Source organism: Campylobacter sp. DY7 (assembly GCF_057802535.1).
The window spans coordinates 1-57,671 of the sequence record NZ_JBYJAU010000008.1; the positions used below are offsets into that span (position 1 = coordinate 1).

The window sequence follows — 57,671 nt, forward strand, 5'->3', positions numbered from 1 at the left end:
TCTTTGTTTTCAACAGAAGGTTCTTTGTTTTCAACAGAAGGTTCCTTATTCTCTACTGAAGGTTCTTTGTTTTCAACTTGACCGTTGTCAGCAGTTGGAGTTCCAGCTGAGTTTGAAGATGATAAATCTATATTTTGTGAGTTTGTAACCTTAGGATTTACTAATTGTTGTGTGTTGTCATTTGAGGTTTGTAGTTCTTCAGCAATTAAGCCTTGAGAGAAGATTAATGCACTAGCTGCAAGAGATAACTTTAAAATACCCCCCCCCCAGCAACAGGTTTGTTACGCTTTTTCATAAAGTCTCCTTAAAATAATTTAAAATTGAGCCTTTATGATAGTTGTTTGATTATAAAACTAAACTTAAAAAATAAAATAATAATTATTTTTAATATAAATTATCATTAATAAATATTAAATATAAAATAAACAATATTAAAGAACTTTATATGCCGACATTTACAAAAAAAAAAAAAAAAAAAAAAAAAAAAAAAAAAAAAAATGGCAATAATGATAATTCATAAAAATACTAAAGGATTAATTTTAAATAATATTTAAATATTTTAACTTTTTATAAAATATTTATAAACAATAAAAATAAAAATATTTATAATAAATTTATTAAAATATTTTTTATTAATAAATTAATTTTTATATTTTTATTAAAAATTTTTAGTGATTTGTAACATTTTGTATTAAATTACAAAGAATTTAAAATCAGAATTTAGATTTTAAATATTTTTGATATTTATTAAATCAATAATATAAATGAAAAATATTTTAGATATTAAGAAAGGTATTGAAAAAGAATTTGAAATAGGAATTTGGATTTTTCTAAACTCAAATTCCGAATTCAAATTCTAATTTTCTCTAAAGAATTTTTGAGCCATTTGGTTTGCTTTTGCCTTATCACGACCTTTTTTAAAGCTTTTGTAAATACCACTTACATAGTTTTCAAAAGTCTCTTGAGAATCAAGGGCTTTTTCATCTTTTTGCACCTTTGTATAAACGCCGTTTTCATCTAAAGTATAAGCTAATTGATTATCGCTTAATTGAAGCCTTAAAATCTCAGCTAATTTCGCATGCAAACTCTCATTTAATATAGGTGTCATAAGCTCTAATCTTCGCTCTAAATTTCTTGGCATCATATCAGCGCTGCTTATATAATACTGAGGAGTTGCGTGTTTAAAATAAAAAATTCTAGCATGCTCAAGATATTTTCCAACTATACTTCTTACTCTTATGTTTTCACTAAAGCCTTTAAGATTTGGCTTAAGACAACAAATCCCACGAACGATTAAATCTATACTAACACCCTTATTTGATGCTTCATAAAGTGCTTTTATGATATCTTCATCAACAAGTGAGTTCATCTTCATTATGATTTCGCCTTTTTTACCTGCTAGGCTTTCAGTTTTAATCATTTTTAAAATCTGCTCTTTTATTTGAAATGGACTCATTGATAAAGTCTTTAAACGCTTGTTTTTACAATACCCCGTAAGTATGTTAAAAAACGCTGTTATATCGGTATTTGCAATATCAAAATTAGAAGTAAAAAAGCTTACATCTGTATAAACCTTAGCTGATACGCCGTTATAATTACCCGTTCCTAAATGTGCATAAAACTTAAGCGTTCCATCATCTAATTGGCGTATTACTTGAGTAATTTTTGCATGAACTTTAAAACCTGCTATTCCATATACCACATGAGCTCCTGCATTTTCTAGCTCTTTTGCCCAATAAAGGTTGTTTTCTTCATCAAAACGAGCCTTTAATTCAACCATAACAGTAACTTGCTTACCATCGTTTGCAGCATCCATTAAAGCTTTTATAATTTGGCTATTTTTTTCTAAGCGATAAAGCGTCATTCTAATAGAAATTACTTTAGGATCTTTGCTAGCTTCTTTGATAAAACTTGCAACCGGATCAAAACTTTCATAAGGTTGATAACACAAAATATCTTGCTTATCAATTACTTCAAATACGCTTACATTCTCATCAAATGGTGGCAAAATCTTTGGAACATAAGATGCGTGGCATAAATGGCTTAATTGTTTATTATTTACGATTTGTAGCATTGATGATAGTGCTAGCGGGGTTTTGTATTCGTAAATGTCTTTATTAAATACTTTAAGATGCATGCTTAAAAAGTTTTTTATCTCTTCACTTGCACCATTTTCTATTTGAATTCTTACATAAGCACCTTTTCTTCTAAGCTTTAAGCCTTGCTCAAGCAACATCATGAAATCATCTGCTTCTTCTTCTTCAATAATAATATCAGCATTTCTAGTAACTCTAAAAGCAGCACTTTCTACCATTGTAAAACCTGGAAAAATATCTTCTAAATGCTCTTTTACAACGCTTTCAATAGGAACGAAAAGTCCCCTATCAGCTTCAAAAAATCTAGGCAATACTCTAGGAATTCTAACCATTGCAAACTTATCATGCTTTTCATCTTCGCTTTTTAGCTTTACAGCTAATGAAAAAGATAAATTATTAAGCGGTGGGAATGGGTGAGTTGAATCCACTGCAATAGGAACGATAACAGGCATTATTGTGCTAAAGAAATACTCTTTTGCTCTTCCTTTTTGATTTCTAGTCAAATCATTGTAGCTTTTAAGCTCAACTCCTGCTGTTGCTAACTCGCTCATTATTTGAAAATAGTTTTTTTCTAAAGTATCTTTTTCATCATGCAAATAATCTCTAATAGCATTTAATTGCTCAAGCGGTGGGAGTTCATTTTGTGGAACAACACCAGCTGCAAAAAGTTGCTTAAGCCCAGCAACCCTAATCATATAAAACTCATCTAAGTTAGTGCAATATATACTAATAAATCTTAATTTTTCAAGAAGTGGGATTTTTTTATTACATTGATCAAGCACCCTTGAATTAAACTTAAGCCAAGATAATTCCCTATTAAATACCAATTCCTTCTTCATTTTCATCCTTTATACTATAAAGCCACTTGCTACTACTAAATCACCTTGATAAAATACTGCTAATTGTCCCTTCGCTAAAGCATATACACTTTCTTCTAATAATACCTTTTTTTCTTTTTTGATTAATTTACAAGGAACTTCTTTTGTGTTATATCTAATTTTTACTTTACATTCTAGCTCATCAAAATCGCAAAATGCGTTTATATTTCCTAATTCAAATTCTTTTACAAATAATTCTTCTTTAGAACCTACTATTATTTCATTTGCTTTTGCATCTATTTTTAGAACATAATGTGGAGTTAATGCACCCTTTACGCTAAATCCACGCCTTTTGCCGATAGTATAGTGCATATAGCCATCATGCTCTCCTACGATTTCGCCTTTTATATTTTTTACAAAGCCTTTTTGATTAACTTCTACATGCTCTTTTAAAACATCGGTGTAATTTGTAGTTACAAAGCATATTTCTGAGCTTTCCTTTTGTTCGCTAATAGACTTTAGCATAGGGATTTTTAGGGCTTGTTCTTTTATGTCTTTTTTAAACTTATCCCCTAAAGGAAAAAGCACATCTTCTAAACTTTGCTTAGTTACATTTGCTAGAAAATATGTTTGGTCTTTACTTAAATCAATGGCTTTTTTAAGCATGCCATTTTCAATTTGAGCGTAATGTCCTGTTGCTAGTTTTGCATTTTTGCTCTTTGCGTAATCTAGTAAAGCTCCTAATTTTATATTTTTATTACATAAAGCACATGGGTTTGGGGTAAGTCCTGCTTCATAAGTTTTAATAAAAGGATTAAATACTGCATCGTTAAATTCTTTAGTAAAATCAAGCACTTCATAAGATATTCCTAAAAAATCAGCAACCCTTTGTCCATTTTCTATGTTTTTTTCGTGATAATTAGGGCGGCCGTGTAATTTCATATAAACACCGCTTACATTAAAACCTTTTTCTTTAAGCATAAGAGCCGTATAAGAGCTATCAACCCCACCACTCATTGCTAAAACTACATTCATATAATTTCCTTTCCATCTAAATACATATTTTTAATTTCTTGTGTTCTTAATATAATTTGAGCTAGTAAATTATCATTTAAATATCCAAAATCATCTAAAATGATAAAATCAGCACTAGCACCTTTGCTAAATGGCTTTAAACCATCTAAAAACAAATGAGAATTATCAAAACAAACAGCCTTATAAAGTAGAAAAGCTAATTCATTTAATTCAAAATCACTTTGTATATATAAAAAGGCTCTAAGCTCATCAAACATATTTAAAGTATTGTTTGAGCTAAGCCCATCTGTTCCTAAACTAAAGTTTAATTTATTTTCTAAAAGATTTTTAAACCTTAATGCACGAGAGCCTAAAAACCTATTAGACCTAGGGCAAGACGTTATTATATGATGAGATTTAAAAATACTAAAATCATCAACATAATTACAATGTGTAAAAATCGCCTTTAAATCATCAAATTCGCTTAAAAAATCCTTTGTAATTAAACTCGGATTAAATCTTGCTAGATATGAACTAAGATTATTTTTATATCCTTTTAAATGCTCTAACTCATAAGGACTTTCTAAATAATGAGTGCTTATTAATAAATCATTTTTTTTAGCAAAATTAATAGCATAATCATAAGTCTTATCGCAAATTGAATAAGGACTATGCAATGAAATATGATTATTTAAGTTTGAAAATCTTGAAAATCTTTCTTCAAAAAAATCAATATTTTTAGATATTGCTTCATCATTTGCACCTAAAATCTCATGAAAAATTATGCTCTTTATTGGGCTTTCTGATAGGCTTTCAAGATTTGCACCAAAACTAGAAATCTCTCCTAAATACCCTACTCCGCTTTTTAGCATAATATTAATTTGATTTTTTATTTCTTGATTTAATTTATCTTTATCGTAATTTTGTCTATTTGTAATTATGCTTTCAAGCCATTTTGCAAAATCTCCATAATAAAGTCTTGATAAGCAAAACTCTAAATGTGAATGCAAATTACATAAAACTGGACTTATTATAAACTCGCTCTTGTCTATAATATGAGCGTTTTTGTATTCTTTAATAGCTTCATCAAAATCACATATTTTTATAATTTTTTCATCAAATACTAAAGTCTTATTAATCTGCAAAAAATCATCACGGCTAAAGTCTAAAATAGCCTTAGTTTTCATAATTTTAATCATTTTAATCCTTTATGAAATATTACGGAATTTTTTTAAATAAATGTTGTAAAAAATAGGATAAAATAAATCTTTTTATACAAAAGGAATTTGAAATAGGATTTAATTTCCTATTTCAAATTCTCTTAACATTTTTATTCCGTCTTCATCAAAATAATAATTTTTAAGTATTTTTTGATATTTAAAGCCTAATTTTTCGTATAATCTAATGGCTTTTTCATTACTTTTTCTAACTTCTAAATAAATCTTTTTATTTGAATTATTTATAATATTTTCACAAAGCTTAGTTGCTAAACTCATATTTTGATAATTTTTATCTACTGCTAAAGAATATATTCTAATGCTATTTTTGTAAGTTATGCTTAGAATATATGCTACAACTTTTTCATCTTTTAAATAGATTAAAATATTTTCTTTTTTTATATGATATAAAAAATTCGCCCTACTTAATTTAAAACAATCATTTTTAAAACACATCTCTTCTAAATAAAGCAATGAATTTAAATGATTTTTATTAGCTTTTATAATCATAATTTTTGATAAATTGTGTATTTTGGAATGATTTTTTCTGGGCGATAAGACATTTTTACTTTTTTTAGATTTTCAAATCCCATATCATCACCTACATTTATGTATTTACAATCAAATTTATCTTTTAAATATTTTGAAAATTCTCTGAAAATAAATTGAGCGCAGCCTAATACTTCAAAATCTGTTTTTTCAATCAAAACACTTGCAGTATCACTGCAAATCTTTTCTCCGATTGTAAAGCCTTTCAATTCATCGTTAATATAAATTACTAGACCAACTAAGCCAAGTGCTTCATAATCTTGCAAACATCTTTTAATTGCTAATCTTTCTTGATAAATACCATCTAAGAACGCATCAACTTCAGCTTTTGGCACATATTTTATTCTATCGCTTACCCATTTATCAAATAATATTCTTATATCTTCGCTGTGTTTTTTGCAATCTAAAACTTCTACTAAGTAATTAGGATAAACTCTTTTAAATTTATTAATTTCTGTTCTTTTTGTATGATAAGAATTGCCTTTTAGCTCTATTAAATCATCACTTACATAAATGTAATCTGCTAATTTTTTTTCTATTACATAATTATCAAGAGAGCTAAAAATAACTTCTCCTTCATTTGTGTAAGTAATAAAACCTTCTAAAAAACTATCACATACATACTCAATTCTTGAATAATAATTAGATGAATTATTTTCATTCATAATCTTAAAACATTCAGGAATGCTCTCATAACAATCTTTTGGCTTACCAAGTGGCGGTAATAACATAGAAAGCTCTCCACCATTCATAACAAATAAGCAAAATGTATTATTAATAATCGCATAAAAACCGCTAGATTTTGATAGCCAAATATAATTAGCACAAAATGAATAATCGCTTACATTTACATCAAAATCATTTAAATATTGCTGCATTAAATCCTTAGCTTTTAAATCAAAAGCTTTTAAAGTATAGTCTTGAAATTTTATTTCTGCCATTAATTTTCCTTGTTTAAAAAATGCGCGAATTATAAATGTATAAAGTAAAATAATAAAGCGTTTTTTTAGTTATTTTGGATTTGCTGTCTAAAAAGTTCAAAAATTGAAAATTTAGCTATTTTTGTTTCTATTTTTTTATTTGTATACTTTGAAACATAGGTTGATTTTGGCAATATTAAAGTAAGTTTTTTAAGCTTTGAAATAAATCTTTCTCTTTCGTGTTTATCTTCATTTATTAAACCATATAATATATTTTTAAACTCTGAATAATCATTTCCTATTGAATATAAATAGCCTAAAGCTTCATATCTTTCCATAGGAATTACCGTGTATGATACTTCACACTTGCTAATTTTATTTATTTTATCATTGCTAATTTCATTTATTTCATGAATTTGAAAAATCTTGCTAAAAATCATAGCATCAATATCACTAAATGCTAACTGCAAAGCCATTAGGCTCTTTTGTTTAAATTGCTCAACGCTTTCAAATTGCAAACAGCTATAATCTTGTTTAGCAAATAATTTCATATTAAATATAGTAAGAATTATAATTAATACTTTTAAAATCTTCATTCTCTTTCTTAATTTATTGATTATTAAATAAATATTTATTTTATTAATTAATTATAAACATGTAAAGTTTAATTATGGAATTTATTTTGAGTTTTCAAAATATCATTTGATATAAGATACTCTAAAGCTTCTTTTGAATAATCTAAAAAACTTTGCAATTCCTTTTCTTCTTCTTTACTAAAATTATCTAAAACATAATTAATAACTTCATATTTAAATTGAGGCTTTCCAATACCAAGCCTTACCCTTTCATACTCATTTCCTATTAAAGCATCAATAGATTTTAATCCATTATGCCCTCCTGAGCTACCACCTTTTTTAATCTTTAATTTGCAAAATCCAATATCCATTTCATCATGACAAACAATAATTCTCTCAGGCTTATAAAAATCTACAACTTTTTTAACACTTTCACCTGAATTATTCATATAAGTTAATGGTTTTAACAATAATAAATCTTGTTTTTTATACAATTCTGCGTTGCAATTAAGATTTTGTTTTTTAAAAGAAGAATCAAGTATTTTATCAATTAACATAAAGCCTAGGTTGTGGCGAGTATTTTTGTATTTCTCGCCAGGATTTCCTAGACCTACGACTAAAATCATCTAGCTTTTTCTACTCCAACAACAGCTACACGACCTGCGTCAATAATTTTTACATTATCAGCAACTTTAATATCTCTTACAAGTAAAGCATCGCCAACATCTAAATCAGTTACATCTAATTCAAAGAAATTAGGTAAGTTTTCTGCTTTGCACTTAACTTTCAAGCGGCGTTTTGATTGAATTAAAACACCTTTATTTTTAAGACCTTTTGCAGTTCCAACAACTTTTACTGGAACCATATAAAAGCTCTCTACACCTTTTAAAGCTAATTTTAAATCAACGTGCTTAATTTCACTTGTTACTGGGTGGTGTTGATAATCAACAATTACAACTTCATAAACTTTTCCATCAACTTTAACTGGGAAAATTAATCCGTCTTTTTTGCGAACTTCTTTAATAAATTCATTTGCCTTAAACACTGCGTGAATGTTTTCAACACCTTTTCCATAGATATTTGCAATTAGCATACCATCTTGTCTAGCAGCTTTAGCTGACTTTCTACCAATACTCTGTCTAATTTGTCCTTCTAACATAAAATGTCCTTTCATAAAAAATAAGCGTTTATATTATCTTAAAATATTTAATATAAATTATTTTTGTTCTTCTTTTTCTTCTTTTTGTGCTAATTTAAACTGAAAACCTACATTTGCACTTGTTTGAGTTTTCTTAGCTTCACCAAATTTATAACCATCAATTAAAACTTTCAAATCGTTTGCATTACTTGCTTTATCATAAGCTTCTTCTTCAGTAATTCTACCATTTTTATATAAAGTTAATAAATGCTGGTCAAAACTTTGCATTTTCATAGTGCCTTCTTTTAAAACATCTCCTATTGAGTTTTCTCTACCTTCTAAAATAAGCCTTTTAATACGCTCATTACCTCTTAAAACTTCAATAGCTGCAGTTCTTTTACCATCAGTCGTTTTACATAATCTTTGAGAAATTACAGCCCTTAAAACGCCTGAGAATGAACTTCTAATTCTGTTTTGCTCTTCTTTAGGAAACATTCCTAAAACCCTGTTTAAAGTCTCTTGAGCATTAATTGTATGCAGTGTGCTTAATACTAAGTGTCCAGTTTCTGCTGCGTGCATTGCTACTTCAATAGTCTCTAAATCTCTCATCTCACCAACTAGAATAATATCAGGGTCTTCTCTAAGAGCTGCTCTTAAAGCATCTTGAAAGCTTAAAGCATCTTGCCCTATTGCTCTTTGATTTACTATTGATTTTGCAGGTTTATATTTAAACTCAATCGGATCTTCAATAGTAATAATGTGTCTATTATAATTTTGGTTTATATATTCAATAATTGATGCAAGAGTTGTTGTTTTACCACTACCTGTTGGACCTGTAACTAATATTAAACCTCTTGTTTCTGTTGTAGTAATATCTTTTATAACTTCAGGCAGTTTTAAAGCCTCAAAACTTGGCATAGTATCAGGAATGGTTCTAAATACTGCGCTTGGTCCATTCATTGTAAAAAATAAATTCACACGAAACGAACCTTTGTATTTAAACTTATCTTTATTCTTTGGCTCATACGAAAAGTCTATATTTTTATTATCTACAAATCTCGTAAAATCACCTCTTGTTAAAGCCTTGCATAAATCTAGCATATCTTCTCTAGTTACAATTTCTGGTGCAATTTCACTAATTTCACCATTTACTCTACCCTTAGGATTTAAATTTGAGCTTAAGTGCAAATCACTTCCACCTAAGTCAATTAATGTATTAAGCCAACCATCTAAATTATCTCTTAGTTCCCAACGGATATTCTCTAAATCTATTTCCATACTAATCCTTAAAGATTTTCTAATATATCTATATAAGCTTTTTCAAATTGAACTAAACCATCATCTAAAAGCTTTTTACATGCGTTATCATACTCAATTTCATTAATTGTTGAGAATATAAATTCTTTTGATGAAGTTATTAATTCCTGATTCAAATTCTTTATGTTTTTGCTTGGTCTATAAGCATTTATTGCATTGATTGGCGCTGTATTTATAGTGTTGTTTAGTTCTAGTTCTTTTAAATAATAATCTTTGCTTAAATCATTACTTTTAGTTCCTGTGCTAGCAAATAAAGCTCTAATGTTTTCACTATCCACCTTAGATGCTGAATATATTGCATTTTGAATGCCTATTTGATTTTTTACACTATATCTATGATTTAACAAGCTATCAACTCTGCTTACAAAAATACTAACAACACCTTTATTAGTTATTCCATTAGGATTTTTTGCTTTATATTTTTTCATGCCTTCACTTATTGCATCATTACATTTTTTTGCTTGTTCATGTGAAAAAATTAAAGTTGCATTAATGCTAATTCCATAACTTGCTAAAGTATTCATAACTTCATAACCTGCATTTGTTGCTGGAACTTTTATCATAAGATTTGGCATATTTATTAAATTAGCAATTTTTAAACCTTCTGCAATGCTAAGACCTGCGTTATTACTATTTAATGGATTTATTTCAAAACTAATAAAACCATTATTGTTATCTTTTGCATATAAACAACTCATTTTAAGAGCTGCTTTTTTTATATCTTCTAAAGCTAGAGCTAAAAATAATTCTTCTTTATTTTTAATATTTAATTGTTTTATTCTTTCTTTATAGTAAGCTGAAGTAGTAATTGCATTTTTAAATATACTAGGATTGCTAGTAGCACCATTTATAGTGCCACTAGCTAGCATTTGTAAAAATTCATTATCTAAAAAACTATTTTCAATAAAGTCACACCAAATGCTATATCCACTCATTAAAAATCCCTTTTCATTAAAGCTTCAACTTTTAATATGGTTAAAATATTATTTTCTTGCTTTCCAATACCATCAATCATACCTTTTTCTTTTAGTAAAGTCTCAGGTGGTTGGTCTATATTGCTCTCTTTAATTTTGATAGCTTCAGTTAGTTTATCAATAACAAAACCTATATTTCCTTCTTCACCTTTTAATACTATATATCTAGTATGTTGAGTATGTTTTGAGCTTCCTAAACCAAAACGCTTTGCTAAATCAATTAAAGGAATAACATTACCACGCATATTAAATACACCTAAAACATAATCAGGCACACTAGGAACCCTAGTGTATTCAATAGGTTTTATTATTTCTTGAATGCTTAAAATCGGAATAGCATATTCTTCTTCATCTATCATAAAACCTACTAACTGTCTAATTTGCTCTTCTTTAGTATCTCTTGCTGAAGTGCCCTTTACTTGCTCTTGCTGTCTATTTAAAACTTGATTTAATCTTTCCATTACATTATCCTAACTTTAAATTCTTTCTTACTACATTCTCTAAATATTCATAAGAATAAGGCTTTGTAATATACTCAGTCATTCCTACTTCTACACCTCTTAATCTATCACTCTTACTTGTTCTACTTGTTACAGCAATTAATGGTAGATTTCTATATTTTGCATATTTTCTAATTTCTGCTGCTAGTGTGTATCCATCCATTCTAGGCATTTCAATATCAATTAACATTGCATCAATTGAGTGCTCTCCGCTTTTTACAACATTTAAAGCTTCAACACCATTAGCTGCTTCAATTACTTTAATACCTAGTGGTTCAAGAGCTTTTTTCATAATTCCCCTATCAATTTGAGAATCATCAACAGCTAAAACAACATAATCACTTGGCTTTTCTTTTGTAACTTTTGCAGCACTTTCGCTACTTGCTTTAATATCTACTTTAACATCTTTAGCCATATCCATCATTGCACCAACATCAACGATTAAGGTAACATTACCATCTCCACGAATGGTTGAGCCTGCAATTCCTGTAATGTTTTGTAAGTAGTATCCCATAGACTTAATTACAACTTCTTCTTGTCCTATTAAAGTATCTACAATAATTCCAAGTTTTGAAGCAGCTGCACCCACAACTACAACATAAGCTTGTTCGCTATTTTCAAGCACTTGTTTTACACCAAATAAGTCACTAAGTCTTACAAGCGATAAAACTTCATCTCTTAATCTTAATACATTTTTGCCTTCAATTGTATAAATATCATCAATAGCAACTCTAACTGTCTCAAGAACACTAGCAAGTGGAATAGCATAAAATTCTTCTTGAGTTTTAACAAGCAATGATTGAATAATTGCTAGGGTTAAAGGTATTTTCAATTTAATCACGGTTCCCTTGCCAAGCTCACTATCTACTTCAATAATACCATTTAGCTTATCAATATTAGTTTTTACAACATCCATTCCAACGCCACGACCACTTACATTTGTAACTTGCTTAGCAGTTGAAAATCCTGGTTTAAATATAAGCCCATAAGCTTCTTTATCACTCATATTATCAGCTTCTCTTTCGCTAATAACACCTTTTTCAATAGCTTTCGTCTTAAGTATATCAGCATCAAGACCCTTGCCATCATCAGCAATTTCAATTACAATGTGATTTCCTTCATTGTAAGCTTTTAGTTGAACTGTTCCTTTTTCTGGCTTACCTGCTGCAATTCTATCTTCTGTTGATTCAACTCCGTGATCGCATGAGTTTCTAATCATATGCATAATAGGATCGCCTATTTCTTCAACTATTGATTTATCTAATTCTGTTTCTTCACCTTCAAGTTCAAGCTCAATTTGCTTGCCTAAATCACGGCTTAAATCTCTTACAACTCTTGGGAATTTATTAAATACTTTTGCAATAGGTTGCATTCTTGTCTTCATTACTGCTAGTTGAATATCTGTTGTTACAACGCTTAGTTGATTTACAACTTGATTTAATTCTTCAATAAATTTCTCACCTTCATATCTTTCTTCAACATCATCATAAATCTTTAATAATCTATTCTTGCCAAGAACTAATTCACCTATTAAATTCATTAGGTTATCAAGTCTTTTTACTTCAACCCTAATGGTTTGTTCCATATTTGAAGAATTACCTTTATCTGCTGCAACTGGAGCTTGTTTGCTTGAGTTTTTATCTTTATCTGCTCTGCTTGGTTTTTCAACAGCTTTTGGCTCAACTTTTGCTTCTTCTTGTATTTCAGCTTTTGGCTCAGCAGCTGCTTCGTTCTTTTTCTTTTCTTCTCTTCTTGCTTTATCTTCAGCTTTTCTTTGTTTTAATAATCTTTCAATTTCTGCTTCAACTTCATCAGCACTTAAAGAATTAACATCTACTTCTTCTTCATTGCTATTTGAATCTTTTTCTATTAATTCTTCGATTTTTTCATCTAAAGTTTTTGGTTCTGCTTGAACTTCGCTTAAAACTTTACCTTCACTAATTGCTGTTAGGCGTGTGCAAATTGAATTAATATCCATGTTAATAGCTGTATCATTTCCATTATCTTTAATACAATGTAATAAATCCTTCATCATATCAATAGACTCAAGAACAACGTCCATAATATCAGGAGTTATAAGCAATTCTCCATGACGAGCTTTGTTTAAAACATCTTCCATGTGATGAGTTAATTTTGTTAAAACATCAAAGTTTAAAAAGCTTGAACTTCCCTTAACTGTGTGAGCAACACGGAAAATGCGGTTAAGCAATTCTAAATCTTCTGGATTGCTTTCAAGCTCAACTAAATCGTGATCTATTTGTTCAATTAATTCAAAAGCTTCTACTAAGAAGTCTTCTAATATCTCTTGCATATCTTCCATATTTACGCTCCTTACTTATTAATATATGATTCAATTACTCTTGATACTTCTTTATAAAAAATATTAGCATCAAACTTAGTTAAAAAGGCATCTCCACCTACATCTTTACTCTTAAGAGTTGAGAACTCATTGCTTAAAGATGAGTTAAATATAATTGGAATTCCTTTAAATCTTATATCTTCTCTAACCCTTGAAGCAAAGTGGAAACCATCCATTTGTGGCATTTCAACGTCTGAAATAATCACTTTTACTTGATTTGCTATATCATTTTTATAAGCATCATAAAGCTCATTCATTTTGTTAAGCCCATCAACGCCATCTTTTGCCTCAATTACTTTAAAGCCCATTTTATCAAGCGCATCACGAACTAATTTTCTAGCAGTTGAACTATCATCTAAAACAACAGCTGTTCCTGTCATTTTCTTAATTTCTTTTTCTTCAATGTCAATTTTTGGAGAATAAATTCCTAATTCTTCCACTATTCTTTCAAGGTCTAAGATTAATAAAACTTCATCATTTTCAATCTTAGCAATTCCTGTGATTTGACTTTTATCAAAACCACCTGTATTAGTTGAAAAATCCGAACCTCTAATATCAGTAGCACTAATTCTTCTAATTCTTTTTGCCTCATGAACGATAAAACCTATCATAATATTTGAAAACTCAGCAATAATAATTCTAGGTTTTAAAACCATATCCTTTGGCTCAATAATATTCATCCACTTAGCAAGATTTATTACAGGAATTACAACGCCTCTTAAATCAAAAACACCTTCAATATATTCAGGCACACCTGGTAATTCTGTTAATGCTGGGATTTTTATAATTTCTTTAACTTTTGCAACATTCACTCCATAAATTCCTTCATAGACTTTATGTTGTCCTTGTTTATAGATACGAAAATCTACAAGTTCCATTTCATTAGAATCAGCCTTTAAGACTTTATCTTCTGCCATTTTTACTCCTTTCTGGGTAAGTTATATTTTTTTATAAGTCCATATTCTAGTATAAAAAAACTTCGGTCATTTGCAAAAGCATCTAAATTCTTATATTTTGTATTTCCTAATTCAAATTCTCTTCCTTGATGAAAGTGCCCTTCTATTATATAATCAATTTTTAGGCTTTTTTTTGCAAAATAATCTTGATATTTTTTAATTCTAAATTTCATTAAACTATCAAAAAAATCTAATTTTTTATATAGTTTTTTTACCTTTTGTTGATTGCAAATCTTTTGATAAATTTTATCAAAACATATAATATTTAAAAGATTTAATATAAAAATAACAAAAGGTAATCTTAAAAATCTTAAAGCTATTTGAGTAATTATTGGCAAGAAAATATCTCCATGAGAGATTGCAATATTAAACTCTTTATATTTAGCTAAAATAGGCTGATTTTTAATGATTTTTACATTTTTAAAAAGTTTTTTTAAATTAAAATCATGATTTCCTTCAAAATAAATAATCTCAATTTCATTAGCTAAATTATCTAATTCATTAATTATGTTTAAATTGTCAATTTCAGAGCTTTTAATTCCACCTATTAAAAGATTAAAAATATCTCCTAGAAGTATTACCTGTGGAGGTTTATTAAGTTTTAAATATTCAATAAATTCACAAAAATCTAGCCTAGTGCTATCATAATGCACATCGGCTATAAAAATCGCTTTGTCTTTAAGCTCAATCATTAAATATCAAGCTCTTTATAACTTATGCTAAGGATTTCATAACTTGCTTTTCCTTTAGGTAAAACAACGCTAAATTCATCTCCTTCATCTTTACCTAGCATTGCCTTTGCGATAGGAGAATTTATGCTTATATATCCTTTTTCTAAATTACTTTCACAATCTCCTACAATACTAAAAGTCTTTTCTTCTTCGGTATTTAAATCCATAATCTCTACCGTGCTTCCAAATCTTACTTTATCATGATTAAACTCAGCGGGATTTACTATCTTTGCATTTGCTAAAATTTCACTAAGTTCAGCGATTTTACCTTCTAAAAAGCTTTGTTTTTCTCTTGCTGCATGATATTCTGCGTTTTCTTTTAAATCCCCATGAGATCTTGCAATATCAATTTCTTTTACTACATTAGGGCGTTCAACTACTTTTAAATGTTCTAATTCTTTATATAATTTTTCATAGCCTTTTTGTGTCATTATTTGCATTTTTACTCCTTGATTAATTTTGCTAAATTGCTTGCTATTTCACCTTTTGTTAGTTCTCTTAATTTTATTGATTTTTGTAAAAACTCTTCTTTATTAGCATTTTTAAATACTGCTAATAATTCATTTTCATCAAAGTTTTGTATAAATTCTTTGTGAAATTCGCCTAAATTAAGCTTATCAAAAATAATATTACAAAGTCCTATAAACTTGATTTTTACTAGAGTTTTTGCGATGAAATAATCAATCATTTTAGCCTTATAACATAAACAAAAGGCATTTCCTATAAGTCCTGCTTCAAGGCTTGCTGTGCCACTACAAATATAAGCAAACTCGCAATTTTTAAGAGTTGTTTTAGTATCGTAAGAAATAGTAAAACCACTTAAATCTTCATATAAATATAATTTATCCTTTAAAAAAGTAGGCACACAAACAACGCATTCATAATCACTAAAATGCTTTTTAAGGTTTCTAAAAATTGGCATTAAAGCTTTTATTTCGCTTTTTCTTGAGCCTGGCAAAAATGCTATTAATTTTTTAGTTTTTGTATCGTTTTTAAAATAATCTTTTAAAGCCTCATTACTTGGATTTCCATAATATAAAGATGATTTAAAATACTGATTTTCAAATGGCAAAATCCCAACTAATTCATCGCACAAACTCTCAACAACCTTAATTCTACCTTTTTTCCATGCCCAAACTTGTGGCAAAATAAAATATATAATCTTGCCTTTAAAACCAGCCTTTCTTAATGCTTTTGCAAAAGGTATATTAAAAGCAGGAGAATCTATTAATAAAACCTTTTCTATATTTTCTTTAAGTGCAATTTGAACTAATTCTTTTATAGCTTTTTTTGCTTTTAAAATTAGTGGTAAAACTTGCACAAAACCCATAGCATTAAACTCGCTAAAGTCGCAATAATTGTAAGAATTTGAAATAGGAATTTCGTTTTTCAAATTAACATCATAAATCCCATATAAGCTAATATTGTCTAATTCTTTTAAGATATGTTTTAAATGAGTATTTGCTGAGTTTTCCAAAGCTATACTTAATAATTTCACAATTTTTCCTTTAATAAATTTTATTCTTTAAAGTATTTTCAAAGTTTTTTAATACTATTATAAAGCATATATTTAATAGGAGTTTGTATGAAAATAAAATATAGTGCAATTTTGCTTAGCATGAACCTTTTTGCTGGCGTGGTAAATCCTAATTTTGCTTATCAAGATTATTTAGATTTTGGAGCTAATAAGGGAAAATTTAGTGTTGGAAAAAATTTATCAGTAACCGATAAAAGCGGAAAAATTGTTGATTTTAAAGTTCCTATGCCAGATTTCTCTGCTGCAAATCAAAGTGGAAGCTTAATGGGAGAGCTTACAAACATAGGCGGCTCTTATGCAATCACTGCAGCTCATATGATAAGTCCAACAGCTAAACCTTATTTAATACAAAAGAATAAAGAATATGAATTTGGAAATGTAAAATCAAAAGTTATTGCAACTGATACAAATTTTAAAGACTATTGGATATATAATAATAACTGTCAAGAATACAAAGAAAATGGCGAATTACTTGATTTTGCAGTTGTTAAGATGAGTAAATTAAATATCAATAAAAGTGCAAAATTAATAGATACTGAGTTTTTTTATAAATTAAAAAATGTGCCAGATAATCTAAAAAATGATCAAACTTACATATATCAAGATAAATATTTTAATAAAATCAGCGCTAATGAATGGGATAATACAAGCTATCAAGACTATATAAAAGATAGTAAAGAAATAGATAATGATAATATAGGAAAAGGTATTCTTATAAATAATCCACAAAGATTTAGTGTATATGCTAGAAGTGGTAGTGGAATGCAAAGGCTTGGATATTTAGATTCGGGATTAGTTCCACAAGAATTAGAATTAGATGGGGTTTATCTAAGTGGTGGGGTTTTATATCTAAATACTTACACCAGCAAAAACAACGCTAGGGTTCTTTATATTGATGCAGTTAGTGAGAATAAAATTTATGATGATGGAAGTTACGATAGGCTAGATTTTACTAATAGTTCAGCTCCTGGAGATAGTGGAAGTGCTATTTATGTTTATGATAATGAATTAAAAGAATGGCTTGTAGTTGGAGTTGTAAGTAAGAGCGATTGTAACCCAGAAGGAACTAATGGATATCCCTGCTCTACAAATAAATATGCTCTTATAAATCATCATATAATTAATGATTTTAAAAATGATTTCACAGCTACTTTAGATGGTAATAGTTATGATTCTACTACTATAAGTGCTAGTATAAAAGATAAATATAATGAGAATAATAAAGACTTAGTATTTGCTAATGCAACCACAATAAACCTAAATGATAAAGAAAATCTAGGCTCAAGTGTGTTTTACTTTAACGATAATTCCACTATAAATAGTGGCGAAGTTTTACTTGGTGGAGTTGTGATAAACGATGGTAAGACACTTGAATTTAATGCTACAACAGGACTTAATGATAATCTTCATAAAATGGGAAAAGGAAGCTTGAATATAACTAAAGAAAGCCTAGGAGGACTCAGAAGTGGCGAAGGTCTAACTATTCTTAATACCACTAATAAAGCCTTTAGCTCTATATATTTATTAAACGATGCAAAATTAAAAATTACTAATGAAAATCAACTTAAAGATACTAATCTAATCTTTAATGGTGGTGAGCTTGATTTAAATGGAGTAGATTTAAGTCTTAATAAAATTCAAGCAAATAATTTTAAAACCCTAATTACGAATTCAAATTCTAAAGAATCAAAACTAAATATTACAAGTCCTAAAGAACTTGATATTTATCACGGACAAATTGCTAATAATATTTCACTTGAATTAAATAATGCTAAAGGTTTTGTATTTGATGGAGAATTAAATTTAAATAATTTAAATATTAATAATTCAACAATTAATCTTCAAGGACATCCACTAGCTCATGCTTATTTGTATAACACACAAACTGCAAATAAAGTAGGAGCAAATATAGCTCCAACTACTAGCTTTCAAGAAGATTATGAAGCTAGAGTAAATAATATAGATAATATTGTTTTAAATAATGCTAATTTAAATATTTTAAAACACAGCACTTTAAATGCAAAAAATATTACTTTAAATAACGCATCTAGTTTAAATATAGGTGAGAATAAAATATATCTTGATTATTACGATAACAATCATATTAGCAATGGTGTAAATGATTTGGTATTTACTTCTAGCTTACAAGAATATAATTCTTTAGCAAGTAATATAAGTGTAAATGCAAATGTAGTTTTAAACAATAATTCAAGCCTAAATATTAAAAATGGTTCAGAATTTAGCGGAAGTATAAGCGATGATAACACAAGTAATTTAAACTTAGAAAATGCAAACATTGAAGCAAATATAAATATTGCAAACCTAAACGCAACTAATACTAATTTTTATTTTGCACTAAATAAGACTTTAAATGTAACTAATAATGCCGTGGGTAGCTTAAATACCTTTATGATAAAACCTAGCTTAGCAGGAGAGAATAAATACCTATTAGCAAGTATAAATAATACAAATAATACAATAAAACAAGATTATTTAAAGGCAATTGAGTATAAAGAAAATATAAGTATTTATAAGCCAAATATTGAATTTGCTAACGAAAATGGCAAAGCTAATTGGTATTTAGTAAGTTTAAAAGAAGAAACGCAAGAGCCTGAGATAAATAACCCAAATACACCAAATATTGAAGAAAAACCTACTATAAAAGATTATTTCTTTGTAGAAGAAAATAAAGAAGTTACTCAAATGATTGATAATTCATTAAATCAAGTATTTTTCTCTTATGTTTTAGAATGGAATAACTTACAAAAAAGAATGGGTGAATTAAGAAATAACACTTCAAGTGGATTTTGGACTAGAGCTTATGTAGGAGAAAGCTCATATAAAGATTATAATAAAACAAAATTTTATGAATTTCAATTAGGAATTGATAAATTAAATGAAGGTAATTATTATAAAAATTACACAGGTTTAGTGCTAAATCAAAGCATTTATAAATTAGGAAATAATTTAAGTGGAGATATAAAAGGCACAGGATTTGGTATTTATAATAGCACTATTTTTGATAATGGATTTTATATAGACGCTATTGCAAAATACATTAATTACAAAAATGATTTTACTTTGTATGTAAAAAATCAAAACGAAGTTTTAAACTCACTAAAAGCAAAAAATTCATCTTCACTAATTGCTAGTATTGAGTTAGGTTATAGAAAAGTTTTTAATAATTTTTATCTTGAGCCACAAATTGAGTTTATTACTGGCTATGTAGGAAAACAAGAATTATCAAGCGAAGATAAAAAGCTTAATTTAAAATCAGATTCTTTTGTGCCGTTTAATATAAAAACCGCACTTTTTACGGGTGCTAATTATGAAAAGTTTGCTTTAAGAGCTGGGGTAGGATACGCAGCTGATTTAATAAATAATGCCAAAAAAACTATAAAAGATTTAGATAGCACAAGTATTTATAATGGTAAAAAAGATTCAAGAGCCTTTGTAAATCTTTCAAATACTTATAAAATCAATGAAAAATCAACTCTAAATCTTGAGTTTGAAAGAACTTTTGGCGGTGATTTAAACATTGATTATAGCTTTAACTTAGTTTATAGATATTCGTTTTAATTCCTATTTCAAATTCCTTTCGTAATAATGTCTAAAAAGGCATTATTACGAAGATAAATATAAATTTCATTTTTTTAATATAAATTTTAACAAATATTTAATTTAAAATTAAACTTAATTGCCTAAAATTGTGGGTTAAGGTTTTTAAAGGATAGTTATGCGTTTTGCTTTATTTATTTTTATTTTTGCTAATTATTTATTAGCTAATGTTGGTAGCATTGTTAATTATGTAGGTGATGTAGAGATTTTAAGAAACAACGAAAGCATTGTAGTTCAAAATAAAAATTATGAATTATTAGAAAACGACACAATAATTACTAAAAGTAATGCAAAAGTTCATATAGTATTTATAGATAATACAAATCTTACTTTAGGTAAAAACTCAACTATTAAAATCAATAAATACCTAATAAATGGAGCTAACTCAAAGGTAGATTTAAATGCTAAAAAAGGCAGCTATGATTTAACTAGTGGAGAGATTTCAAAACTAGCTAGACAAAGTTTTAAATTTCAGGCAAATACTGCAACAATAGGAATTCGTGGAACTAGATTTAGTGGAGATTTAAATCAAAAATTCGTAGATTGCAATGATGGTGAAATTGATGTAAAAGTAGGAAATAAAACCTATAATCTTAAAAAAGGCGAAAGACTACACTATAAAAACTTAAAAACAATAAAACTAAAGAAATTAGAACCTAGCGAATTTAAAATGATTAGGCTAGGAAATTAAAAGGAGATATTATGAAAAAAATTGCTTTAATGATTTTTTTAGCAAGCTCATTACTTGCAAATGTTGGTAAAATTGTAACCTTAAGGGGTGATGTTTTAATCGTTAGTGATAACAAAGAAAGAATTGCTAAAGCTAATGATATATTAGAAGAAAACGACACAATAGTTACTAAAAATAATGCAAAATTACAAATTAAATTTGTAGATAACACAATAGTTACTTTAGGTAAAAACACTACTTTAAATATTAACGACTATGTAATTGATGGCAAAAACTCAAAAGTAAGCTTAAAGGTAAATAACGGACATTTTAAAGTAATGTCAGGTAATATTTCTAAAATTGCTAGAGAAAACTTTGAATTTCAAGCAAAAACAGCAACCATAGGTATCCGTGGAACAGTATTCGTTGGAAGTCTTGGTAAGGTTGATAAGGTAGGATGTTTAGAAGGTGCTATTGATGTTAAAGTAGGTAATAAATCTCAACTAATTCAAGCAGGAAATCAGTTAAGATTTGATAATGATAAAATCATCAAAATTGAAAAAATCGCACCAAAAGAGTATGAGACAATTAACACTGGCAAAGAAGTAGCAAGCAACAAAAATGTATCATATAAAAATAATGAAAATTTCAATGAATTTTTAAATAAAAAAGAAGAAATGATAAAAGCAAAACAAGAATTATATCAAAACAAAAACTACCAAGAATATCAAAACAACTATAAGTATGGAAGCGAAAGAATTAAAGACTTAGATATTAATGCAGTTTCTAAAGATATTATTCAAATATGTAATGGAAATCCATATTGCATACAAAATAAAGTAAATTATGCTAATAAAGACTATTCAAGTGGTAAAAATTATCAAAATAATAAAAATAACAATAATGTAAATTACCCAAGACAAAGGGGAAGAAATGATTAAAAAATTATCATTAATTTGCTTAGCAACTTCAATTCTTTGTGCTGGTTATCTTGAAGAATATAATAATAAAAATTATAAAAAAGCATTAGAATTAGCAAAAACACAATGCGATATTGATTGTAATAGCGAAGAATTAAATATAATATTAGCTAAAAGTGCTGAAAAATTAAAAGATACAAAAGAAGCAATAGCTGCTTATGATAGAGTTTTGATTGTTAATGAAAACAATATTGAAGCAAGATTTTCAATAGCTAATTTATATTATGAAAACGGCAACCCTGAGCTTATGAAAGATGAATTAAACTATATGTTAAATAATCTTGATTTAAGCCAAGAACAAAAAACTAGAATAAATAATCTTTTAAGTAATCTAGAAAAAACCAAAGAAATTTCAAGACCATATTTCTTAGGAATTAATGTTGGCTTTGGTTATGATTCAAACCCGCTTTATGGTAACGATAAATATACTGATTTTATCAATAAAGAAATGGAAAACTTCCAAAATCAAAAATCTAATGGCTCAACAAGTATAATTTTTAGCATTGATGGATCTTATAATTTAGATTTAGGGAATAATTATTCAACCCAATTTTATGGAAACTTTTATAATAAAAAATATCTAAAAAATAAAAGCGAAAATTATCCTGATTTAAATGTATTATCGCTAGGTATTAATCCGAAATATACCTATAATAATCATAAATTTGTTTTAAATTTAGGCTATGATTTTGTAATGTTAAGAAGAGCTGCATTTTTACATAGTATAAATTTAGGCTTTACTTATGAAAATAACTTAAATGATAATTATTTATATTCAATTTTTTATGATTATTCAAAAGGTATTTTTGATAATAGCTATGATAAAGATTCAAACTTTAATCACCATTCTTTAGGTTTTAATAATGTTTTAGCCTATAACAATAATATTTATTATTTGAATTTAAATTATGACTTTGAAAAAGCAAAAGAAAGCTTAAGTTCAAACTCAGATTTTAAAAGCTATGGAGTTAAAATAGGTGCTATTATTCCATTTGCTACTAGCTATGCTTTTAAACCAAGTATATCTTATACTCATACAGATTATTCAAAAGAAGATATTTCTTATTTTTCAAAAAGAAAAGATAATGAATACTTTGTAAGTGCAACAATAGAATATATGATTAATAGCAATCAAACTATTAGCCTTAATTTAAGCTATGATAAAGATGATTCAAATCATAATTTTTATGATAGTATAAATTACTCAACTATGCTAAATTACAGATATGAGTTTTAAAGGAAAATTATGCAAAATATTTTATTATTAAGTAGCGATAGATATAAACAATTAGAATCATTTGAATGGTGTGTAAGTATATTGAATGATTTTTTTGCAAAAACTAAGCAAATTGCTTTAGTTCCTTACGCACAAGTTGGCGATGATTTTAATGAATACGAAAAGCTACTAAAAAATAAAATAAACTCAAAAATAGTATCAATTCATAGCGACCCTATCAATATCTTAAAAGAAAGCGATGGGGTCTTAGTAAGTGGAGGTAATTTATTTGTTTTATTATATAGATTACAACAGCTTAATTTGTTAGATGCTATAAAAGATAAGATAAATAATTCGGCTTTATATGCAGGTTGGGGAGCAGGTGCTAGCTTGCTTTCAGAAGATATTAAAACCTGTAATGATTTACCTATTTTATATCCAAATAATTTAAAAGCATTAGGAATTTTAAAATATCAAATAATTACAGAATATATTCCACAAGATAAAGAATTTGCTTTAAAATTATTTGAATACTTTAAACTACACCAGAATTCATCAGTATTTGCCTTGCCTTACGGCTCAGCTTTAAAAATACACAATGATAACGCACTAGTTATGGGTAATGAAGGCGTATTAAAATTATCAGAATACTACGAACAATACTTTAAAATAGGCGATTTTATTAAACTATAAAATACTTTTCGCTCACAGAATTTGAAATAAGAACCTTGTTAATTCCTATTTCAAATTCCAAAAAATCAAAAGAATTTAAAACAGGAATTAAGCTTTATAATAAGCTTTTAATTTTTTCTACTTTTACACCAAATCCTTGTCTAGCAACTGAGCCTATTACAAAATCACTAATCAACGCATTTTCACCTCTTAACTCATCGCTTGGAATTATATTTGCAATGCTTACGCCTGTTCTTTTTGCAATATTTTTTGCTATTAATTTACCATCTATATAAAAATCACTTCCACCTTCACCGCGCCTTGCACGCCCATGCTCAATGCCTAATGCGTTTTCGTGAATACCTTTTCTTGTTCTTAAAATACCTATTATTTTTTTATCATCTCTAATTACTCTTATTAAATCACCATTTTTAAGCCCTAAATTACTTGCTGTAATTTCATTCATTTCAATATAATTTGAATATCTAAGATGAGTTAATTTTGAACTTGCAGCAGTTAAGCTTGAAAATATATTTGATTTATAAGAAAATGCTTTTAAGTCTAAATTATCTAAATCTTCACCATTTTTGTAACGCTGATTTAATAAATAAGGAACGCCACTATAATTTTCTCCCGTTAAAGAATCCTTGCAAAGTGCTAAATTTTCATTATAAATAGCTACTTCTTTTTTATATCTTTTAGCTAAAAACTCACCATCATAAGCTTTATTTGCGTTCTCAAATTTACCACCCCTTGCCATACAAAAAAGTGCTTTTTTATAATGCTCTGGACTAATACTTTTAAGCTCATCATAAAATGGCAAATCTTTTATCTCATCTTCATTTATTTCATAATCAAATCCACCATCAAGAGCAACATTTATAAAACTTCTTAAATAATAATCACTTGGCTTATCTAAATTATAAAAATTACCATCTTTATCTTTTATAGCATTTTTACCAAACCCTGCTAAGCCTAATTTTTTGCCAAGTTCAATAACAAAGCTATCCATACAAACACTCTCTTCATTACTAAACTTAACATTAGGAGAATTTAAAATAGGAAATCTAAAATGACTTGCACGAGTTAAAGCCCCACCCCAAGGACTAACAATACCCCAAGTTTCATACATAACACTATCAGGAACAATATAATCAGCAAACATACTAGTTTCGTTTATAAATGGATCAATTGCTATAAATAAAGGTATTTTAGAGCTATCTTTTAAAGTATCTTTTATATTATTCATATTGCTTGCATAAGCAATATTTGCATTCCATGATAATAAAATATCTATTCCATAAGGATATTTTAAAGCAGCATTTGTAATAGCATCAGTGCAAATCGCATTTGTTAATGGATACCAAGGCAGTTTTGATGGATATGGATTTTCGTTGTTTTTTATTTTATTTTTATATTCACTTGTAATTTCATAAGGTTTTTTTGTCTTATCAACTCTAATTCCACTAGGTTTAATTTTGCCTTTAAATTTAGCTAACTCAAAAATTCCAGATAAATCATTAAATTTACCCCCACCTGCACTCATTCCACCAACTTTATTTAAATTACCAAGCAAGCCAACAAGTTCTAAAATCGCATAACCTGTATATAATCCAGTTGTTTGCATTGTCCCACCATGCAAGTCAAATGCAACTTTGCTTTTATATTGTTTAATCTTACTTATTAAATAATCATAATCAGCTTTTTTAACCCCACTCTTAGCTAATAGCTCATTAATATCTAAATCCTTAACACTATCATACAACTTAACAAAACTTGTTTTAACATGCAAATCTTCGCCATTTAGTTTAATAATTCCATCATAATAAATATTAGCTTTTTTGCATTCACTAGCCTTTTTTAATTCATTATCACAAATTACTAAAATCTCTTTATCAAGCCTAAGAAACTCGCCTTTTTTATAATTATCACTATCACTTTGCACCACTAAATAAGCTGCGTTTGAAAAGCTTGCAAAATTAGGATCATTTAAATTAGATAAATATTCTTCATCATAAAGTTTATTTTCAATTACGCCTTTAATAAGAGCTAATGCAAGATATAAATCCCCACCTGGTTTTATAGCAATCCACTTACCACAGCTTGCAGCACTTGAAGTTGAGTTTGTAAGTATCGGAGTGATTGTAACATACTCGCAATTTTTACTTTTTTTATCTGCAATTTTTAATCCTTGCCTTTTAAAAGGATTTCCTGCTTGAGCTGGAGCACTAGCAAAATTAATTAAAAATTCACAATTATCATAATCAGGTTTTAAATGTGGATATTTATCAAAATCATTTAAAAAACAAGCCATTGCAGCACGCATAGATAAGCCACATGTAGCAGTATGTCCATGAAAATTAATAGTTCCAAATGATTTTTGAAATCTTTCTTGAAAGAAATTCTTTCTTCCTTCATCACCTGTTGCAATAATACATAAACCATTTGCCTTTTTACCAAATTCAGGTGCATTATTGTCTATTAGTTCATCGTGATTATAGACTTCTTTAAAACCTTTTACATATCCTTCATTAAACAAATCGCCACCATTAACAATCTCATCTAAAAATTTCTCAGGTTCAATGCTTTGCCATTTGTTTTCTCCACGCTTTCCTACTCTTTTTAGGATTTGTGTAATTCTTGCTTTATCATTTAATTTGTCAAAAACTAAATTCCCCCTAGCACAAACACTTGAATGGATTTTGCCTTGATTTAATAACGCAAAACTATCATTTATACTAGTATTCATATCAAGCCAAGGATCACTTGAGAGCAAACTATAAGGATTTCCGCTAACTTTTAAAACCTTATTATCTTCAACCTTAACCCTAACACCACAATGAGTTACGCAACCATTACAAACACTTGAATAGTATTTACCCGCATTTACATTTATGCTATTTGCATAAACACTATCATTTACTTTAAGCCCAGCTTTTTGTAAGCCAATCATTTTTTTTATAGTTTCATTGTATAAATACGCTCCAGCAACCCCACTAACACCTGCAGCTAATAAAAATTTTCTTCTACTCATTTAAAACTCTTTCTTAAATCTTTATCAAATATCGCAGCAAACAAACAAAATAAAGCTACACAAATACACCAATTACCAACAACAGAACCTAAACTATCACTACCTAATATCTTAAAAGAATATTCTGAAAATCCACTCATAATTTTTGGCATAGTATTACCTGCAAAAACCACATTAAACTTAAAGCAATAACTATAAGTAGCCATACTTAAAAATGCTAAAAGTAGTGAAAATTGATAGTTTTTAAGCTTTGTAAATAAATTTATTAAAATAATTAAAATCAAGCAAAACTCAAGAATAAAAATCTCATAAAATCTAGCTAAAAATACATATTGATAAAGCTCTTTGATTTCTTTATTAAAGCCTAGCATAAAGCTAAACCAAAAAAATCTTAAAAGCAAATCAAGGATTATTAAATACCCTGCTACTTTTATTAGCTTATTAAAATCAATTGATACTTTTATTATTTTTGAATATATAAATAAAACCAATGCACATACTCCAACCCCACCAACGGCACCATTTACAATAAATAACAATGGTAAAACAGGCGTATTCCAAAAACTAACTCCAACACTAGCTCCTAAAATATAACCCGTATAACCCGGAATACAAAAAGATAAAAATAGAGTAATTATTGCAAGCGTTTTTACATTTTTATTTTTTATATGCAAAAAGGCTAATATTATTAAAAATAAAGGATATACAATAAGTAAAATAACTCCCCATTTCATAGGAGAAGTTGGCAAGTTAGCCCAACCATTTAAGAAAAATTCTAATAATCTTGAAGGCTGTTTTAAATCATCTACTAGATTAAAAGGAACTGCAATTACACAAATTAATGAAATTAATAACGAAAATAATGCAGTATTTTTATATTGTTTTAATCCAAATACAAAATATAAACTCGCAATTAAAAATGCTCCAAAACTAGCCCCTGCAATAAAAAAATCATTAACAACATCTAAAGCCCATGTTTTTTGAACACTAAAACCTTCAATTATAACAGCACTCATCTTACACTCCACTCTTCTTCTAAAGCCATATCAAATTCTCTTGAAATATCTTGAAGCATTTTGTGATTTGGGTTTATTTCATTTAATTCATTGTCTAAATTAATATAAAACACCCTTGGTTTTGTTCCAAAATGCTGTTTTAAAACGCTAGTTGGATAACTGGCTAAAAGTTTTGAAACTTCACTTGATTTATCATTTAAATCTCCAAAAATTCTAGCCTTTCCAACACAAGTGCTAACACAAGCAGGAAGTTCATCATTATCTATTAAATGCGCACAAAAGGTGCATTTATCTGCTACTTTAGTTTCTTTATTAATAAATCTTTTATCATATGGACATGCATTTACGCAGTAGCTACAGCCCCAACAAATATTACTATCAACTAAAACTAAACCATCTTTTCGCTTAAATGTTGCACCGGTTGGACATACGCTAACACAAGGAGGATTGTCACAATGATTGCAAAGCTCTGGTAAAAAAGCCTTAAATACTTCATCATTTTTGCTTAATTCATATTCGCTTACAAAAGATCTAAATTGATTTTGAGGAACTTTGTTTTCATTAATACAGGCTGCCGTGCATGCATGGCAAGCAATACATCGCCTTAAGTCAATAACCATTGCATAACGCTTGGATGAATTGCCGATATACCTTTTATCAAGCATATCAATACCTTTATTGTGAAAACTAAATGCATAACTTGAAGTTGTCATTCCTATAAATACAAATTTTCTTCTATTCATAGTCTAGCCTTAAAGTGAAATAAAATTAGTATAAGTTGATAATGTGAAATTAAAGTTAAATATTTATTACAATTTAAGTTAAAACTCAAATTCAATTTCCTATTTCAAATTCTAAAAAATTCAAAGAATTTGAATTAGGAATTAGAAAAAGCTTAAATATTGAATAAATTTTCTAATTTTAAAAGTAATAATTAAAATTTTTAAAAAATAATTTTTATTATTTACTAAATATTATCCTACTAAAAATATTATTCTCTCGTTTAATTAAAAAAAGGAGAAATAATGAAACAATTAACAACAGACTTTGGTAACCCAATAGGTTCAAATCAAAACTCACTTACAGCAGGTGCAATGGGACCACTTTTAATGCAAGATTATCAACTAATTGAAAAACTTGCTCATCAAAATAGAGAAAGAATCCCAGAGCGTGCAGTTCATGCAAAAGGAAGTGGTGCTTATGGAGAGCTAAGAATTACAGCCGATATTAGCAAATACACAAAAGCTAAAGTTTTTGCAAAAGGCGAAGTTACGCCACTTTTCTTACGCTTTTCAACAGTTGCAGGTGAAGCTGGTGCAGCTGATGCTGAAAGAGATGTTCGTGGTTTTGCTATCAAGTTTTACACAAAAGAAGGCATTTGGGATTTAGTAGGTAATAACACTCCTACATTTTTCTTAAGAGATGCTTATAAATTCCCTGATTTTATCCACACTCAAAAAAGAGACCCAAGAACACACCTAAGAAGTAATAATGCTGCATGGGATTTTTGGACGCAGGTTCCTGAAAGCCTTCATCAAGTAACAATTCTTATGAGTGATAGAGGAATTCCTGCATCGTATCGCCACATGAACGGATATGGTTCTCATACTTATTCATTTATTAATGATAAAAACGAAAGATTTTGGGTTAAATTTCATTTTAAAACCAAGCAAGGAATTAAGTGCTTGACAAACGAAGAAGCAGAAAAAATCATCGCAAAAGATAGAGAATCTCATCAAAGAGATTTATATGAAAATATTGAAAAAGGCAATTTCCCTGCATGGAGCGTAAAAATTCAAATCTTAGCTGAGAATGAAGTAAGCAAACTTGGCTTTAATCCATTTGACTTAACAAAAGTATGGCCGCATAGCGTTGCTCCACTTATTGAAGTTGGTGAAATGGTGCTAAATCGCAATCCACAAAATTATTTTAACGAAGTTGAACAAGCTGCATTTAGCCCAAGCAATATAGTTTCTGGTATTGGCTTTAGCCCTGATAAAATGCTACAAGCTAGAATCTTTAGCTATCCTGATGCTCAAAGATATAGAATCGGAGCAAACTATCATCAATTACCTGTAAATAGAGCTAAAAATGAAGTTCATACTTATAATGTAGCAGGTGCAATGAACTTTGGTATAGGAGATAACTTAGTAAATGGTGCATATTATGAGCCAAATACCTTAAATGGGGCAGTAGAAGATAATAAATATCTTGAGCCAGATTTAGCAGTAGGCAGCAGTGCAGCAAGATATGCTCCACTAGATAATGATTTTTACACACAACCAAGAAATTTATTTAATATCTTGCCAAGTGATGAAAAAGAAAGACTTTATAAAAACCTAGCAGCAAGTTTTGATGGTGTTAAAGTTGAAATCATAGAAAAAGCTCTAGCTCATTTTGAAAAAATCAGCCCAGAATACGCAAACGGCGTTAAAAAAGCTTTAGGAAAATAATATGCAAGTAAGTAGTGCCGAATTAGCAAGATATGATGAGCTTTGTAAAATGGCATTAGATTTTGCTAGAAACAATGACCATAACACTCTTCTTAATATGATAAGAGCAGGATTTAATGTAGATTTTAAAGACCATCGTGGCAATACGCTTTTAATGTTAGCTTGTTATAACGGCTCTTACGAATGCGCAAAAATGCTTTTAGAAAATGGCGCAAGTGTAGATATGAAAAACGATAAAGGACAAACCCCATTAGCAGGGGTTTGCTTTAAAGGATATTTAGATATAGTTAAATTACTTGTAAGCTATGGTGCAAACATAAATGAAAACAACGGCTTAGGCATGACGCCTTATACATTCGCTCTTATGTTTGGAAGACTTGAAATAGCTGAGTATTTAACTACACAAAAAACTAGTCTATTAAAAAAACTAACCTTAAAAATATTAAAACTCTTCAAAAAAAGTAACTAAAAGTAACAAAGCAAATAATATTTTTTATTAAATATTATTTGCTTAACCTTTTTTGTGTTAATCTCAAGAATATTTTTTAAAGGAGATGACATGAAACAAAGACTTAGAACTAATTTATTTTTACTAACTAAAGCCCATTGACCCTTACCCTACTTTTTTAATCCCAAATTATTTTTATTATTGTTAATTTTTAATTTTTGCTTTTAGCATTTTTATATTTATTACAAAGGAAATTTTATGAAAAAAATTATTATTTTATTAGCATTTATTATGCAAATTTTTGCAAGTGATTTGATAAAAGTTGGTATGTCACCGGGTTTTGCTCCATTTGGCTATATTAAAGATGATAAAATTGTCGGCTTTGATATTGATTTAGTTAATGAGATAGCTAAGGTTTTAGATATTAAAATAGAGTTTGTGCCTATGGATTTTGATGCTTTAATGGGCGCTTTAAAGCTTGGCAAAATTGATGTGATAGCATCAGGGCTTAGCAATACACCTGCAAGGGCAAAAAATGTTGAGTTTAGCGATATTTATTATCAAGGCTCAAACTGCTTTTTAAGAAAAAAATCAAGAACCGATATTAATAGTTTAAACGGCTTAAGCGTAGGCGTTCAATTAGGCTCAATTCAAGCAAATATGCTAAATCAAATTCCAAATACAAAGCCTTTTTTAAACTCTGAAATAGCTAATTTAGTATTAGCATTAGTAAATGATAAAGTTGATGCGGTAATTGTTGATAAATTAGTAGCTCGTGGATATTTAAACACTTACAATGAGCTTGAAATCTTTCAAGAATTAAAAGAAGAAAACGATGGAGTAAGCTTTGCCTTTGCTAAAGGAAATACAAAATTAAGAGATGATTTTAACAAAGCTTTAGAAGTTGTAAAAAGTCAAGGAATTTATGAAAAATTATTAGAAAAATATGAAATGTAAGAAATTTCATACTAAATTTTGTTAATTTTGTTTCATTTTGTTACAAAATTAACAAAAAAATTAAAATTATTACAAACATAAATGAGATTTACTGATATGATTATTTAAATTATTTTAAAGGAGTGAAAAATGCAAAAGAGTGTTGCTAAATTAATCTTAAAACTACGTTGATGCTTACTTCTATTTCTTAATTTCTCACATTTTTATCATTGTTAATTTTTATTATTGTTAGGTTTATTTTTTAGGTTTTGCTTTATGCAATTTTTATTTTTATTACAAGGAAAAATTTATGAAAAAATTATTATTAAGTTTTGCGTTAATTTCGCAAATATTCGCACAAGATATTTTAAAAATTGGAACAACATCAGGTTATGCTCCATTTGAGTATATTCAAAATGATGAATTAGTAGGCTTTGATATAGATTTAGTAAATGAGATAGCAAAAATTCTAGATATAAAAATAGAATATAAAGTTATGGATTTTGATGGACTTATTAATGCCTTAAAAGCTAAAAAAATTGATGTAATAGCAGCAGGTATGAATAAAACCGAGCAAAGAGCAAAAAGCGTAGAATTTTCTAATCCTTATTATTTAGGAATGAATTATTTCGTAAAATTAAAAGATAATGATAAGTTTAATAATATTGAAGATTTAGAAAAAGGAGCGATATTTGGAGCTCAAATAGGCACTTTACAAGCTGAAGAATTAAGTAATATTAAAGGCGTAAAACCATATTTAAATGCTGAATTAATAGTGTTTGTTTTAGCAACTATAAATAAAAAAATTGATGGATTTTTGCTAGAAGCTGCAGTTGCTAAAGGTTATATGGAAAGCTATCCTGAATTAGTAGTCTTTGCAAAAAAAGAAATAAAAGGAAGTGGAGCAAGCTTTGCTTTTGATAAAGGCAATACTAAATTAAAAGATGATTTTAATAAGGCTTTAGATATTTTAAAAGAAAACGGCACTTATTTAAAATTATTAAAAAAATACAATTTAGATAATTAAAAAATATTAGGAATTTAAATAAAATTCCTAATCAAATTTCATAAAATTTCACAAGAATTTGAAATAGGAATTTAAGTATTGTATATTAAGCTTATAAAATTTTAAGGAAAAATTTTAAATATAGATAATTTAAAAGATTATAAAATAAAAAACGATTATTTATATAGCTTAGAGCTTATTAGATTATTTAATGAGATTTGCTCAATTTTATGTTCGTTTGGTTTGTTATATTATGCAAGTCATCATTTTAACATATTGTTTCATAAGCAAGGAACATCAATGACTGATATTAGATTAATGGAAAAATACTTTAGTGGAATGTTAGATAGTATTTTTTTTATTATATTCTTTTTAAAACTTAGACAAATTAAAAGGCTTAGATTTGTTAAAAACAATGGTTTTTACATTAGTGTAGATAAAGAAAAGATATATTTTGAAACATATGCAGTAGATGAAACAACATTATTTTTTAATATAGCAAAAAGCTACAAAAAAGTAACTACAACAATAAATAAAAGCGATATAGTTTTTAGATTACAATCTAAGCGACCTGCTTTAGCATATTCATTTATTTTTGGAAAAGATGCTTATAATACTCAAAAAATAGAAAATCAAAGTTTAAGCTATAACTTAGATTATCCGATATTAATAACAATATTTTTCCCTTTATTTGCATTAGTTGTGATTATAAATGCTTTATCAAGCTATTTAATACTATTTTTATTAAATGGTAAAAACTTAAAAACTTACACAATATATCAAACTAAAACCAAGCTAGTTTCATTGCCTTTTATTGATGATTTATCGGTTTATTTTTTATACACTGAATATAGATTAAAACATTCTGCGATAAGCAAAGGAGCTTACGAAATAGAGCATAGAGAAGAAGCACAACCACTAGGCGAAAAATACATAGCAAAACAGCGTAAAAAAATTGAAAAGATTTTAAAAAAGAAAAACCTAATTCCGAATTCAAATTCTTAAACTTTTCAAGCAAAGGCTTTAAAGCCCTTGCTAATTATTAAGATTTTGTTATATAAAATCCTAAAACCGAGCCATTTTGAACGACTTCGCAACTATGACCTAATTTTTTCATATCAGGCACAATTCCATTGATACTTTGTGGACAATCGCTAATAATTTCTAGCACTTCTCCGCTTTTAAGTTTATTGATTGCTTCGTTTGCAACTATTGCTGGATAGGGACATGGCTCACCTAAAAGCGTTATAGAATAATCAATTTTCATTTTTTACTCCTTGCAAAAAATAAAATTAAAGCAATGCTTATTAAAAACAATGCAAGATTTATACTAAAGCCTGAATAACCACTAAGCTTAATTTTCTCACCTGCTAAAAACCACTTAGGCAAATAATCATAATTTAAAGCAATTAGCATAGTTCCTAAGATATTTCCAACACCAACTACCATAAAATGAGTTTGCCCTTCTACTGCACGATATAAAAATCCGCACTCACAACCACCCGCAAACACAATGCCAAAGCCAAATATAAATGCACCCACACAAAGTGCTAAAGATATTTCTAAAACCTTAGCGTTATAGCCTTTATTTAATAAAGCAAATACAAAAATACTAGCAATTAGCATTGAGATAAACAAAGCTAATGAAAAACCATAACGCTTGAATAAAAACAAATCTCTAAAGCAAGATGTAAAGCAAATCTGACCTTTTTGAATAAGCCAACCAAAAATAAGCCCAAAAACAAGAGCAATAGGTAGATTTTTTGTATCATTAATCGCAAGATAGATAAAAAATACAAAAAAAGCACTCAAGCTTAAAAAGAAAATTATTTTATTTTTTTGATTAATTTTAGAATCAATTTTAAGCTGTGGGGTGTTTGTCTTAATCATTTCGTATTTTGGAGCAAATATTTTAATCTTAAGGGTTAAAATTGCTACTATTACTCCAAACATCATAAAAATCGCAAATACCCAAGTATGCAATGAAAAATAAGGAAGTCCGGTGAAAAAATTTGCTAGATTACATCCCCAAGCAAGTCTTGCACCAAAGCCTGCTAATATCCCACCGATTAGTGCTTGAAAAAATCTTGTTTTAGAAGCAATTTTTCTAAAATAAACTTTATTAGCAATACTAGCAGCTAACAAACAGCCAATAACTAGCCCTATAATCATCACTCCATCTACACGAGTAAGCATTGTGCCATTTAGGTTTTGCTTTTGATAATAAGAATATGAGCTTAAATCAATTCCAAAAAGTTCTAAAATTTCTCCGCCTATGCGAGTAAATTCACCAGTTACTGCAAACACACCGCCAAAAATAGCAAAATACAAAGTTGCCATAATACTAAGCAAAATAACAGCTTTTGAGTTGCTATAAAAATTGTCTAAATAAGTGTGTTTAAAATGTGCTAAATCAGCACCGAAGTTAGAAGTTTTCATAAGTTGTCCTTGTATGGCTAAAACTTAGCCGAAATTAAAAGTTTGATTATAAATAAGCAAAACTTTTAATATGCTTAAAAATTTTATAGCAAAATTAGACTAATTACAAAACTTAAATTCCTATTTCAAATTCCAAAAAAATTTAAAGAATTTGAAATAGGAATTTTGATTTATCAAAAAAGGATATATTTTAACCCATTTTGATTTAGGGGTTAAGATGGATTTTGAGATTATTAAAGAGTATTATCCGCTTTTTATTGATGCTTTTTATCTAACTATAAAACTCGCCTGTTATGGAGTGATTTTGTCATTTTTAATAGGTTTGTTTTGTATGTGGGTAGAGCTTCATAGGTTTAAGTTTTTAAGATTAGTTTGCAATGCTTATATAGAGCTTTCACGCAATACTCCACTTTTAATTCATTTATTTTTCTTATATTATGCCTTGCCAAAAATAGGAATTAAACTTGAAGCTTTTTCTTGTGGAGTAATCGGACTTGCTTTTTTAGGTGGTAGCTATATGGCTGAAAGTCTTAAGGTTGGGCTTAATGCGATTAGTAAGCATCAAATTGAAGCAGGATACGCTCTAGCTTTAAGTAAAAATCAAGTTTTATACCACATCATTTTGCCACTTTCTCTTAGAGTATCAATAACTAGTATAAGTGCAAATATTATATTTTTATTCAAAGAAACTTCGGTTGTAAGCGTAATCGCTCTAGCTGATTTGGTTTATACTACAAAAGATATTATTGGGCTTTATTATGTTACAAATGAAGCTTTATTTATGTTATGCGTAGCTTATTTCATAATGATTTTACCATTATCTTTAATACTTAGTTTAATAGAAAAAAGGATTAGAAGATGAGTGAAATATTGTTTGATTTAGATATTTATAAAAGACTTTTTGAAGGTTTAAAAGTTACGCTTTTTATATCATTTGTTTCTATATTTTTTTCTATTATTGGCGGACTTATTTTAGGTGTTTTTATGAGTTTAGGAAATAAAATTATTTTTTATATTCTAAAAATAATGCTTGAAATTGTAAGATTTATGCCTATTATTGTTTGGTTGTTTTTGATTTATTTTGGAATGTCTAGCTGGTTTAGTTTAGATGCGATTACTGCTAGTATAATCGTTTTTGTCATTTGGGGAGTTTTTGAAATGATGGATTTAGTAAGGGGTGCTTTGCTTAGTATTCCTAAACATCAGTTTGAAAGTTCAATCGCTCTTGCACTTAGCAAGTATCAAATGTATAGATTTATAATCTTACCACTAGCAGCAAGAAGATTGCTTCCTAGTGTGATAAATCTTTTAAGCCGTATGATAAAAACTACTTCTGTTGCTTATTTAATAGGCGTTGTAGATGTTTTAGCAATAGGCAATCAATTAAAAGAAGTTACATTGCTTACAAGTAATTTCGCACCTTTATATATTTATACAATAATATTTTTTATATATTTTATTATTTGTTATCCTTTATCAAAAATATCAAAAATCCTAGAACAAAGGTGGAGCTAATGAGTATTTTAAAACTTGAAAATATCAATAAATTTTATGGTAAAATCCATGCTTTAAAAAATATTTCTTTTGAAGTTAATAAGGGTGAAGTGGTTGTTTTAATAGGTCCTAGTGGCTGTGGAAAAAGCACAACTTTAAGATGTATAAATGGACTTGAAAATATTGCAAGTGGAAATATTTATATAAAAGATGAAGTAATTTCAAAAGATTTTAAAAACTGGCAAGAAATTAGAAAATATGTTGGAATGGTGTTTCAAAGTTATGAATTATTTGATCACTTAAGCGTAATTGAAAACATTTTATTAGCACCTATAAAAGTGCAAAATAGAAAAAAAGATGAAGTTTTAAAAGAAGCTTTAGAACTACTTAAAAAAGTTGGCTTAGAACACAAGCTTAACGCCTATCCAAAAGAGCTAAGCGGCGGACAAAAACAAAGAATTGCGATAGTAAGGGCTTTGTGTATGAATCCTGAAATTATGCTTTTTGATGAAGTTACGGCTGCGCTTGATCCTGAGATTGTAAGAGAAGTTTTAGATGTATTATTAAATCTTGCAAAAGAAGAAAAAACAATGCTAATTGTAACTCACGAAATGGCGTTCGCAAGAGCAGTTGCTGATAAAATAATTTTTATGGATAGTGGAGAGATTATAGAAATTGCAAGCCCTGAAGAGTTTTTTACTAGACCTAAAAGTAACCGAGCGAAACAATTTTTAAATATGTTTGATTTTAAAAAGGATTAAAATTATCTTTTATTAATAATTTCAAGTTTAAATTTATCTACATTTTAATTTAAAGGAGTGTAGTTATGAAAAAAACTATTTTATCATTAGCTGCAGGGGCAATTCTAACCTGTTCGTTAAATGCTAGAAGTTTAGCAGAAATTAAAGCAGAAGATAATATTAAAATCGGTGTTTTTGCTGATAAACCGCCATTTGGTTTCGTAGATAAGGCTGGTAATTATCAAGGTTATGATGTTTATTTTGCAAAAAGAATTGCAAAAGATTTATTAGGAGATGAAACAAAGGTTATTTTTGTTCCTGTTGAAGCTGCTAGTAGAGTTGAGTTTTTGTTATCTAATAAAGTTGATGTGATTTTAGCAAACTTTACAAAAACTCCAGAAAGAGCAAGAGTTGTTGATTTTGCATTGCCTTATATGAAAGTTTCTTTAGGTATTGCAAGTCCTAAAAATGCAGAGATTAAAGATATTAGCGAATTAAACGGAAAAACTTTAATCGTAAATAAAGGCACTACTGCAGATGCTTATTTTACAAAGAATAAAAACGGCGTAAATCTAGCAAAATACGACCAAAATACTGAAACTTTTGGAGCTTTATTAGATGGTAGGGGTGCTGCACTTGCACACGATAATACTTTGCTTTTTGCTTGGGTTAAGAATAATCCTGAGTTTGTAGTAGGAATTAGTGAATTAGGCGATATTGATGTGATTGCACCTGCTGTTAAAAAAGGAAATACTGAATTGCTTGAATGGATTAATACAGAAATCATCAAACTTGGCGAAGAACAATTCTTTCACAAAAACTACGATGAAACTCTAGCACCTGTTTATGGCAACGATATTGATAAAGAAAGCGTTGTAGTAGAAGGCGGAAAACTTTAATAAACTTAAATTCCTATTTTAAATTCTTTAAAATAGGAATAACTTTTTTAATATTTTAAAGCTTGAAAATATATGTGATTTAGAAGATAAAAATAGCTAGAATTTGAATTAGGAATTACAAATCCCTAATTCTTATATTTTTAATTAAAGCTCCATATGATTTACTTCACGCCAAGCTTCAAGCAGACCATTAGCAACTCTCATAACCTCATCTAATTTAGCAGGGTCACTATCAATTATAACCTTACTAAGTGTGCTAATTTGGTGAGAATAAAGTCCTTGTAGATAATAACTTACTTCTCCTTGTTCAAAATCTAAGCAATTTAATAATTCCACAAATATTGCTGTGGCTTTTTTGATATTTAAGCATTTTTTTTCTATATCATCTTTTTCAATTGCTTTTTTTGCACGAGAGCAAAATCTAAGTATGCCCTCGTATAAAAGTTCAATCATTTTTTCATTACTATCTACTGCTATGTTATTTTGTGAATAACTTGCGTATGCGTTACTTACCATTCATATTCCTTATTTATTTGCAAAAGCTGAGTTAATAAGAGCATTAATTGTATTACCTTGCAACTCATATTTCTTTAAAATACCATCATAATGGCTTAATTTGTTTGCTAAAGTTTCATACTTTTTCTCAATCTCTTCATTGATTTTTTTAATACTCTCATTTAAATCTTTTACATCTTTTTCTAATTGCTGACTATACTTACTAATAGTTCCATTTGAGCCAACTAAACCATCTAAAGTATCTTTAAATGTTCTAAATATACCAGTTTGCTCTGTTTTAATAGTATTTATAGTTTTTTCTTCTAAACCAAGTTGTAATAATTTCTCATTTGAGCCTTTTATTTCTAAAGCATTTTTACCTGTGCTTGAAATAATGATATTACCATCTTTTCCAAGCTTTGCACTTACTCCATCAATCTTAGCATCATTTATAGCTTCAACTAATTTATTTAGGTATTCACCTTGAGTGATAGTATTTTTTGGATCGTTTAATTTATCTAAAAACTCTTTTTTAAATGTAATATCTTTTCCATTAATCTTTAAATCACCTTCAGCTAATGCTACTTTTTGGCTAATTGTTTTACTTGTTTCGCTTAATTCTTGATATTTTGTACTACCTTGTAAAAATGATTTAATATTTTCGCCATTGTTTTTATAAGCTTCTTCAAACTTTGATTTTTTAAAGCTTAAAATACCTTTTTCGTTAAGTTCAAAACCCATGCTAGATAAACTCATTCCATTAGCATCTGCTTTTGTAATTAATGATGATAATTGAGATTTTAATCTAGTAATCTCTGTTATACCTTGTAAGCTTCCTGAAGTCTTTTTCTCTTGATCAAAACTAGTTGAAGTAGCAAGTGAATTAACTAAAGAATTATAGTTTGTTGTAAAGGTATTTAAATGCTCTGTTAAAGCATCTAAGTCATCATTTACTTTAAAATTAGTTAAGCCTTCTTTTTTAAGAGTAATCTTTGCACCTATTATTAAATCATCAATAGTATTTGTACTTCTAGTAATTTCTATACCTTCATAAACAAATTTAGAATCTTTTGCAGTCTGAACGTGATTTGCCGAAGTGTCTATTGCGTCTAATTTAGCTTGCGCTGCTTCTTGATTAAGTTCATTATTAAAATAATCTTTTTGACTTTTTTCAAAAAATTTATTAATAACAGCCTTTTGATCATCGGTAAGCTTATCAAAATCAGTATTTTTATTGATTGTAACTTTTACATCTTTATTATCAGGATCGGTTATGTTTAATTCTTCGCCTGTATTTTTAATATATTCTACATAATTTCTTAAATCTGATTCATTAGCTTGTTTTGTTAATTCTGCTTTTGCTTCTTTACTTAGTTTGCTTAAATCTGTTTTATCATCTATTTTTAAAGTTTGTTCTGTGCCTTGCTCATCTTTATATTTAAGTTCAAAACTTTGCCCATTAGCTACTTTACCAGCTACAAAATTATTTAATTTTTCTTCTTTAAATAAATCATATACTGCTTCTCTAGCTTTTTCGTTTAAAGTTGATAATTTAGTATCTTTATTAATAGTGATTTTAACATCATTACCATCGCTATCTTTATAAGTTATTTCTTTATCTGTTTTAAGTGATGAAACAAAACCTTTAATATCATAATTATTTCCACCTAAAACAACTTTAGATGCATTAAACTTATCAGTAGCTTCTTTTAATTCGCTTTTTGCAGAGCTAGCATTTGCAGCACTTAATAAACCAAGTTTTTTAAGAACTGCTTTTGAGAATTCTTCAGCATTTGGATCATCAGTCTTGCTTGCTATACCAAATTGTATTTCATTTGCTGTGCCTGCCTCTTTACTTGTAATCATAAGTCTATAATTATCATGACCTGTATCTAAAACTTTAGTGCTTACATAGTCACTAAGTTTTTTACCATTTTCATTTGTAGCTGAAAGAATTTTATCATTTAAGCTTTGTAAAGAATCGCTTGAATTGATTTTAATGGTAAATTCTTGCTTATTAACGGTGATTTTAAATTCTGCATCTTTAAGCATTTCTTTTTCACCTTTATTATTAATAATGCTAACATCATTAAAAATACCATAAGCCTCACTAGAAAACGAATTAGTTTGATAAGCATCTTTAGCCGCTAATTGTGTTACATTAATATCAAAATCGCCTACTTTTACACCTTTACTTGTAGTAATACTAGCACTCTCTCCTGTTGCATCAACCTTGCTTTTAGAGAATACATCACCTTCAACAATGCTTGAAATATCCCCTTTAAAACTTCCCAAAAGCGTGGTTAAATCTGTTAAATCCTTTTGTTTTGCTTGTGTTTCAGTTAGCTTTTTGTTAGGTATTGCTAATTGTTGCTTTTGATCAGCTTCTTTTAATGCATCATACTTTTCTTTAAATTGAAATTGGTTTGCACCTGCTACTAAGCCTACTCCTGCCATTACTAACTCCTTTTAGCTTTTTTTATCAAATATAATTCCTATTGCTTCTTTCATACTTTCGCTTAGTTTAATTACTTCTTCATTAGGAATTTTACGAATTACTTTACCTGATTTTGTAGCTATTACATCTACATACATTTGATTAATTTTATCGTTATAACCAAATCTTACATCAGTTTTTAATTCTTCCATATTTTCATTAAGCTTTTTGATTGACTCATCTAGCTTTTCTTTTGTGATTTCCTTATCTATTTCCTCATTTTTTTGCTTGCCCGAATTTGTTTCAATATGAGTTTGCTCAACTGGGCGCATTTTCGTTGTTTCTGCACTCGCTCTTATTTGAGTATCATACTGAGAACTCGCTGCTCTAAAAATTTCCATAATAATCTCCTTTTAATATGCTTGTTTTCTAAATCGGCTAATTTTTAAAAAACTTCATACCTTTTGAAAAAATTTTCATCATTTTCTAATAAATTTAATTCAATAAGCCTATTTATTACTGATTTAGTGCAATCAGTTGTGCTAGGCCACTCATTTAAATAGCCATCAATTTCGCCTTTTGCATAAGCTGCTACTAAAATACCATTTTCATCTATTTTAATATCTGTGCTTGGATCATAATTATTAAAAGCTCTCCAAACTAACATATAAGCATTTGTTAAATCAACGCCTTTATCAAATAATACAACCACTCCACCTAAATTATCTTTACAAGCTTTATAAATTTCATCTAAATTATGCTTTCTATCTAAACTTATGCAAGTAATTTGTGTTTTTGCTTCAGGATAGAAAATATTATATTCATATAAGCCAAAATCTTTTAAGTTTTCCAATAAAGCTTTAAGATTTGGTTTAAAGCTTTCTTTTAGGGCTAATTCATTTTCTTTTTTAAATGTATGTGCTTTATAAGCGGGTTTATTTGTAGCATCAAGCCCTAGTTTTCCACCCATTCCTAATTTTGTGCTTGAATGATCAAGCTCATCACATACTCCATAACTTAAAAGTAATTTGCTAGGTGCAAAATTATCTAAAATATATTCAGTAATTTTAGGATAATCATTCAGACTAGGTGCATTTTCATCAACAAAAATAGCATTTTTTACAAAAGCCATTTGCCCTACTCCCCAAAATGCGTGCATATTTGCCATTGCAATGCCTTCATAATTATTTTTAAGCTTTGCTAAAATCAAATTATGAAAAACTCCATTTTCAGGCATGGAATAATCAATCAAATCAGGGCAAGTTGTCTGTAACAATGGTAAAAAAATTCTCTCAGTCCCATACCCCATCCATTTATCTTCAAGTGGAGGTTTGCCAACAACCGTTGCATTATAAATAGGCTCATTTTTACCAGTAATTTTTGTAATCTTCATAACAGGGAAATTTCCTTGTGGAGTATAAAATCCTGTATGATCGCCAAAAGGCCCTTCAATAGCAAAATGATTTACATCAATTTCGCCTTCAATTACAAAATCACTATTGCTTGGAACATATAAATCATTTGTATCACATTTTACTAATTTTGCACCTTGTTTTTTTATAAATCCATAAAGCATTAATTCAAATATGCCTTTAGGCAGTGGTGCTTGAGCGCAAAATATATGAAGTGGATCATCTCCTATTGCAATAGCTACTGGCATTTTTTTATTTGCAGCTTTATATTCATAAAAGAAATTATTTGCATCTTTATGAAGTTGAAAATGCATAATTAAATGATTATCATCTAATACTTGCAAACGATACATTCCTAAATTATTTTGTTTTCCATCAAGACTTTGTGTATAAACTTGACCCATTGTAATGAATGCACCTGCATCTTTTTCCCAAGTTTTAAGAATAGGAATTTGATTTAGGAAATAGGTTTTTTGTTTGCAAGGTGCGTTTTTGTTAATTTCTCTTTTTGGAGCTATATTTTTTAATGAAAATAATTTATTAACTAGATTTAATTTAGCGCCAAATGTTGGCGGAATATGTAGCTTTAATAAGCTTTCAATTTCTGCTGCTACTTCATCAGGACTTTTGCCTAATACTAAATTAAGTGCTTTTTTGTTTGCAAAAACATTCATAATAATAGGCATATCATAAGTTGTGTTGCCCTTTTTAGGATTAGTAAATAATAATACCTTTGAATCGCTCTTTTTAGCTTCTAAATAAGCTAAATGAGCTATTTCTAAATCAACATCTAAAGGAGTATTTATAACCTTTAATAAATTTTCTTTTTTTAATTTTTCTATATAATTTTTCATAGCATTTCTTTTAATAATTCTTCATTTTCTTTTAATAAATCAAGCGCTCCGTGTTTTATAAACTCTTTTGCTAAAACAACCCCAAAATCACTTGCTTCTTTTTTGCTTATTTTTCTTTGCATTTTGATGATTTTACTAGCATCAATTAAGCCTACAATTGCATTTACGCATATTAAATCATCGTTTATCATAGAAGCATTAATTCCAATAGGAGCACCACAACCCCCATTTAATGTAGCCGTAAAATCTCTTTCAATCTTGCAAAGTAAAGCTGTTGTATCACAATTTAGTTTTGAAACCAAATTAAGAACCTTTTCATCATTAATACTTTCAATCGCAACTGCACCTTGCCCTGCTGAAGGTATCATTATTTTAGTATCTAAAATCTCATAATTTAAATCATCTAAAAGATTTAGCCTTTTAAGCCCTGCATAAGCTAAAACTATTGCATCAAACTCTCCATCTTTTAGCTTTTTAAGTCTTGTTTGTAGGTTTCCCCTTAATGAATGTATAGAAAAATCATCTCTAATAAGTCTTAGTTGCATTTGGCGGCGAAGACTTGTTGTGCCTATTTTTGCACCTTGTTTTAACTCGCTTAATGATTTTTCATTTCCACGAAAAACTACAACATCATTTACCACTTCTCTTTTACAAATACTTGCAAGCTTAAAATCATAAGCTAAACTTGCTCCTACATCTTTTAATGAATGAACGCTAATTTGAGCAAGTCCATCATGCATAGCGTTTTCTAATTCTTTTATAAATAGATTTTTGCCACCTATTTTTGCCAAAGGAGTATCCAAAATCACATCTCCTTTAGTGCTAAGCTCTAATAATTCTATATTAAGATTTGGCTCAATTTTTAATAATTCTTCTTTTACATATTCACTTTGCCATAAAGCAAGTAATGATTTTCTAGTAGCTATTTTCATATTTTTCCTTTAAGATTGTTGTTTTATTCTGCAAACTAATGCTTCTTGTAAAAGCGTTCTTGCTATTACTTTTTCTTCTTTTACCATTTTGATATTTTCACCTAAATCTTCAAATATCTTATATTCATCTTTATTAATTCTAATAATTACATTAGCATTTGGGTCATAATCTAGTATTTTTTTACTTACTACTTCTAAAACTTGTTCGTTTGAAATAGTTACAATTACTGCAGCACTTGTTTTAATACTTGCATTATCAAAGCTTGCTGTTTGTTCTGCACTTGCATAATAAACATTCTCTGCTCTACTTTGTCCTAATTCAACCAAGCTCATATCATTTTCTAAAACAATATAAGGAATGCCTTGATTTTTAAGCCTTAATACAACTTCTTGACCTAAAGATCCATATCCAAAAATTACAAAATGTCCGCTCATTGCTTCTATTTTAGGAGCAACTGTGATTATTTCATCATTTGTAATACTTGCTAGAGTTTTGATATTTTTTAAGATAAATGGAGATAAAATCATACTTAAAATTACTGCAAGTGTTAGCATTTGGGCTGTATTTGAATCAAGCATTTTATTAGCAACTAATAAAGTAAATATAGCTAATGCAAATTCTCCTATTTGACTAACACTTAAAGCAGTTTTTAAGGCATCACTTTTAGTGCTTTTAATGCTTAGTAATAAAAATATACATAAAGTCTTAATAAGCATAATTCCTATTGTAAGAGCTATGATTACATACCAGTATTTTATAATTACATCTATATTTATTTGAAGTCCAACCGTAATAAAGAAAAATCCTAATAAAAGGTCTCTAAAAGGTATTAAGTCAGCTTCAATCTGGTGCTTAAACTCAGTTTCAGCTATCATCATTCCAGCAATAAATGCTCCAAGCGAATACGAAAAGCCAAAAAACGAAGCTAAAAAAGAAGCACCTACAACGGTAAATAAAATCGTAGCTATAAAAATCTCTTGAGAATTAGTCTTTAATACAAAATAAAGCACCTTGCTATAAATATATTTTCCTATCAAAAATAGTAATAACAAAACAATAAAAGCTGATATTAAAGTCTTTATAACAAGTGTGCTAATAGCAACTCCGTCTTGATTAAAAATATCTATCATTAGTAGCAGTGGAATTACTGCAATATCTTGAAATAATAATATTCCTAAAGCTTTTCTTCCATAGCGTTGGTTTATATCTTGATTTTCATTTAAGATTTTTAAAACAATTGCAGTTGATGAGAGCGAAATAGTAAAACCTATAATTAAAGCAATATCATCTTTAATCCCAAAGGCATGATGTAAGATAACAGCAAATACTATCCCGCAAATTCCCATTTGTAAAGCACCATTTACAAAAACATCAGTTTTCATAGTAAGAAGATGCTTTATAGAAAACTCAAGCCCTATCGTAAACATCAAAAACACTATTCCAAATTCTGCAATATGGCTTAGCTGTTCTGATGCAGTTACAAAAAATACTTCTTCAATAATAAAACCTGTTGCAATATAACCTATTATTGTAGGTATGCTAAATTTTTTAAGCACTACATTTAAAATGATTGCAATAGCGCTTGTTATTAAAAATATTTCTAAAAAAGCCTGCATTAGCTACTGCCTTTATCATCATAAAAGATTACATCATATTTTTGATTTTGCTTTATTAAAGCATTCTTTTTAGGTTTTTCTTTTAAATTATTAAGCATTTCTTCATAATCTGCTATTTGATTTTTAAGTTCTAAAATAATGCTAACCCCTGCTAAATTTACCCCTAAATCCCTTGTAAATCTTAAAATCAATTTAATTCTATCCACATCTCTTTGAGAATACATTCTAACCTTACCACAAGTTCTATTTGGCTCAATTAAGCCTTCTCTTTCGTATTGTCTTAGAGTTTGTGGATGAATGTTTAATTGTTTTGATACAACTGAGATTAAAAAAACCGGCTCATCATAATGCATTCAAACTCCTTTATAAATATTCTTTTAAAGCTTTTACTAATTTTTCATCAAGAGTGTTAATATCAGGTAAAATAACCTTAACCCTTAAATATAAATCACCCTTAGCCTTTGTGTATTCGTTATTTATACCCAAACCTTTAGCTTTTAATAAAGCACCATTTTTTGTATTTGCTGCGATTGTTATTTTTCTACCTTGCTCTTTTGGAGTATCAAATGGCACTTTTCCACCAAATAAAGCTATTTTTAAAGGCACTTCTAAATCTTTTGTTAAATCATCTCCATCTCTTTCGTATTCATTGCTATTTGTTATTTTTATTTTTGCTTTTAGACTAACTCCGTTTTTACTAACTGAGACTTCTTGATTATTTATAACGCCTGACTTAATCTCAATATCAAAGCTCATTCCTCTTACATTAACGCTTTTTGTAGTTCCTAAAATAGCTTCAAGAAAGCTTATTTCTAATTCAATTTGCATAGGTTTATTAAACGAACTTGAATTAAATCCGCCACTACTTCTACCGCCAAAGCCAAATTGAGAAAATATATCTCCTAAATCAACCCCATCAAAACCACCTGAGCTAAATCCGTTAAAGCCATTAAATCCACCAAAAGAAGGATTATCATAGGCTTTTCTTTTCTTCTCATCGCTTAAGACTTCATAAGCTTCTGTGATTTCTTTAAATTTTTCTTCCGCACCCTTATCTTTATTAACATCAGGATGATATTTTCTTGCAAGACTTCTATAAGCTTTTTTGATTGCATCTGTGCTAGCGTCTTTTTTAACGCCTAATATTTCGTAATAATTTTTCATCTTTTCATCCTATAATAATATAAATTTTTGAGTTATTTTAGCTAATCTAACTTAATAAAGTTTAACCACTTAGTATCAACTCTTAAATTATACTTAAAGGAGAAAAAATGCAAAAATGTATATTAGTAATAACCGATGGAATAGGCTTAAACGATAGATTAGAATACAATTCATTTCATCATGCAAAAAAACCAAATTATGATTATTTAAATAAAAACGCTCAGTTTTGTAGATTAAAAACTAGTGGCAATGCAGTAGGACTTCCTAACGGGGTTATGGGAAATAGCGAAGTTGGCCACATGAGTATAGGAAGTGGTAGAGTAATTTATCAAAATCTTGTAAGAATTGATAATGCTATAAAAGATAAAAGCTTAGAAAATAACAAAACCTTAAAAGACTTTTTAAGCAAATTTAAAAACATTCACATAATAGGCTTATATAGTGATGGCGGAGTTCATTCAAGCCATATTCATTTTAATGAAATAGCAAAAATCGCAAGTGCTAAAAACAATGTTTATATGCACTTAATAAGCGATGGAAGAGATGTTTTGCCAAGCTCTTTTAAAGATTTTTATAAAAACAATCCAAGTTTTATAAAGCCAAGCAGTATTTCAGGTAGATTTTATGCAATGGATAGAGATAATAATCTTGATAGAACAAATGAATATATAAATATCCTATTTTCAAGTGCAAATGAAAGCAATTTAGAAGATTTAATTAATAATTCTTATGAGAATAAAATCTATGATGAGTTTATAAAACCAAAGAATTTAGGCTTTAATGGGATTAATAAAGATGATGGAGTAATTATTATTAATTTTAGAAGCGATAGAGCAAGACAGATTGCAAGTGAGCTTAAAAATCGCCTAAGTAAAGAACAAGTTTTATGTATGTGTGAATACGATGAAAAACTTGAGCTTAGTGTTATTTTTCCAAAAATTGATATAAAAAATACTCTTGCAGAAGTAATTAGCCAAAATAATCTTATGCAATTTCACACAGCTGAAACTGAAAAATACGCTCATGTTAGCTTTTTCTTTAATGGCGGAGTTGAAAAAGATTTTAAAAACGAAAAACGCTCACTAATCCCAAGCCCAAAGGTTAAAAGCTATGATGAATTACCACAAATGAGTGCTTATAAGGTTTGTGATGAAGTATTAAAAGCAATGAATGAAGAATTTCATTTCATAGTTGTAAATTTTGCAAATGGCGATATGGTAGGTCATACAGGAAATTACGAAGCTTGTATTAAAGCAGTTGAGTGTGTGGATGAGTGTTTAGGTAAGATTATAAAAACTTGCAAAGAAAAAGATTATGCGATGATTTTAACCTCTGATCATGGAAACTGCGAAGATATGATGGATACTCATGGAAATATTCTAACAAATCACACTACTTATGATGTTGGCTGTTGGCTTTATAATTACCATAAAAATGTGAAATTAAACGATGGTAGCTTAGCAAATATTGCTGCAAGTGTGCTAAAAATACTTGATATTAAAAAACCTGATGAAATGGATGAAGCTTTATTTTAAATCTTAATTCCTAATTCAAATTCTTTAAAATTTTAGTGGAATTTGAATTAGGATTTTAAAAATTTTTAGACCCTGCACGAATTAAAAGATTGAGTTTAATTTGGTAATTCTTTTTTAAACAATCTGCTTAAAACAAAATGAGTGAGATTTGATTTGAATTTATATAAAGCAAATCAATATTTTTCGTTTTATAAAGTCTAAATATTATTTTTAAATTCTTATTTCAAATTCTTTAAAAGTTTAAACAAAAGCAATTGATAATTATTATAAGTTCGGAACAAAAATCCTAAATCCTAAATCCTAAATCCTAAATCCTAAATCCTAAATCCTAAATCCTAAATCCTAAATCCTAAATCCTAAAATCTAAATCCTAAATCCTAAATCCTAAATCCTAAATCCTAAATCCTAAAATCTAAATAATTTAAACAAAAGTTATAAAAGAAAAAATATAAAAGTATTTGAAGTTATAAGCAAAAGAATTTGAAATAAGAATTTAAAACAATGTTTAACCTTATAAAACCAAACTAAATCTTCACTTGCATTACTTTTAAATTTTAAAAAAATAGTCTTATAAGTGCTTAGAACAATTTAAAAGCTAATTCCTAATTCAAATTCTTTTATCTTAAGCTTTAAAATCTTGCACGAATTGATTAGAATAATTTATGTGATTTGCTTTAATAAATATCAAAAACCTTAATAAATCACACATTTTTAAGCATTAAGATTTTTAATTTGATTGTTTATTCCTATTTCAAATTCTATAAATTACCAAAGGAATTTGAAATAGGATTTTAAAATTATAAAGATTTATAAATTACATCTAAAACGCTGCCATCACGATATTCTACAACGCCTACGATTTCATCGCCAAATTTTATGCTAGCAGGTTTGCCTGTTATATTTTCTGCCATTTCTTTTAATTCTTCAATGGTATATAACTTAATACCAGCTTTTGTGAAGTTTTCTATCAAATCAGTTCTTTTTGGATTTACAGCAATTCCATAATCTGTACAAACCACATCAACATTTGCTCCTGGGGTGCAAACCGTGCTAACGCTATCTACAATGATAGGAATTCTAGCACGAATTAAAGGAGCTAATATCATTGAAATTTTTGCACCTTCGGCTGTATCTTGGTGTCCGCCTATTGCTTGATTTATCACTCCTGTTGAAGTTGTAATAACATTTACATTAAAGCTTGTATCAATTTCTAAAGCTCCTAACATTACAAAATCAAGCTGATTTACTGCTGGTGTTACTAGATTTGGGTTTGCATAAAATGAAGCTGAAATCTCATAATGCTTAGGGTTTTTTGCAAGTGAACTTACTGCATCTAAATCAAAACTTTGAGTATCAAAAAGTGCGTCCATTAAACCACTTTCATGCAAATCAACTAAAGCCCCTGTAATTCCACCTAAGCCTAAGCTTGCCTTTACATTATGTTTAATCATCTCATCTTTTAAAAGCTTTGTAACAGCTAAGCTAGCACCTGCAGCTCCTGTTTGAAAACTAAAGCCATTTTTAAATAAACCTGAAGCTAAAATACATTTTAAAGCATTTTGAGCGATTAAAATATCTCTTGGATTATCATTAAAGCGAATTGCACCTGAAACTATTCCTTTTGGATCTCCGATACTTTCAATCTCGCAAACATAATCAACCATAGTTTGATCAATACTTGCAGGAAGATTTATTCCATCAACCAAATTATCAGTAATTGCAACAACTTTATTTGCATACATAGCATCAACTTTAGCATAACCTAAACTTCCACAAGCTGATTTTCCTTTGTAGCCATTGATATTGCCGAATTTATCGCAACTTGGAGCTCCTATGAATGCTACATCAATTTTAAGCGAACCATCTTCAATAGCTCTTGCACGACCTCCGTGTGAGCGAATAATTACAGGAGTTTTTAAGCCGCCTTGAGAAATAAACGAGCCTAATGGATCTCTTAAGCCACTTGTTTGTAAGCTTGTAACAACGCCATTTTTAATATGTTCTATTAAAGGTTTATGGCAAGTTGAAAGCGAACTTGCAGCCACGCAAATATTTTTAATACCAAGTTTAGCAATCTCATCTAAAACTAGATTTACTATATAATCGCCACTTCTAAAGTGATGATGAAAGCTTATTGTCATACCATCTTTAAGCCCTGATTTAATTATCGCATCTTTTAAATCTTGTGTGATTTTATCTTGTTTTTTACCAACTCTAATTGCTGCACCGATTTTACGCTCTTTAGGTTGTTTTAACTCCCCACTATATACAACTACATCTTTATAATTTTCTATTTTATTTGGGATTTTTCTATTTACTGCGTTTAATTTAAACATTAAAACTCCTCCTTATAAAGCCCACTAGCTTTTGCTAGTTCAATTACTCTTAAAGCTCTTATAATTATTGGTCTATCAACCATTTTTCCATCTACTGAAATTACTCCGATATTATTCTTTTCAGCTTCTTTAGCTGCATTTACAACTTTTATTGCGTTTATTATTTCTTTTTCTTTTGGAGCATAAATATCATGAACGATTTTGATTTGGCTAGGATGAATTACTGATTTTCCATCAAATCCTAAATCTTTAATAAATTGCACTTCTTCAGCAAAAGCAGCCTTGTCTTTAATATCTGAAAAAACAGTATCAAAACAATACAAATCATTACTTCTTGCAGCATGAACGATTTGCTCTCTTGCATAATAAAGCTCCATTGCGTGCTTGCTTCTAGTTGTTTTTAGATTTGTTACATAATCTTCAGCACCTAAAGCAATCCCCATTAATCTATCGCTTGCTTTTGCAATCTCGCAAGCATTAATTACCCCACTAGCACTCTCAATTGCTGCTAGAATTAGAGTTTTTTTAGGACGATTTAATTTATATTCAATTTCGCTTATTAATTCATCTACTTCTTTTACTTCGTTTGCATTATCGGTTTTTGGAAGTCTAATAACATCAACTCCTGCACTAACCATAGCAATCACATCATCTCTTCCATAAGGAGAATTAAGAGCATTTATTCTAACCACTACTTCTGTTGTGCCATAATTAATCTTTTTTAGAGTTTCATAAGTTAGCATTCTAGCAGCGTCTTTTGCTGAAATACTTACAGCATCTTCTAAGTCAATCATAATTGAATCGCTTCCATAAATATGTGCATCAATTAGCTTAGCAGGTGCATTGCCTGGTAAGAACATCATACTTCTTCTTAATCTATCTTTATTTAGCATAATTCATTCTCCCAATTATAATCTTTTAAACTAGCTCTAAAAATTGCAGTTTTAAGCCTTGCACGGATTACTAAATCAAGCGCTCCTTTATCTTCAATCTTAATTGTTGCGTTTTTTACTTCGTATTCATCTAAGATTTCATTAACACTTTTTAAAATATCTTCGCCAAATTGTTTATAAACACTTGAATTTAGCTCAATCTTTCTTCCAACATTTGCTGGACTTATACTAATTAAAACATCGCCTGATTCAAGCGAACCTGCACTAGCAACGGTTGTAATCATCAAATCTCCTAATTAATTAAATTTTTTAAGTTTTGTTTTATTATTGCAAAGATAACTTAATTTTTAGTTATTAAATTATTTTTTAAATATTCATAAGTTGAATTTGTGCAGAGCAATTGTAACTCTTCATTATTTAAATAATCCTTATCATTTAAAATAATTTTCCTAATTCTGCTAGCACTTACTACTTCGTTATTAATTTCAAGTCTTGACACTTCGCAAAATCCTATTTCAAATTCTTTTAAAATTTCTTTTGCTTTTTCATTATAATCATTTGTTATTTTATCGTTTGGCTCACTTCCAAAAAATCTAATGTTTATCCCTAAAATAGGCGCTATTTTTGTAGCAAATAAAGTTATATCAAGTCTTGAATAAACTTCATTTATATCAACACTATCTTTTAAAAAATATGTAGGAAATGTAGCTTTTGAGATTATGTAATTTTTGCTTTCGTGAATTATTATATTTTTATATTCTTTTAGCTCGTTTTTAGCAATTTGTATTCTTGCATCGGTGCTAAACATACTTAAATCTTCGCTTAAAATAAATATATGTAAAATATCGCATTGCTTTAAAGCTTCTTTTATTAAATACAAATGTCCCTTACTCATAGGATTTAAATTCATTACAATTGCACCTATTTTATTAGCTTTTTTGTAATGCTTTTCTAAATCAAATTTATACTTTTCGTAATTTAACTTAGTATTTTCAAAAAGAGCAATATCAGGAGTTTTGCATAATAAATAAAGCCCTAAATTTAAAAATATCTTAGCATTACATGGCTTTGTAAATATAAAATATTCATTTATATTAAGCTCTCTTAATTTATCAGCAATTTGGCTAAGCAGTGTTGCACTAAAATTATTGCCTTGCAAAGATTTATCAATGGCAATACATTTTACTATATTGCCACTTATACAAGCGCAAGCCTTTATCTCATCGTTTTCTTCATAAACTAAAGCATATTCTATATCTTCTTCATATCTTAAATCAAATTCTTTTAAAAATTCTATTAAATTTTCTTTTTCATACTTTAGTAATAAATATCTAAACATTAAAACCTAGCTTCGTGCTCTAATTGATTTTTGCAAATATCTTCAATAGAATACTCTAATTCATACTCTAAATAATTGCAAAATTTTTCTTCATGCTTATGCTCGTTTTTTAAAGCTATTGTTATATTTATGTCTTTTTTGCTTAGCTTTTCTACTAAAGCTACTAATTCTTTTACGCTTATACTTTCTTTACTTGCAATCGTGGTGCATATATTTTGTCTTTTTTCGTGCAATTCATTAGCAATTTTTAGATTAATATTTACAACATCATCAATATGAACAAAATGATAATTCTCATCATAAATAAAATCACGACCTAATTCAGCTTTTCCGCAAGCAAGCCTTGCAACATTTTTAATTATTGAATAATGCTCGAATTCTCCTAAAAATATCTTAGAATAATATCCAGCGATATTGCAATATCTTAAAATTGCATAAGAAAAATCAGGATTAGTATTCGCATAATCACGAATCATATTTTCTGCTAAAATCTTTGTTTTAACATAAGCATCATTTGTATTCTCTAAGCCTATTTTTGCAAATATACTTGATGGATAGATTAAATTATTAATCTTATGCTTTTTCATAACCTTTAAAACTTTAAAAAGATTTATGATATTGTTTTCATAAAATGTTAGATTGTCTTTTTTGCTAAAGTTTTCATTAGTGCTTGCTGCAAAATGAAAAACCATATCTATTTTAAATCTACTTACAACATCTTCTAAAGCATTGCCATTTGAAATATCAACTTCATAAAAATCTATTTCATAATATTTTTTAATATTTTTAATAGCTTTTTTATTTTTTCCACTTAAATTATCAATTCCAATAACCTTATGACCAGCTTCTAAAAACCTAGTTGCAGTAGCTGAACCAATATATCCTGCAACTCCTGTTATTAATACAACCACTTATCTTCCTTAACTCAATTTTTCTTTTAAAATTTCATAAGCTTCATTTATTTCATGAAACTTTTCTATACCTGCTCTTAATTCATCTTCACTAAGATTTTTTGTATTTAGTATATCAGGATGATATTTTTTCGCAAGTCTTCTATATGCTGCTTTTACTTCTACTAAGCTTGCATTTGGACTTAATTCTAAGACCTTATAAGGGTCTTTTATACTTTGCTTATTTTTTCGCGTATTGTTACCAAAATTAATAAATTGTGCAAATTCATTTGAAACTTCAAAAATTTCTGCAATCTCTTTTAAGGCTGAAATCTTTCTTTCGCTAAAGCCATCAATACTCGCACAAAAAAGTAAGCTTTGCATAATATTTAGCTTTTCGTGTTTATTAAGAGTGAAATTATTTTTAAGTTCTTGTGCTACAAGTTTGTAATTTTCTGGATTTTCTTTAGCGTCTTTAAAAACTTGTTTTAATCTTTCACGCTCAACTAAATTATATGAATTTTTATCTAAGATTAGCTTTATAAACTCAGCTTCTTTAGGAGATATTACGCCATCTAGCTTTGCAATCTTTGCAATTAAAGCTACTAAATATTCAGCATATCCGCCTTTCATTTGGCTAAATTGATTGTTTAAAATATTTCCTTTGAAGAAAAATGGTAGCAATATCGCTCCAATAAGTCCTAAAATAGCAGTTATAATAGTGCCAATTGCAATAGCAAAAAATGAAAAGATAGTTCTAATAATACCTTTACCAGTAATAAATCCAATAATACCTAAAATTATTATTAATATTAAAAATATATTCAATTTTCATCCTTTATTACACTTAAAATCTTTTGAAAATTATCATTTTTTATACCACGATAAACTAAAAATACATCAAAATAAATAAAAAAATTAATAAGTACCCATAATGCAAGGCAAGATAAGACTATCAAATCAGCATTTTCATTACCCTCAACGCCACGCCCAAAAAGCATAGCAAGTCCTTGAAATGCAATAAACAAAAAATGTGAAATTACACCACCTAACAATCTAATAATTCCTAAAAGTATATTACCTTTATAAAATCTATCAACTCCAAAACTTCCAAGAAATATCCCTAAAATTAATGCCATTTTAGGAGATTTTAGATTAAGCATAAAAAGAGCATTATTATTCAAATTTTTATCTTCTAAGCTTAGTATTTGTTTAGTGTTTAAATATGTTTTTAAATACAAAGCTTGATATTCTTTCATTAATAAATCCTATTTCAAATTCCAAATCAAATTACCATCAAAATCTTTTGAAAATTATCCTTTTTAATCCCATGATAAACTAAAAATAAATCTAAAAGCCACCAAATACCAAATGTTATCAAATTTACAAAAATTTTGATAATTCCTAAAAATATATCGCCTTTATAAAATCTATCAACCCCAAGTACTCCTAAAAATAATCCTAAAACAAGCCCTGTTAAAGGGCTTTTTAAATCAAGTAAGCATATCTTGGAAAAATCTGCATTATCTTTAGTGCTTAATATAAATAAATCTTCTTCGCTAATCTTATCTTTTAAAGCAAGCAAAGCTATTTCTTTATTCATTATCACCCTTTTGTGCAATTAAAACACCTTCTATCATTTTTTTAATATCGCCATCAAGTATCGCATCAACTTGACTAAATGCTTCATTGCTTCTAGCGTCTTTTACTTGCTGATAAGGAGCTAAAACATAAGAGCGAATTTGATGTCCGAAACTATTTTCGCCAACTCCCCCTGTATCTTTGCCATCGTTTAGTTTCTCCATTTCAAGCTCATAAAGTCTTGAGCGAAGCATTTTATAAGCTGTGGCTTTATTTTTGTGCTGACTTCTATCATTTTGACATTGAACTACAATTCCTGTTGGAATATGAGTAATTCTTACAGCACTCTCTGTCTTATTTACATGTTGTCCGCCCGCACCACTTGCTCTATAATAATCAATTCTTATATCTTTTTCTTCAATTTCAATTTCTATATCATCATCAATTTCAGGTGCAACGATTACGCTACAAAAACTAGTATGGCGTCTTGCATTGCTATCAAATGGGCTAATTCTTACAAGTCTATGAACTCCGTGTTCAGCCTTAAAATATCCGTAAGCATTAAGCCCACGAGCAACAAAGCTAACATCTTTTATCCCTGCTTCATCACCTTCTTGGTAATCAAGTGTTTCAACCTTAAAGCCTTCTCTTTCACAAAATCTTAAATACATTCTATAAACTATACTAGCCCAGTCGTTACTCTCTGTTCCGCCTGCTCCTGGGTGAATATTGATAATTGCGTTTTTAGAATCATTTTCTCCACTTAAAAGCATTGAAATCTCAAGACTTTTTATAGTATCTTCAAGGGTTTGGCTATCAGCATATAAAGCTTCTAATGTGTCTATATCATTTTCTTTACAAGCTAATTCAAATAATTCAATTGTGCCTATTAATTCACTATAAGCAATCTCGTATTTTGAAACTAATTGATTTAGTTTTGTTTTTTCTTTTCCAAGTTCTGCAGCTTTTTTAGCTTGAGACCATAGTTCTGGATTTTCTTGTTCTTTTTCTATTTCTTGTAGTCTTTTTTTTGCTTCGTTTGGTTTTATGATTTTTTCTATATTTTCTAATTTTATTCTTAGTTCTTTTAGTAATTCGCCGAATTCATAAGTATCCAAAATTTACTCCGTAATTGTAATTTTAAAGGCAAATCTTAGCTAAAATTTATTAAGATAATAGCTTTTTTTAAAGGAATTTTTAATGAAATTATTTTTACAAAGTTTAGGCTGTAATAAAAATCTAGTAGATAGTGAAATCATGCTAGGGCGTTTAAAAGAATACGAAATTACAAATGAAGCTAGCGAAGCTGATGTTTTGATAGTAAATACCTGTGGCTTTATAAAAAGTGCAAAAATTGAAAGCATAAATGCGATTTTAGAACTTCACGAAATTAGAAAAAAAGATTCAATTTTGGTTGTTACAGGCTGCTTGATGCAACGCTATAAAGATGAATTAGTAAAAGAATTACCTGAAGTTGATTTATTTGCAGGGGTTAGCGAGTATGAAAAAATTGATGAGCTAATTGCAAATCGTGAAAGTAGATTTAGAGATTTTGTATATTTACAAGATGCAAACGCTAAAAGAGTTATAACAGGCTCAAATACTCACGCATATATTAAAATCGCTGAAGGCTGTAATCAAAAATGTAGCTTTTGTGCAATTCCTAGCTTTAAAGGTAAGTTAAAATCACGAAGCGTTCTTGACGTAGCAAAAGAAGTAAAAGGACTAGTTGAAAAAGGCTATTATGATTTTTCTTTCATTGCTCAAGATACAAGCTCTTATTTAAAAGATTTAAATATCAGCGATGGTTTAGAGAAATTAATAGATGAAATTGAAAAAATAAAAGGCGTTAAGGCTGCAAGAA

The 57,671-nt window shown here is 28.3% G+C and carries 55 protein-coding genes (1 of these 55 running past the window's edge); 17 read left to right on the plus strand and 38 right to left on the minus strand.

Annotated features, from left to right (window positions below):
* The first annotated feature begins 84 nt into the window (after positions 1-84).
* Positions 85-216 (plus strand): hypothetical protein, encoded by a 132-nt coding sequence (locus AC1B00_RS06295; protein WP_488848842.1) that lies wholly within the window; start codon positions 85-87, stop codon positions 214-216.
* 640 nt (positions 217-856) lie between these two features.
* Here the strand turns inward: AC1B00_RS06295 and AC1B00_RS06300 are convergent.
* The 16 genes from AC1B00_RS06300 to AC1B00_RS06375 form a co-directional block, all read right to left on the minus strand.
* Positions 857-2,941, minus strand: coding sequence for an RNA degradosome polyphosphate kinase (locus tag AC1B00_RS06300; RefSeq protein WP_239817052.1), 2,085 nt, complete (start codon positions 2,939-2,941; stop codon positions 857-859).
* Between the two features lie 3 nt (positions 2,942-2,944).
* Positions 2,945-3,949 carry a tRNA 2-thiouridine(34) synthase MnmA gene (mnmA, locus tag AC1B00_RS06305; RefSeq protein ID WP_488848843.1) on the minus strand — a complete coding sequence of 335 codons (1,005 nt, stop codon included), beginning with the start codon at positions 3,947-3,949 and terminating at the stop codon, positions 2,945-2,947.
* The gene (mqnF, locus tag AC1B00_RS06310; protein ID WP_488848844.1) at positions 3,946-5,127 is read right to left on the minus strand and encodes an aminofutalosine deaminase family hydrolase; all 1,182 of its coding nucleotides are present in this window, start codon (positions 5,125-5,127) and stop codon (positions 3,946-3,948) included. The genes mnmA and mqnF overlap by 4 nt, the downstream gene beginning before the upstream one ends.
* A gap of 99 nt (positions 5,128-5,226) precedes the next feature.
* Entirely contained in the window at positions 5,227-5,655 is a 429-nt protein-coding gene (locus AC1B00_RS06315) for a GNAT family N-acetyltransferase (RefSeq protein WP_488848846.1), read from the minus strand.
* Positions 5,652-6,635, minus strand: coding sequence for a DUF2156 domain-containing protein (locus AC1B00_RS06320; protein WP_336611522.1), 984 nt, complete (start codon positions 6,633-6,635; stop codon positions 5,652-5,654). Before AC1B00_RS06320 ends, AC1B00_RS06315 begins: the two co-directional genes overlap by 4 nt.
* 65 nt (positions 6,636-6,700) lie before the next feature.
* The gene (locus tag AC1B00_RS06325) at positions 6,701-7,210 is read right to left on the minus strand and encodes a hypothetical protein (protein ID WP_488848847.1); all 510 of its coding nucleotides are present in this window, start codon (positions 7,208-7,210) and stop codon (positions 6,701-6,703) included.
* Positions 7,211-7,278: 68 nt separating this feature from the next.
* Positions 7,279-7,815: an aminoacyl-tRNA hydrolase gene (gene pth, locus AC1B00_RS06330; protein ID WP_239817058.1), complete on the minus strand. Its 537-nt coding sequence runs from the start codon at positions 7,813-7,815 to the stop codon at positions 7,279-7,281.
* Positions 7,812-8,348, minus strand: coding sequence for a 50S ribosomal protein L25/general stress protein Ctc (locus tag AC1B00_RS06335; protein WP_488848848.1), 537 nt, complete (start codon positions 8,346-8,348; stop codon positions 7,812-7,814). The genes pth and AC1B00_RS06335 overlap by 4 nt, the downstream gene beginning before the upstream one ends.
* A 57-nt stretch (positions 8,349-8,405) precedes the next feature.
* On the minus strand, positions 8,406-9,605 hold the full coding sequence (locus AC1B00_RS06340) for a type IV pilus twitching motility protein PilT (RefSeq protein ID WP_488848850.1): 1,200 nt from the start codon (positions 9,603-9,605) through the stop codon (positions 8,406-8,408).
* Between the two features lie 8 nt (positions 9,606-9,613).
* The gene (locus tag AC1B00_RS06345; protein WP_488848851.1) at positions 9,614-10,579 is read right to left on the minus strand and encodes a transaldolase; all 966 of its coding nucleotides are present in this window, start codon (positions 10,577-10,579) and stop codon (positions 9,614-9,616) included.
* Positions 10,579-11,079 carry a chemotaxis protein CheW gene (locus AC1B00_RS06350; protein ID WP_488848852.1) on the minus strand — a complete coding sequence of 167 codons (501 nt, stop codon included), beginning with the start codon at positions 11,077-11,079 and terminating at the stop codon, positions 10,579-10,581. The genes AC1B00_RS06345 and AC1B00_RS06350 overlap by 1 nt, the downstream gene beginning before the upstream one ends.
* 4 nt (positions 11,080-11,083) lie before the next feature.
* Entirely contained in the window at positions 11,084-13,438 is a 2,355-nt protein-coding gene (locus AC1B00_RS06355; protein ID WP_488848854.1) for a hybrid sensor histidine kinase/response regulator, read from the minus strand.
* An 11-nt stretch (positions 13,439-13,449) separates the two neighbouring features.
* Positions 13,450-14,394 carry a chemotaxis protein gene (locus tag AC1B00_RS06360; protein WP_239817064.1) on the minus strand — a complete coding sequence of 315 codons (945 nt, stop codon included), beginning with the start codon at positions 14,392-14,394 and terminating at the stop codon, positions 13,450-13,452.
* Between the two features lie 2 nt (positions 14,395-14,396).
* Positions 14,397-15,125, minus strand: coding sequence for a UDP-2,3-diacylglucosamine diphosphatase (locus tag AC1B00_RS06365; RefSeq protein WP_488848855.1), 729 nt, complete (start codon positions 15,123-15,125; stop codon positions 14,397-14,399).
* Positions 15,125-15,604 (minus strand): transcription elongation factor GreA, encoded by a 480-nt coding sequence (greA, locus tag AC1B00_RS06370; protein ID WP_239817066.1) that lies wholly within the window; start codon positions 15,602-15,604, stop codon positions 15,125-15,127. Before greA ends, AC1B00_RS06365 begins: the two co-directional genes overlap by 1 nt.
* Positions 15,605-15,606: 2 nt before the next feature.
* Positions 15,607-16,665 carry a glycosyltransferase family protein gene (locus tag AC1B00_RS06375; protein ID WP_488848899.1) on the minus strand — a complete coding sequence of 353 codons (1,059 nt, stop codon included), beginning with the start codon at positions 16,663-16,665 and terminating at the stop codon, positions 15,607-15,609.
* Between the two features lie 84 nt (positions 16,666-16,749).
* Between AC1B00_RS06375 and AC1B00_RS06380 the strand changes: the two genes are divergently transcribed.
* From AC1B00_RS06380 to AC1B00_RS06400, 5 genes are all read left to right on the plus strand, one after another.
* Positions 16,750-20,280 carry a S6 family peptidase gene (locus tag AC1B00_RS06380; RefSeq protein WP_488848856.1) on the plus strand — a complete coding sequence of 1,177 codons (3,531 nt, stop codon included), beginning with the start codon at positions 16,750-16,752 and terminating at the stop codon, positions 20,278-20,280.
* A gap of 157 nt (positions 20,281-20,437) precedes the next feature.
* Positions 20,438-21,010, plus strand: a complete 573-nt coding sequence (locus tag AC1B00_RS06385; RefSeq protein ID WP_336611515.1) for a FecR family protein — start codon at positions 20,438-20,440, stop codon at positions 21,008-21,010.
* An 11-nt stretch (positions 21,011-21,021) separates the two neighbouring features.
* Positions 21,022-21,930, plus strand: coding sequence for a FecR family protein (locus AC1B00_RS06390; protein WP_239817070.1), 909 nt, complete (start codon positions 21,022-21,024; stop codon positions 21,928-21,930).
* Positions 21,923-23,206, plus strand: a complete 1,284-nt coding sequence (locus AC1B00_RS06395) for a surface lipoprotein assembly modifier (RefSeq protein WP_488848857.1) — start codon at positions 21,923-21,925, stop codon at positions 23,204-23,206. Before AC1B00_RS06390 ends, AC1B00_RS06395 begins: the two co-directional genes overlap by 8 nt.
* Positions 23,207-23,215: 9 nt before the next feature.
* Positions 23,216-23,878, plus strand: coding sequence for a Type 1 glutamine amidotransferase-like domain-containing protein (locus AC1B00_RS06400; RefSeq protein ID WP_239817072.1), 663 nt, complete (start codon positions 23,216-23,218; stop codon positions 23,876-23,878).
* 94 nt (positions 23,879-23,972) lie between these two features.
* Here AC1B00_RS06400 and AC1B00_RS06405 read toward each other — a convergent pair whose 3' ends face one another.
* From AC1B00_RS06405 to dsrO, 3 genes are read right to left on the minus strand one after another with little or no spacing between them, the layout of a single operon-like run.
* Positions 23,973-26,891 (minus strand): molybdopterin-dependent oxidoreductase, encoded by a 2,919-nt coding sequence (locus AC1B00_RS06405; RefSeq protein WP_488848858.1) that lies wholly within the window; start codon positions 26,889-26,891, stop codon positions 23,973-23,975.
* Positions 26,888-27,907 carry an NrfD/PsrC family molybdoenzyme membrane anchor subunit gene (gene nrfD / locus AC1B00_RS06410; RefSeq protein WP_488848859.1) on the minus strand — a complete coding sequence of 340 codons (1,020 nt, stop codon included), beginning with the start codon at positions 27,905-27,907 and terminating at the stop codon, positions 26,888-26,890. Before nrfD ends, AC1B00_RS06405 begins: the two co-directional genes overlap by 4 nt.
* Positions 27,904-28,650, minus strand: a complete 747-nt coding sequence (gene dsrO / locus AC1B00_RS06415; protein WP_488848861.1) for a sulfate reduction electron transfer complex DsrMKJOP subunit DsrO — start codon at positions 28,648-28,650, stop codon at positions 27,904-27,906. The genes nrfD and dsrO overlap by 4 nt, the downstream gene beginning before the upstream one ends.
* Positions 28,651-28,932: 282 nt before the next feature.
* On the opposite strand from dsrO, the gene AC1B00_RS06420 reads away from it, so the two are divergent.
* The 5 genes from AC1B00_RS06420 (at position 28,933) to AC1B00_RS06440 (ending at position 33,755) form a co-directional block, all read left to right on the plus strand.
* Positions 28,933-30,360: a catalase gene (locus AC1B00_RS06420; RefSeq protein WP_488848862.1), complete on the plus strand. Its 1,428-nt coding sequence runs from the start codon at positions 28,933-28,935 to the stop codon at positions 30,358-30,360.
* A gap of 1 nt (position 30,361) precedes the next feature.
* A complete protein-coding gene (locus AC1B00_RS06425; RefSeq protein ID WP_336611512.1) occupies positions 30,362-30,829 on the plus strand; it encodes an ankyrin repeat domain-containing protein in 468 nt (155 codons plus the stop codon).
* 237 nt (positions 30,830-31,066) lie between these two features.
* Positions 31,067-31,765 carry a substrate-binding periplasmic protein gene (locus AC1B00_RS06430; RefSeq protein ID WP_488848863.1) on the plus strand — a complete coding sequence of 233 codons (699 nt, stop codon included), beginning with the start codon at positions 31,067-31,069 and terminating at the stop codon, positions 31,763-31,765.
* A 289-nt stretch (positions 31,766-32,054) separates the two neighbouring features.
* Complete coding sequence (locus AC1B00_RS06435) at positions 32,055-32,771, plus strand: substrate-binding periplasmic protein (protein ID WP_488848864.1); 717 nt, start codon at positions 32,055-32,057, stop codon at positions 32,769-32,771.
* Positions 32,772-33,050: 279 nt separating this feature from the next.
* Positions 33,051-33,755: a hypothetical protein gene (locus tag AC1B00_RS06440; protein ID WP_488848865.1), complete on the plus strand. Its 705-nt coding sequence runs from the start codon at positions 33,051-33,053 to the stop codon at positions 33,753-33,755.
* A gap of 37 nt (positions 33,756-33,792) precedes the next feature.
* On the opposite strand, the gene yedF is transcribed toward AC1B00_RS06440, so the two are convergent.
* Positions 33,793-34,017 (minus strand): sulfurtransferase-like selenium metabolism protein YedF, encoded by a 225-nt coding sequence (yedF, locus tag AC1B00_RS06445; RefSeq protein ID WP_239817081.1) that lies wholly within the window; start codon positions 34,015-34,017, stop codon positions 33,793-33,795.
* On the minus strand, positions 34,014-35,189 hold the full coding sequence (yedE, locus tag AC1B00_RS06450) for a selenium metabolism membrane protein YedE/FdhT (RefSeq protein WP_488848866.1): 1,176 nt from the start codon (positions 35,187-35,189) through the stop codon (positions 34,014-34,016). Before yedE ends, yedF begins: the two co-directional genes overlap by 4 nt.
* 217 nt (positions 35,190-35,406) lie before the next feature.
* Between yedE and AC1B00_RS06455 the strand changes: the two genes are divergently transcribed.
* The 4 genes from AC1B00_RS06455 (at position 35,407) to AC1B00_RS06470 (ending at position 38,322) form a co-directional block, all read left to right on the plus strand.
* Positions 35,407-36,051, plus strand: a complete 645-nt coding sequence (locus AC1B00_RS06455) for an amino acid ABC transporter permease (RefSeq protein WP_488848867.1) — start codon at positions 35,407-35,409, stop codon at positions 36,049-36,051.
* The gene (locus tag AC1B00_RS06460; protein WP_488848869.1) at positions 36,048-36,704 is read left to right on the plus strand and encodes an amino acid ABC transporter permease; all 657 of its coding nucleotides are present in this window, start codon (positions 36,048-36,050) and stop codon (positions 36,702-36,704) included. The genes AC1B00_RS06455 and AC1B00_RS06460 overlap by 4 nt, the downstream gene beginning before the upstream one ends.
* Positions 36,704-37,444 carry an amino acid ABC transporter ATP-binding protein gene (locus AC1B00_RS06465; protein WP_488848871.1) on the plus strand — a complete coding sequence of 247 codons (741 nt, stop codon included), beginning with the start codon at positions 36,704-36,706 and terminating at the stop codon, positions 37,442-37,444. The genes AC1B00_RS06460 and AC1B00_RS06465 overlap by 1 nt, the downstream gene beginning before the upstream one ends.
* A 65-nt stretch (positions 37,445-37,509) precedes the next feature.
* Positions 37,510-38,322, plus strand: a complete 813-nt coding sequence (locus AC1B00_RS06470) for a cysteine ABC transporter substrate-binding protein (protein WP_488848872.1) — start codon at positions 37,510-37,512, stop codon at positions 38,320-38,322.
* Positions 38,323-38,466: 144 nt separating this feature from the next.
* On the opposite strand, the gene fliS is transcribed toward AC1B00_RS06470, so the two are convergent.
* From fliS to AC1B00_RS06510, 8 genes are read right to left on the minus strand one after another with little or no spacing between them, the layout of a single operon-like run.
* Positions 38,467-38,838 (minus strand): flagellar export chaperone FliS, encoded by a 372-nt coding sequence (gene fliS, locus AC1B00_RS06475; RefSeq protein ID WP_239817087.1) that lies wholly within the window; start codon positions 38,836-38,838, stop codon positions 38,467-38,469.
* A gap of 9 nt (positions 38,839-38,847) precedes the next feature.
* Positions 38,848-41,274 (minus strand): flagellar filament capping protein FliD, encoded by a 2,427-nt coding sequence (fliD, locus tag AC1B00_RS06480; protein WP_488848874.1) that lies wholly within the window; start codon positions 41,272-41,274, stop codon positions 38,848-38,850.
* A gap of 12 nt (positions 41,275-41,286) precedes the next feature.
* The gene (locus AC1B00_RS06485; RefSeq protein ID WP_488848876.1) at positions 41,287-41,655 is read right to left on the minus strand and encodes a flagellar protein FlaG; all 369 of its coding nucleotides are present in this window, start codon (positions 41,653-41,655) and stop codon (positions 41,287-41,289) included.
* A gap of 44 nt (positions 41,656-41,699) precedes the next feature.
* The gene (locus AC1B00_RS06490; RefSeq protein ID WP_488848878.1) at positions 41,700-43,520 is read right to left on the minus strand and encodes a menaquinone biosynthesis decarboxylase; all 1,821 of its coding nucleotides are present in this window, start codon (positions 43,518-43,520) and stop codon (positions 41,700-41,702) included.
* Complete coding sequence (gene hemC / locus AC1B00_RS06495; RefSeq protein WP_488848880.1) at positions 43,517-44,452, minus strand: hydroxymethylbilane synthase; 936 nt, start codon at positions 44,450-44,452, stop codon at positions 43,517-43,519. Before hemC ends, AC1B00_RS06490 begins: the two co-directional genes overlap by 4 nt.
* A 9-nt stretch (positions 44,453-44,461) precedes the next feature.
* Positions 44,462-46,069 carry a cation:proton antiporter gene (locus tag AC1B00_RS06500; RefSeq protein ID WP_239817092.1) on the minus strand — a complete coding sequence of 536 codons (1,608 nt, stop codon included), beginning with the start codon at positions 46,067-46,069 and terminating at the stop codon, positions 44,462-44,464.
* The gene (locus AC1B00_RS06505; protein WP_239817093.1) at positions 46,069-46,422 is read right to left on the minus strand and encodes a heat shock protein transcriptional repressor HspR; all 354 of its coding nucleotides are present in this window, start codon (positions 46,420-46,422) and stop codon (positions 46,069-46,071) included. The genes AC1B00_RS06500 and AC1B00_RS06505 overlap by 1 nt, the downstream gene beginning before the upstream one ends.
* Before the next feature lie 10 nt (positions 46,423-46,432).
* Positions 46,433-47,233 carry a DnaJ domain-containing protein gene (locus AC1B00_RS06510; RefSeq protein ID WP_336611500.1) on the minus strand — a complete coding sequence of 267 codons (801 nt, stop codon included), beginning with the start codon at positions 47,231-47,233 and terminating at the stop codon, positions 46,433-46,435.
* 107 nt (positions 47,234-47,340) lie between these two features.
* On the opposite strand from AC1B00_RS06510, the gene gpmI reads away from it, so the two are divergent.
* Positions 47,341-48,768, plus strand: a complete 1,428-nt coding sequence (gene gpmI / locus AC1B00_RS06515; protein WP_488848881.1) for a 2,3-bisphosphoglycerate-independent phosphoglycerate mutase — start codon at positions 47,341-47,343, stop codon at positions 48,766-48,768.
* A 797-nt stretch (positions 48,769-49,565) separates the two neighbouring features.
* On the opposite strand, the gene citF is transcribed toward gpmI, so the two are convergent.
* The 9 genes from citF to prfB are packed head-to-tail and all read right to left on the minus strand — an operon-like array spanning position 49,566 to position 56,925.
* Positions 49,566-51,104, minus strand: coding sequence for a citrate lyase subunit alpha (citF, locus tag AC1B00_RS06520; protein ID WP_488848882.1), 1,539 nt, complete (start codon positions 51,102-51,104; stop codon positions 49,566-49,568).
* Positions 51,104-51,997: an aldolase/citrate lyase family protein gene (locus tag AC1B00_RS06525; protein WP_239817097.1), complete on the minus strand. Its 894-nt coding sequence runs from the start codon at positions 51,995-51,997 to the stop codon at positions 51,104-51,106. The genes citF and AC1B00_RS06525 overlap by 1 nt, the downstream gene beginning before the upstream one ends.
* Positions 51,991-52,281: a citrate lyase acyl carrier protein gene (citD, locus tag AC1B00_RS06530; RefSeq protein ID WP_239817098.1), complete on the minus strand. Its 291-nt coding sequence runs from the start codon at positions 52,279-52,281 to the stop codon at positions 51,991-51,993. The genes AC1B00_RS06525 and citD overlap by 7 nt, the downstream gene beginning before the upstream one ends.
* A 56-nt stretch (positions 52,282-52,337) precedes the next feature.
* Positions 52,338-53,336 (minus strand): [citrate (pro-3S)-lyase] ligase, encoded by a 999-nt coding sequence (gene citC, locus AC1B00_RS06535; protein ID WP_488848883.1) that lies wholly within the window; start codon positions 53,334-53,336, stop codon positions 52,338-52,340.
* On the minus strand, positions 53,336-54,247 hold the full coding sequence (locus AC1B00_RS06540) for an SDR family NAD(P)-dependent oxidoreductase (RefSeq protein ID WP_488848884.1): 912 nt from the start codon (positions 54,245-54,247) through the stop codon (positions 53,336-53,338). Before AC1B00_RS06540 ends, citC begins: the two co-directional genes overlap by 1 nt.
* 9 nt (positions 54,248-54,256) lie before the next feature.
* Positions 54,257-55,054, minus strand: a complete 798-nt coding sequence (locus AC1B00_RS06545; protein WP_336611496.1) for a DnaJ domain-containing protein — start codon at positions 55,052-55,054, stop codon at positions 54,257-54,259.
* Positions 55,051-55,485: an NINE protein gene (locus tag AC1B00_RS06550; RefSeq protein WP_488848886.1), complete on the minus strand. Its 435-nt coding sequence runs from the start codon at positions 55,483-55,485 to the stop codon at positions 55,051-55,053. The genes AC1B00_RS06545 and AC1B00_RS06550 overlap by 4 nt, the downstream gene beginning before the upstream one ends.
* A 26-nt stretch (positions 55,486-55,511) precedes the next feature.
* Positions 55,512-55,829: an NINE protein gene (locus tag AC1B00_RS06555; protein WP_336611494.1), complete on the minus strand. Its 318-nt coding sequence runs from the start codon at positions 55,827-55,829 to the stop codon at positions 55,512-55,514.
* Entirely contained in the window at positions 55,822-56,925 is a 1,104-nt protein-coding gene (gene prfB / locus AC1B00_RS06560) for a peptide chain release factor 2 (protein ID WP_239817105.1), read from the minus strand. Before prfB ends, AC1B00_RS06555 begins: the two co-directional genes overlap by 8 nt.
* Positions 56,926-57,007: 82 nt before the next feature.
* Here prfB and rimO point away from each other — a divergent pair, with 82 nt between their 5' ends.
* Positions 57,008-57,671, plus strand: the 5' portion of a protein-coding gene (gene rimO / locus AC1B00_RS06565) for a 30S ribosomal protein S12 methylthiotransferase RimO (protein ID WP_488848889.1). 650 nt of this gene lie beyond the right edge of the window; the window shows 664 of its 1,314 coding nt (coding positions 1-664); the start codon lies at positions 57,008-57,010; its stop codon lies beyond the right edge, outside the window.

Coding starts and splice junctions, on each gene's coding strand:
- AC1B00_RS06300 (WP_239817052.1), bottom strand. CDS start 2,941: ATGAAAATGAAGAAGGAATTGGTATTTAATAGGGAATTATCTTGGCTT.
- mnmA (WP_488848843.1), bottom strand. CDS start 3,949: ATGAATGTAGTTTTAGCAATGAGTGGTGGGGTTGATAGCTCTTATACG.
- mqnF (WP_488848844.1), bottom strand. CDS start 5,127: ATGATTAAAATTATGAAAACTAAGGCTATTTTAGACTTTAGCCGTGAT.
- AC1B00_RS06315 (WP_488848846.1), bottom strand. CDS start 5,655: ATGATTATAAAAGCTAATAAAAATCATTTAAATTCATTGCTTTATTTA.
- AC1B00_RS06320 (WP_336611522.1), bottom strand. CDS start 6,635: ATGGCAGAAATAAAATTTCAAGACTATACTTTAAAAGCTTTTGATTTA.
- AC1B00_RS06325 (WP_488848847.1), bottom strand. CDS start 7,210: ATGAAGATTTTAAAAGTATTAATTATAATTCTTACTATATTTAATATG.
- pth (WP_239817058.1), bottom strand. CDS start 7,815: ATGATTTTAGTCGTAGGTCTAGGAAATCCTGGCGAGAAATACAAAAAT.
- AC1B00_RS06335 (WP_488848848.1), bottom strand. CDS start 8,348: ATGTTAGAAGGACAAATTAGACAGAGTATTGGTAGAAAGTCAGCTAAA.
- AC1B00_RS06340 (WP_488848850.1), bottom strand. CDS start 9,605: ATGGAAATAGATTTAGAGAATATCCGTTGGGAACTAAGAGATAATTTA.
- AC1B00_RS06345 (WP_488848851.1), bottom strand. CDS start 10,579: ATGAGTGGATATAGCATTTGGTGTGACTTTATTGAAAATAGTTTTTTA.
- AC1B00_RS06350 (WP_488848852.1), bottom strand. CDS start 11,079: ATGGAAAGATTAAATCAAGTTTTAAATAGACAGCAAGAGCAAGTAAAG.
- AC1B00_RS06355 (WP_488848854.1), bottom strand. CDS start 13,438: ATGGAAGATATGCAAGAGATATTAGAAGACTTCTTAGTAGAAGCTTTT.
- AC1B00_RS06360 (WP_239817064.1), bottom strand. CDS start 14,394: ATGGCAGAAGATAAAGTCTTAAAGGCTGATTCTAATGAAATGGAACTT.
- AC1B00_RS06365 (WP_488848855.1), bottom strand. CDS start 15,125: ATGATTGAGCTTAAAGACAAAGCGATTTTTATAGCCGATGTGCATTAT.
- greA (WP_239817066.1), bottom strand. CDS start 15,604: ATGCAAATAATGACACAAAAAGGCTATGAAAAATTATATAAAGAATTA.
- AC1B00_RS06380 (WP_488848856.1), top strand. CDS start 16,750: ATGAAAATAAAATATAGTGCAATTTTGCTTAGCATGAACCTTTTTGCT.
- AC1B00_RS06385 (WP_336611515.1), top strand. CDS start 20,438: ATGCGTTTTGCTTTATTTATTTTTATTTTTGCTAATTATTTATTAGCT.
- AC1B00_RS06390 (WP_239817070.1), top strand. CDS start 21,022: ATGAAAAAAATTGCTTTAATGATTTTTTTAGCAAGCTCATTACTTGCA.
- AC1B00_RS06395 (WP_488848857.1), top strand. CDS start 21,923: ATGATTAAAAAATTATCATTAATTTGCTTAGCAACTTCAATTCTTTGT.
- AC1B00_RS06400 (WP_239817072.1), top strand. CDS start 23,216: ATGCAAAATATTTTATTATTAAGTAGCGATAGATATAAACAATTAGAA.
- AC1B00_RS06405 (WP_488848858.1), bottom strand. CDS start 26,891: ATGAGTAGAAGAAAATTTTTATTAGCTGCAGGTGTTAGTGGGGTTGCT.
- nrfD (WP_488848859.1), bottom strand. CDS start 27,907: ATGAGTGCTGTTATAATTGAAGGTTTTAGTGTTCAAAAAACATGGGCT.
- dsrO (WP_488848861.1), bottom strand. CDS start 28,650: ATGAATAGAAGAAAATTTGTATTTATAGGAATGACAACTTCAAGTTAT.
- AC1B00_RS06420 (WP_488848862.1), top strand. CDS start 28,933: ATGAAACAATTAACAACAGACTTTGGTAACCCAATAGGTTCAAATCAA.
- AC1B00_RS06425 (WP_336611512.1), top strand. CDS start 30,362: ATGCAAGTAAGTAGTGCCGAATTAGCAAGATATGATGAGCTTTGTAAA.
- AC1B00_RS06430 (WP_488848863.1), top strand. CDS start 31,067: ATGAAAAAAATTATTATTTTATTAGCATTTATTATGCAAATTTTTGCA.
- AC1B00_RS06435 (WP_488848864.1), top strand. CDS start 32,055: ATGAAAAAATTATTATTAAGTTTTGCGTTAATTTCGCAAATATTCGCA.
- AC1B00_RS06440 (WP_488848865.1), top strand. CDS start 33,051: ATGACTGATATTAGATTAATGGAAAAATACTTTAGTGGAATGTTAGAT.
- yedF (WP_239817081.1), bottom strand. CDS start 34,017: ATGAAAATTGATTATTCTATAACGCTTTTAGGTGAGCCATGTCCCTAT.
- yedE (WP_488848866.1), bottom strand. CDS start 35,189: ATGAAAACTTCTAACTTCGGTGCTGATTTAGCACATTTTAAACACACT.
- AC1B00_RS06455 (WP_488848867.1), top strand. CDS start 35,407: ATGGATTTTGAGATTATTAAAGAGTATTATCCGCTTTTTATTGATGCT.
- AC1B00_RS06460 (WP_488848869.1), top strand. CDS start 36,048: ATGAGTGAAATATTGTTTGATTTAGATATTTATAAAAGACTTTTTGAA.
- AC1B00_RS06465 (WP_488848871.1), top strand. CDS start 36,704: ATGAGTATTTTAAAACTTGAAAATATCAATAAATTTTATGGTAAAATC.
- AC1B00_RS06470 (WP_488848872.1), top strand. CDS start 37,510: ATGAAAAAAACTATTTTATCATTAGCTGCAGGGGCAATTCTAACCTGT.
- fliS (WP_239817087.1), bottom strand. CDS start 38,838: ATGGTAAGTAACGCATACGCAAGTTATTCACAAAATAACATAGCAGTA.
- fliD (WP_488848874.1), bottom strand. CDS start 41,274: ATGGCAGGAGTAGGCTTAGTAGCAGGTGCAAACCAATTTCAATTTAAA.
- AC1B00_RS06485 (WP_488848876.1), bottom strand. CDS start 41,655: ATGGAAATTTTTAGAGCAGCGAGTTCTCAGTATGATACTCAAATAAGA.
- AC1B00_RS06490 (WP_488848878.1), bottom strand. CDS start 43,520: ATGAAAAATTATATAGAAAAATTAAAAAAAGAAAATTTATTAAAGGTT.
- hemC (WP_488848880.1), bottom strand. CDS start 44,452: ATGAAAATAGCTACTAGAAAATCATTACTTGCTTTATGGCAAAGTGAA.
- AC1B00_RS06500 (WP_239817092.1), bottom strand. CDS start 46,069: ATGCAGGCTTTTTTAGAAATATTTTTAATAACAAGCGCTATTGCAATC.
- AC1B00_RS06505 (WP_239817093.1), bottom strand. CDS start 46,422: ATGCATTATGATGAGCCGGTTTTTTTAATCTCAGTTGTATCAAAACAA.
- AC1B00_RS06510 (WP_336611500.1), bottom strand. CDS start 47,233: ATGAAAAATTATTACGAAATATTAGGCGTTAAAAAAGACGCTAGCACA.
- gpmI (WP_488848881.1), top strand. CDS start 47,341: ATGCAAAAATGTATATTAGTAATAACCGATGGAATAGGCTTAAACGAT.
- citF (WP_488848882.1), bottom strand. CDS start 51,104: ATGTTTAAATTAAACGCAGTAAATAGAAAAATCCCAAATAAAATAGAA.
- AC1B00_RS06525 (WP_239817097.1), bottom strand. CDS start 51,997: ATGCTAAATAAAGATAGATTAAGAAGAAGTATGATGTTCTTACCAGGC.
- citD (WP_239817098.1), bottom strand. CDS start 52,281: ATGATTACAACCGTTGCTAGTGCAGGTTCGCTTGAATCAGGCGATGTT.
- citC (WP_488848883.1), bottom strand. CDS start 53,336: ATGTTTAGATATTTATTACTAAAGTATGAAAAAGAAAATTTAATAGAA.
- AC1B00_RS06550 (WP_488848886.1), bottom strand. CDS start 55,485: ATGAAAGAATATCAAGCTTTGTATTTAAAAACATATTTAAACACTAAA.
- AC1B00_RS06555 (WP_336611494.1), bottom strand. CDS start 55,829: ATGAATAAAGAAATAGCTTTGCTTGCTTTAAAAGATAAGATTAGCGAA.